The sequence below is a fragment of the Streptomyces sp. NPDC048111 genome (assembly GCF_043202815.1).
In the GTDB taxonomy this organism is placed as follows: domain Bacteria; phylum Actinomycetota; class Actinomycetes; order Streptomycetales; family Streptomycetaceae; genus Streptomyces.
Genome location: NZ_JBIDBD010000004.1, coordinates 92,339 through 150,009, shown reverse-complemented (window position 1 = coordinate 150,009; position 57,671 = coordinate 92,339). Strand labels below are relative to the sequence as shown.

Below are 57,671 nucleotides of genomic sequence, written 5' to 3'. Positions count from 1 at the left end.
GGACGCGACGGCCGAGACCATCCGGCACTGCGGCGGCACCGTGGGCGTGGGCCCGCTGGACGCGGGCGAGGCGGGCCGGATGGCCATCGCCTCGGACCCGGCGGGCGCGGTGTTCGGGATCTGGCAGGGCGGTGAGCACATCGGCGCCGCCGTCGCGGGTACGCCCGGCAGTCCGGTGTGGAACGAACTGATCACCCGGGAGACGTCGTCGGTCGGCAAGTTCTACCAGGCGGTGTTCGGCTACGACTGCGACCCGGCGGCGTCGGCCGACCTCGACCACGTGACGCTGCGGCTGAACGGCGAGCCGGTGGCCTCGCTGCACGGCGCGGGCAACGCCCTGCCCCGGGGCAAGGGTGCCCACTGGATGACGCACTTCGAGGTGGCAGACGTCGACGGGTCAACGGCACGGGTGACCGACCTGGGCGGCCGGGTGCTCCAGCAGCCCCACGAAGGATCGAGCGGCCGGCGCCTGGCGACGGCGGCCGACCCGGAGGGCGCCGTGTTCACCCTCGTCCGGTCGCCCTCCTGACCGGGCGAATCCATCCAACTACCGCACGCAGAAGACGAGTTGCTCCGTACCGCACCCGACCGTCAGCCTCGGGCGGCCTCGGCGTCGACCGGGAGTACGTCCGGGGAGAGGGCGGCGGCGCGGGCCGCGGCGGCCGTCATGCGGCGGCGGTGGTGGCGCCGGCACAGGACCTCGTAACCGATCTCGTCCGCCGCCTGGTTGACGTCGCCGACGACGACTTGGGCGCCCTCCACGACCATCCGGCCGCCGATGGTGCGGGCGTTGTGCGTGGCCCGGGCGCCGCACCAGCACAGCGCCTCGACCTGGAGCACCTCGACCCGGTCCGCGAGTTCGACGAGCCGCTGCGAGCCGGGGAAGAGCTTGGAGCGGAAGTCGGTGGTGATGCCGAAGGCGAAGACGTCGAGTTCGAGGTCGTCCACCACCCGGGCGAGCTGATCGATCTGCTCGGGCGCGAGGAACTGGGCCTCGTCCGCGATGACGTAGTCGCAGCGCCCGCCCTTGGACAGGTGGGCGACGAGATGTGCGTAGAAGTCGAAGCCGTCGGCGGCCTCCACCGCGTCGGTCACCAGGCCGAGCCGGGACGACAGCTTGCCCGCGCCCGCCCGGTCGTCCCGCGTGAAGATCATGCCCTGGAGCCCGCGCGCGGAGCGGTTGTGCTCGATCTGAAGAGCGAGGGAATTTTTTACCCCTCCGGGCAGCGCAGCCATGCGGCCAAAGCCAGTCGCCCAGCAACCACCATTCGCCACCGCGGCCATAGGACTGCGCTATGACCGCCCGGAACATCGCCTCAGGTCAGGATCGAAGCAGAAAGGCTGTTTCTGCGGATCCTAGTCGCTTCCATTCAGCTGCCCTACAAGAACCTTCTATGCACTAGCTGACTCCGCGAAGCGGACCAAAACGAGGAGGTGCGTCAAGCCACTCGCGGTCTTCATGCCATTGACACTGGGTCGCCAACACATAGGACGGCCCGCAATTCAGCAGAAGTAGTTTGAACTGGCCATCAGGAACTTCGCCAATACCTAGCCGATTCCGCTCACTTTCAAAGTCGGCAACTTCGATGGAAAGTCCAGAAATCTGCGCCGAAATATTCACACGTCCAACATTGGAGAAAAGAACATCGATCCGCAGATCTTGAGGAGATTTGGGAGCACTGCGCAACAGCAACTGCCAATAGCTGAATGAATAGGCCCAGATTTTGAAATCGCGATCCCAGCTCGCTAGCACCATAATGAGAGCTCCGCTATCGTTGTCGTCAAGTTCGACGAAACTCATACTGAGGCTGCGCCGCGCGTACCCACCTGCCACCGCCCCCGCCGTCGGCGAATGGTTGAGCCAAGGGCGGTGAGGTCGGGCATCCTCAACCGATTCACCTCACGCTGAGTCGCGATCCAATTACCATCAACCCGCCCCTCTTGTAGAAATCTTCGAGCAGGTCCTGCAAAGTTCCACGACACCGCCTGCCATGCGAAACCCTTCTAGGACAATGCGAAGTGGCTTAGAAGGCTGCGTATGCGCAACGGCCCTGACCACCTCACCGAGATCGACACCTCCGCTGGCGAAATCCTGCGCGAACTGAAGTCGAAGGAACTTCCCGTCGGACACCTCCTGATGCTCTGCGGCGACCGCCGCGCCACGCGCTGCCCCTCCTGCTTCGAGCTCTACCGACAGGACACCTACCACCTCATCGCCGCCGGCCTGCGCGGCGGCAAGAACATCCCCGACCAGGTCGCCACCCAACCCCGCATCTTCGCCACCCTCACCGCACCCGCCTACGGCCGAGTCCACGGGCGACGCCTGGGCGGCTCCGCGCGCTGCCGCTGCGGCCGCACTCACACCAAGGACGACACGCTGCTCGGCACACCGCTCGACCCCGAGCGGTACGACTACACCAGCGCGGTGCTGTGGAACGCCCACGCCCCGCCCTGTGGGCGCGCTTCATGCTCCACCTGCGCCGCACCATCGCCGCCGCAGCCGGGTCTCCCGCAGCGCCTGCTCTTCAAGGTAGTCCGGGTCTCGTACGCCAAGGTCGCCGAGTACCAGCAGCGCGGCCTGATCCACTTCCACGCCGTGATCCGCCTCGACGGCCGCGCGGGCCCCTGCACCCCGCCACCCGCCTGGGCCTCGCCCGAACTTCTGGCCAACGCCATCCGGATCGCGGCCACCCGCGCCCACATCGACGGTCCAGAGATCAACGGCCGCACCCGCTCCTTCGCCTTCGGTGAGCAGATCGATACCAGGATCATCCGGCCCACGGCCTTCCAGGCCGGGACCACGATCACCGAGGGCAAGGTCGCCGGGTACGTCGCCAAGTACGCCACCAAGGGCACTGAAGTCGCCACCGGCACCCTCGACCGCCGCCTGAAGAGGATCACCGACCCCTGGTTCGAGGCTGTGCCCGAGCACGCGGCCCGCATGATCCGCACAGCCTGGGCCCTCAGCGCCCGCGACGGCTCAAGCACCTGAACCTGCGCAAGTGGGCCCACATGCTTGGCTTCCGCGGCCGCTTCTCCACCAAGACCCGCGCCTACTCCACAACCCTCGGCGCCCTCCGGGCCGCCCGCGCTGCCTGGCGCCGCCGCCACACCACTCCGCCGTCACCGACCACCCTCGTCCTCGCCCACTGGGCCTACGACGGCATCGGCCTCGCCCCCGACCTCGAACGCCTTGCCGCACTCATCGGCGGCGGCCCGACGCGCGAACAGGCGGTGACAGCCGGTGCGTAACAACGAACTCTTCACCGTCCCCGAGGCGATGGCCCGTCTCAAGATCGGCCGCTCCGCGCTCTACGACCTGATGCGCACCCGCCGTCTGGCCTCGCTGACCATCGGCCGCGCCCGCCGCATCCCCGCCCACGCCCTCGCTGACTACGTCCAGAGCCAACTGGAAGAGGCCGCCCGATGACCGCCCCCAGCGCAAGAAGGCCCGCGCCAACGACGAAGGCACCATCTACCAGCGCAAGGACAGCCGCTGGGAAGCCGCCGGCTACGTCCTCGCCGCCGACAGCACCCGCAAGCGTGTCCGGGTCTACGGCGTCACCCGCAGAGAGGCTGCCGACAAACTCGCCGAGAAGATCGCCGACAGCAACCGCGGCCTCCCCGTCGCCACCGCCGACAGCACCGTCGGCGACTACCTGACCTACTGGCTCAGCAGCGTCGCCGTTCACCGGCTCCGCGGAACACCCACACTCGCTACGCCGCCTGCCTCCGCATCCACCTCATCCCCGGCCTCAGCACCAAGAAGATCGCCCGCCTCACCGCCAAGGACGTCCGCACCTTCCTCGACCGACTTCGCACCACCTGCCAGTGCTGCACCCAGGGACTCGACACCGAACGAAAGAAGTGCTGCGCAATCGGCAAGTGCTGCCAGAAGCGGCTGTCCCCCTTGACCGTGACCTACGTCCACTCGGTCCTCAAGTCCGCGCTGGAGCATGCCGTTCGCGAGGACGAACTGCCCCGCAACGTCGCCCGGAACGTCAAGACCGCCGCACCCCGGCCCAGGCGCTTTCGGCCGCTCACCGCAGCCGAGGCCCGCCAGTTCCTCGACGCGGCCCGCGCCGACCGGCTCCACGCGCTGTACGAACTCGCCCTGCGCACCGGCCTCCGCAAAGGCGAACTCCTCGGCCTCCACTGGGAAGACCTCAACCTCGGCGCCGGAACGGCCAGCATCCGCCACTCGCTCCAGCGCACCCGCACCGGCGGCCTCACCCACCTGCCCACCAAGACCCGCGCCTCCGAACGCCGTATCGCTCTACCGGCCGAATGCCTCCACTTCCTCAAGGAACACAAGGAACGGCAGCACAGGGAACGCGCGACGGCAGGACCGGGCTGGAGAGACAGCGGCCTCGTCTTCACCACGCCGACTGGCCAGCCTCTCGACCCGGCCAACCTCACCCGCAGGTTCCGCACCTGCCTAGACCGGGCCGGGCTCCGCCGCATCCGCTTCCACGACCTCCGCCACTCGACCGCGACATTGCTTCTGGAACAGGGCGTCGACCTCGTTGTCATCAAGGAACTCCTCGGCCACGCCCACATAGGCGTCACCGCCGGCGTCTACGCTCACGTAAGGCTCAGCCTTCAGCGCCAGGCCATCGACACCCTCAGCAACGCCCTATGCCCGACCGACCAGGGGTCCGACGATCCGCCCAGAGCAGCCGAAGTCCGCTGACGTTGCCGTCACCGTTGCCGTCAAACGCATCAGGAGCCCCGCCGAGGTTTCCCTCAGCGGGGCTCCTGCTCGTACAGCAAGAATTCCAGCTGTGCACTTTGGAAGGCGTTACATCGCCTCGACAGCTAAATCAGAAAACGGAAATCTGACGGCAGCCTACGTGGCATCAATGTCGAAGCAGTCTCGAATATGTGGAATCGCTTCCGTAGCAAAACGGACTGCCTGCTCTTTTATGTGGCCGACACTTTCGGGGTCGAATCCCCCTGCGGTCGACTGGACATCCAGCACGATTTGCTCTTCCTTAACTTCCCGGCTCTCAAGCGGGCCCAGCGGAGGGGCAGGGTCACCGTATCGGGTGATTACGGCCTTACTCCCCCCCAGCCTGAAATCGAGGATGGACAGCATATCCCTCAGGATTACAGAGGAAGCATTCACTCGCTCTGACGTGGGGCGCAGTGCAGTCACCATCGCGTTGCCAACCAGCTCCAGGGACCGGGCGGCGAAAAACTCCGGGTAGGAGGAATCAAATTGATCCGCTTGCGATTCTTCCCCTAGCTCGTCCAACGCTTCGGCGCATTCATCAGTGACATCCTCACCAGATGCGGCAGCCCAGATCAGCGCGAGGGAAGATTCGAGCCACTCAAGTTCCTCCTCGGGTCCGAGCACTCGAAAGAAGGCGGACCCGCGCTCCGCAATCGCAGCTGCCGCGACTCGCAGGCATGCTTCGGACGGATTCGAGAGGGGCTCCGCCCCGGAATCTTTCTGCGTCATGATTCAGTCTCCGCTACCCCAGAAGATGGTGTACTCCGAGTTTTGTGGTTGATGCCCTCGCAATCCCTTTCCGCCTAGCGTCATACCAAATACATGATCATTGAGCATCGGGCTGCAAGTGCCCACACAGAAGTTCCGTGAGGCGGCACCGAATACTGGGTGTTCGTGGGCCGCCAGACTGTTGAGGATGGCCTCCTCGGCATGCCCGGCCCCGCGAACGAATTCTTCACCTTTTCGCAGGGCCCACGATGCCGGCATGGCGCCATCACCATTGATTCCGATGCGGATCGAGTATGCCTTTGTCTTTGAATTGAATACACCGATCACCGCCGTGGTGGCCGAATTGTAGCCGCGGGTTGAATTGAGTTCTTCCGCGCGATCCAAGGCCAGCATTGCATCGTCTTGAGTCCCGACGCCGCAGTTGTGAACCAGGACCGGCGTGGCGCCCGCCAGCACATAGTACGTGTGGAGCTGGTTCACCGTCAGGTTGTGGGTGATGACGGCGTACTGGTAGTTGCGGACCACTCGGACAGTGAGGAGGGTTCCGCCGGGCTGGCGGAGGTGTTCGCCGGAGTGGAGGTCGCCGGCGTCTATCCACTGGTGGCGAGTCTCGCTCCAGTAGGGGTGGTGGTGGGTGGAGGTGATCTTCGCCGGGGGGCCGCGGGGGTTGGCGTCGTTGGTGAGGGTGAGGTCGGTGAAGTCCTTGTCGTCGGGGGTGGTGATAGTGGCCGTGACGGTCTCTGCTCGGGTTTCACCGGATTGCGGGTCTGTGGCCATAACCCTGTCGCCGGAGTGGAGATCTTCCATGGCCTTGGTGGTGCCATCAGCCATGAGAACTCGTGTACCGGTGGGGAAGCTGTTGGTCTTGCACGACGCGCCGGCTTCGGCCTCGCCCTTGCCTCCGCCGCGCGATTCGGCGTCATCCGCAGCCTTAGCGGATTTCGATTCGGTACTTGCCGCGTCGCTGGCTGTTTCTTTGGCCGCCTTTTCTTCAGCTGCCTTGGCCGCTGCCTTCTCCGCCGCCTTGGCTTCTTCAGCTGCCCTCTTGGCGCGGGTTATCGCTTCTGCTGCCTTGGCAGCGGCGCGTTCCCCGGCACGGATGGCGTCGTAGGCCTTGTCGAGCTCCTTGTAGATCTTGAATGCCTTGATGCCGATCTTGATGGCCTTGAAGATCTTGCCCCAGGGCACGGAGCCGAGCGCCGTGTTGATACAGGCCATGACGTCGCCCTTGGTGAAACAGTCTCGGGCGTCGTTGTAGCCAATGAGGTCACCGATCAGGTTGATGACTTGGTGCTTGATGTCATCGCGCTTCTTCTTGGCTTTGGCAATGGTGGCGTTCGCATCATCCAACTCTTTCGTGCCTGATGCTTTTGTCTCCGGCTCAACGGTGGTGATCCCGCTGTCGGCGTTGGTTGGTTCGCATCGGTGACCGGTTTCGTCCATGGGTATGCAAAGGCCAGTGGGGTCACTGTTGTTGACCGGACTGTTCTTTGCGTAGGCGTACGCATTCCACTGTTGTGGGTCGCCCGCGACCAGGACGGGATCGGGGCTGATGAAGCGAGCCGTCTTTGCGTCGTACTCGCGGGCTCCGAGCAGGGTGAGGCCGGTGGCCTTCTCCTTGGTGCCGCCGACGAATCCCTTGTCGCCCGCCCACGCACCGTCCGTCGGCTGAGTGCCGCGCTCATTGCCGAATGGGTCGGTGGGGCGGCGGACTTGGGACAGGTCGTTGGCGTTGAACTGGACGCCGTTCGTGCCGTGCGGGTCAGAGGCCTGGTAAGCAAGCGTGGACTTGCCGCCGGCGATGGTCCGGATGATGGAGAGTCCGCCGGGGGCGGCATAGGTACGGACGTCGGTGACCTTGCCAGTGGCAGTGTCCAGCGTCAACTGGTCAGGGCCGAGGTTGAGCGTGGTCTTGCCAGGGTCGCGGCGGATGAGCTGGTTGCCGCCCATGTCGTACAGGTAGCTCGTACCCGCGCTCTCACCGGTGCCGGTGATCTTGTCGAGCTTGCCCTCCCCGTTCCAGGTCAGGGTCTTGGTGCCTGGCGTGCCGGTGATCGAAGCAGTGTTCCCCGTCGCGTCGTACGTGTACGAGGTCACCTGAGTACCGGACGGGCCGGTCTCGGTGGACGACATCAAGGCGTGCGGGCCGCCGGTGCCGCCCCCTGTCTTCGGGTCGGTGGAGGGGAAGTTGGGCCCGGTGCCGAAGGTCTGGTCGACCGTCACGTCCTTGGACGCGTTTCCAGTGACGTCCTTCTTCACCAGCTGGGTACGGTTGCCGAGCTTGTCGTAGGCGTACTTCTGCCAATACGGGGCCGGGCCGCCAACAGTCGGCTTACCCGCACCGTCGACGGCGGGACCATCGGAGTTGGTGCAACTTCCGACGCCGCGGACACTCGGTTGCGGAGCGGTGATCTGGGTACCAGTGTCGGTCCAGGCCTGGGTGAGGCGGCCGAGGTAGTCGTGGGTGAAGCATTGCAAGTCGGAGGCCACGCCGTCCTGGCCGTCACGGACCGAGGTGACCTGGCCGGCCGGGTTGTAGGTGTAGTCGCTGACATCGACGCTGGCGTTCGGTGCGGTCTGCTTGTCGACCGTCGAACGGATCACTCGGCCAGTGGAGTTGTCGTAGTCCACGGTGGACACGACCTGCTGCGACGTATCGCCTACGGTCGTCCGGATGGCGCGACCGTAGGGGTCGTATCGCAGGTCGGCGAGGTACGGACTGTCGTTGTCACCGATCGTTCCGTCGAATGAGCGCATATTGCCCACGACGTCAACCACGTAACTCAGCGTTTCGGCTTCCATATCGGCCATCGCAGGCAGCGTGGTGGTACTCAGATGGCCGAGGCTGTCGTAGGTGTTCCTGGTCTCGTAGGTGCGTGCCAGGTCCTTCTCAGAGGCTGGGATGGTGGTCTTACTGCCGAGAGGGCGGTATCCGCCGTCGTACCCCGTCACCTGTGAGACGTAGGCGTCTCCTCCCGCTCCACCGACATATCGCGTGGTTGAAGACGGCTTGCCGAGGGCCAAGGTGTCGTAGGTGGACGCCCCGACCTGCTTGGCGGGGTCGACTGAGGTCCCTTCGTAAGTGGCGGTGGTCCGACCGAGAAGATCCACAACGCTCGTGGCACTCTTGCCACGCGCATCCGTCGCGGTGACGAGGTTCTTCGTATCGTCGTAGGCGGTAGTGGTCGTGCCGGCATCCGGATCCGTCGTCCTTACCGGACGGCCAAGGAGGTCATAGGCGAATGTCCACTGGTTGCCCGCAGCGTCCTTGCGCCACAGCTCCTTGCCCTGGGCGTTGTAACCGTATGTGGTTTCGTCATACGCGCCGGTAGGAGTGTTGGACTCGTATTGGCGCAGGGCAACGGTCCTGCCGCTGCCGTCGGTGATGGACGCAGAGGCGTAACCGCCCTTCGGCGGAACAGAACGGGTCTCATCAGCACCCGGGTAGTCGGTCTTCGAGCGCCACTGTTCGATGCCGTACGACTGGAAGATCGTGTCAGTGGTGCGTCCGAGACCGTCATAGATCTGGACGGTTTGGGCCGGGATCTTGCTGTCGGGGTTGACTCCGCCGTTGGGCAGGAACAGCGCGCCCGCCGGGGCTGCTTCGTTGTTGAAGTAGGCCGCGCTGGTTTTGGTCTGCCAGCCGTGCGAGTCGAACAGCGCATCAGTGATGGTGCGGCCGAAGACGCCCGAGGGAGGTGTGGCCTGGGTCTGGCGGATGCGGCCGAGGCCGTCGTAGATCGTGAAGGTCGAGGTGTAGGTCGAAGGGCTGCGGGTGAGAGCCTGACTGAGCACGGTGGACGGGGCGTTGGTGCCGTTCATCGCGTACGAGAACCTGCGCGTGGCCGCGGCGCCCGCCGCGCGGTCGGCACCGGGTTGCCACACGGCGGTGACCCGGCCCAGCGCGTCGTAATCCTGCTCGGCGACGTGGTTGTTCTCATCGGTCTGCTTGACCGGGAGGGCGCGCCCGACGTCGAGGGTCGTGGTCGCTTTCCAGCCCAGCGGGTTGGTGTGGACGACCTGGTTCGGGAGTGCGCCGGCGGCCGGGGTGTAGTCGGTCTTGGTGGTCGCACCATCGGGGTGGTCGGCGTCGGTACGGGTCGGGTCGGTCGTGCTGGTGACCCGGCCGTAGTCGTCGAACGTGGCGATGGCGTTCTTGCGGTACACCGGTTTGCCGTCGGTGTCGTAGCGCTCCAGGACATCAGTCGCCGTTTGGTCTGCGGTCGCGCCAGCTTCGCCGAGGGGCTTGTTGTCGAAGTAGGAGTGGGTGTCGGCCACCGTGTTGGCGGCGGTCGGCGTCTGGTCACAGGCGCCGGAGAGTGTGAGCGTGCGCGAGGCCAGTTGCGTGGCGGTGCCGCTGGGGCCGGTGGCGTAGGTGAACTCGGTGCACAGGCGCTGCTCGGGGTGGTCCAGGTCGCTCCTGTCGTCGACCTGGACCGGGCGGGCTGCGAGGGTCGTGTCGTAGGTGGAGGTGCGCTCGGCGGTGCGCCAGTCACCGTTGGCCAGCTTCGAATAGGTGGTGACCTTGCCGGTGTTGATGGCCTGGGCGGTGATTGCGGGCATGCCGGCGGACTGGGCGCGGGTCGCGGTCACTGCGCCCCGCCACGGGGTGGTGATCTCGCTGCTGACCAGGTCGCCGCCGTCGCGGTCGTAGGTCTGGGTCTGGCGGACGAAGCCGGACAGCACGTTGTCGTCAGTGATGCTCTGGGCCTTGGCCGTGGTCCCCGGTGGAGCCACGGTGACGGTGACGCTGCGTTTGGAGCCGTTGGCGAGGATGTCGCCGTCCATGCCGCGCAGGTAGGTGCTGACGGTCTTGGTGCGCGGGGCCTCGGTCAGGTTGCCGTTGCCGGTGCGAGTGGTGACGGTGGCGTACCCGCGGAACTGGTCCCAGGTTCGGGTCTTGGCGTCGGTGAGCTCGGAGTCGTTGCGGTGCCAGGCGATACCGCCGCCGTACTCGTAGTCCGTGACCTTGGTGGCCGCGGTGCCGAACGTGTCCTGTTCGGTGACGCTCTGGACGACGGTCTTGTTGAACCAGTCGTCGACCGGGTCCGGGTAGGACTGGCCGGGCAAGTACCACTTGACCGGCATGCAGGCCATGGTGTTGCTGTCCACGGAGGACGGCATCGTCTTGTGGGTGCGGGAGCACTCGTCCGGGCGGTAGATCACGTTGATCTTGCCCCCGGTCTCGGTGGTGATGGTCTGGATGCGCGGGCGCCGGTAGTCCGGTGCCGAGGCCTCCGTGCCGTCCGGACGGACCACATTGCCGTCAACCCGGTTGGCTAGCTGCACGGACTGGAAGGTGACCGCCGGCAAGGTGATCGCGGTCTTCTTGCCGTTGGTACCGGTGCGCTGGATGGAGTCCAGCCACAGCGACGGTGACGTGCCGTCCTTGGGATCCTGGAAGGACTGGTTGAGTGCGAACGAGTCGACACCGCGGTAGCCGGTACCGTCGAGGACCTCGGTGTCGACCCGAGTGAGCTGCTTGGTGGTCCAGAACGTCGGCGACAGATTCAGGCACTGTCCCGTCGCTCCGCAGATCTGGTCGAGCGGACTGTCCGGCCAGTACGTCTTGTTGGCTTTGGTGCGCTGGTCATCAGCACACGTGACCGTCCCGCCGGGGACGCAGCGCTCTTTGGTGCGGAACCACACCTGAGCGGCGGGCTTGGCCGTGCCCTTTGCCTTGATCTGGTCGGGCAGGCGCTGGCCGTAGCCAATCCAGGTCGGGTAGCTGGCGCGCTGGTAGACGGTGGGGGTGCCGTTGCCGTTGTTCTGGCCGCCGCCCTTGCCGTAGTAGTTGTTCTCCTGCGCGTAACGGTAGGTGATCAGGTTCTGGTGGGCGTCGACAACGTAGTCGAGGTTCCACTGCCAGCCCATCTGCGACCAGGAACCCTTGGCCGGGGAGCCGGATCCCAGACACTTGTCGGCGTCACCGGGCCAGTAAACCGGCACAGTCGAGACGGAGTTGGCGGCCGGGTCGCTGCCGTCGCCGCCGGGCAGGTGGTTGGCACCGAAATAGAACTGGGTGCCCTCGGTGGTGGTGACCTTGAAGCCCTCACCACTCCACGCGCCGTTGGCCTGGCCGGTCAGCCGCTCGACCCTGGTGCCGTCCTCACCTTGAAGGTGCCACTCGCACGACTTGTCGTCGCGCACCAGCTGGCCCGCGTGGCCGGCGAGTGACAGGTTGAGCAGGTCACCGCCCCAGCAGTCGTCGCCCGAGTCCTTCACACCGGCGTCGTCGCAGCTCTTGTACGTACGGGAGATCGATCCGGGGTGGTAGTCCCAGCCGTCGCCGATCCAGCTGGCCTGGGCATTGGTGGAAGCGGTCTTGCCGTCCACGGAGGAGGAGTCGTAGCCGAGCGAGATGCTCGGGGCGGGCCCGGCGATCGCGGAGGGCACCTCGACGGTGTAGCCGTAGGTGAAGTTGCCCGCGTTCGCCCCGGCCTGCCAGGACGCCGACGGGTTCAAAGGCGAGGCCTTGTAGTCACCCGTCGAGCCGGACGGCCCCGGCTCGACCGCAAGCACCACGCTCTGCGGTGCGGAAATCGCCATCGCCATCGGCGACTTGGCGGTGCCACGAGCCATGCTGAACGGGACCTCGACATCGGCCGTCAACCGGCCCGAGGCGTCCCGGTGCGAGGCCACCGGGGTACGCGTCCTGCAACCGGCCGCCTGCGGTGACGCAAGTGCGCATGCCGGAAGCTGAACGACCCGTGCCCGGTCTCCCCAGTTGGCACCTGCTGTCTTGGCCCATGCGGAAACATCCAGGCTGACTTGAACTTTGCCGGGCGCGGTACCGGTGCCGGTGTCGGTCAGCGAGACCAGCGCGCCTCCGACGCCCGTGGCCGCGGTCTTGTCGGCGTCCGCCACCTCCACGCGTACAGCGACATCATTGGCCCCTCTGGACGGGACAGTTGCCGCCGCCCCTGTCCGGTTCGCGTTGCGGACGGGGGCGATCCAGACCGGGAGACTACCGACCTGCGCCGGCGAGCCAGTCCTGTCTGCCTTCTCAGATGAGCTTGTCGACAGATCGGCAAGCGGCGCCGTCACGACGCCGGACGGTGTAGCCGTGGAAGCAGGCGGCGTCCATTTGCTGCCCGTGACTACCTTCTCCGCCTGTGGCTTGAGGCTGCTGCCCTTCACCGGCTCCGCATCAGGCAGCGGCGTGTTCGGTGGCGTCCAGACCTTGGGCGTTGCCTCCTTCGCCTCGACAGCGGGGAGCCCAAGCCCGGCGAACAGCACTGCAAGCGCGGCGATCACGGCAATCCGTGATCGCCCTCCGCTCAAGCGCATGGCAAACCCACCCCGACGAGACAACTGGATCCCCCCACAGGACACAGACAAACGAAGAACGCCGGGCCGATGACCAGCCCGGATCCATGGACCCTATGGAGCACATGTTCGATGCGTACAGCGAATGCTGAGAATTTCCATAAGTGACCAATGTCACGCATGGTGTTTGAGTCATCACGTGATGTGTATAAGCCACGATGGTCGCGATGTGGTTGACAGGTGCACGAAGTGAAGGAACTGTGCGCGTGATCTCTGTCCGCTCACAGTTCACAGCGAGGACCTCCACCTTGAGGCCAGCAACTTCTTTTTCGTGGCTACCGAGGCCGGGAGCCTCGCGAAGCCGAAGCTCCGTCAGATCATGGTTGCGGCCCGTCGCCGGAGCCGCCGTCCTGTCGCTCGGGTTCGGCGTCCTGGGCGCCCCGACAGCGGCGGCTGACAGCGAGGGCCACAACTTCGGCCCTGCCGATCCGAGTTGGTCTGCCAGCCCCACGAAGTCGCCCACAGCAAAGGAGAAGGCGCTCGATGTGGCACGGGCGCAGGCCAAGGAGACAGGCCGGCCAGTCGTCGTCGATTTCCTGACCACGACCGCTTCGCAGACCGTCGCCAACCCCGACGGCACTTTCAGTACGGACACCTCGGCCTCACCTGAGCGCGTCAAAGCGGTCGACGGAACCTGGCAGGGTGTCGACCCGACCTTGCACGTGAACGCCGACGGGACCATCACACCGGCTGCGGTGCCCTCCAAGCTGGTGTTCTCCGCCGGCGGTGACGGCCCGATGGCCACCATGACGACGAGCGACGGCAAGTCGCTCGCCCTCAAGGCTCCGTTCGCTTTGCCCAAACCCACCCTCAACGCTGACAGCGCGCTCTATAAGGACGTGCTTCCCGATGTCGACCTGGAACTCACCGCCACCACGCTGGGAGGCTGGCGCCAGGTTCTGGTGGTGCGCACGACGCAAGCGGCGGCGAATCCCCTGGTCCAGAAGGTTCACCTCGACGTCGTCGCCGACGGGCTGACCGTCAGCGCGGACTCCGCGGGCAACCTCAAGGCCGCCGACGCCGACGGCAAGCCACGCTTCACTGCTCCGAGCCCGATCATGTGGGACTCGAGCGCTGGGGCATCGCAGGCCGTGCCCCAGAAGGCCAAGGCCGAGCTCTCCGGGCGCAGCGTGGCCACTGGCGCTCCTGCCGGAACTTCTACTGCAGACGGTCCGGGCGTAGGTGCCACGGTGGCGCAGGTAGCGGCAACCACGAGCGGCAAAGGCATTGACCTCGTCCCCGACGCCAAGGTTCTTGGACAGGGGACCGGCCCCTGGTTCATCGACCCGGGATGGAATCCGCCGTCGACGGACAGCGGAGGCGTCCAGGCGTGGGCTCAGGTGCAAGAAGCCTTCAGGAACACAAACGAGTACAACGGCACGCAGGACGGCCAGGACACTCCCGCCACGGGGTACTGCGGGTACGTCGACACCGAGCATCCCTGCAAGCCAGAGGGCCGCACCCGCGCCTACTTTCAGGTCGGCATCGACGGCCTTCTGCACAACCGCGGCGCCTACGTCATCGAGGCGCGGCTGAAAGCCACGGTGATCGCCTCCTCCAGCCCGTCCACGAAGACGCCGATGAGCCTGTACAACACGGGCACGATCAGCAACCCCACCAGCTGGGACCACCAACCGTGCAGCACTGACTCCGTCATGGGCGGCTGTAAGAACATCGGCACCGTATGGATGTCCGGGTCAGGCGACATCGACTACGGCGTGCGCGACACCATTCGTACGGCTGTCACTAACGGTTGGCCCAACTTCACCTTCGGCTTCGCGCCGGACGATGAGACCGAGAAACACTACCGCCAGCGATTCAGCACGAAGGCGGGGCAGTCTCCCCACCTCGTCATCCAGTACGACATCAAACCCACCGCCAGCAACCCCCGCACCGGCCCCACCCCCGGCTTCGCGAGCAGCGGTTCCTACGTGCCGTGCACCGCCGGCTGGGAGAACGCCGGATGGATCGGCGCCAACGCCGATACCGTGCTCACCGTGGGAGCCAACTCGCCCACCGGTGCCACCCTTGCCACCAAGTTCAAACTCTGGGACAACGACAACAACAACAGCACGGTCAACTTCGCAACCGGTTGGGCCTCAAGCGGCGATGCCACCCTCAGCGTAGGCAGTCTCATCGACGGCCACCGCTACGGCTGGCAGTCCCTGACGACGGACGGCACGCTCAGCAGTGACGCGACGGCACCGTGTTACTTCCGGGTAGACCGCACGCCGCCGACCGCCACTGTCATCTCCACCGATTTCCCTGCTTCCGGCACACTGAACGCCCAGCCCACCAAGTACGCAGGCCAGGAGGGCACGTTCACCCTGACCGGCACCGATCCCGTAGCCCCGAAGGGGGGCCGCAGCTCGGGCCTGGCGTGTGCCCGATGGACCACTGACCCGGTCAAGGCCGCCGCCACCGGCTGGAAGTGCACCGACACTGCCACAGGCATCGTAAAACTGGCCGACGGCAAGGCCGACATCAGAATCACGCCCCCGCACTGGGGCACCAACTTCGTCTACCTGCAGACCCAGGATGACGCGGGCAACATGTCCCAACCGGCTGTCTACTCCTACTATGCGCCGTCCAACCCGAATGACCCGGTCAAGCCCGTCTTCGGCGACGTGAGCGGCGACAGGATCCCGGACGTACTGCTGTCCGATTCCGCCGGTGACCTGCGTCGCATCGGTGGCGGCACCGACCCGAACACCGCACCCAACGCGCAGTTCAAGACAGCCGATGACACCGACCCGCGTGCCGGCTTTCACTCGTCCCCCAGCGGTAACGGCTGGAAGAACACCCAGATCACCCATCGGGGCAGCCTGGGCCGCAACAACGTCGACGATCTCATTGCCCACCAGCCGGGTGACGCCGACCTCTACCTCTACTCGAACGACGTCACCGGAGGCCGTTTCGACGGCCAGGGCAAGATCGCCATAGAGAAGCCGAAGGACTGCAAAATTCCCGGCTCCACTACGACGGTGGTCTGCGCGGACTACGGCTACCGCGACGACTGGTCCAAGGTCACTCATATTGGCGCCTTCGGCTCGTTGCTCGGCGATAGCGCGGTGCAGGCCGGCACCGGCCTGTATGCCCTGCATCGCCCTTCCCTGCTCTTCGTGGAAAACGGCCGCCTATGGCTGAGCGAGGCAGGCATCACCAATCAGCTCAAACGGACCGCCACCCTGCTGTCCGCGAACGATCAGCAGTGGGACGGCTACGACCTGATCACTCCCGGACGCGCCAAGGGAACCGACCTGCCCACTCTCTGGGCCCGCTCCAAGGCCGACGGCACCCTCCGTGCTTTCCCTGTCAAGGGGACCATTGACGCGCCCGACCTGAGCGGATTCACCACCCCCGGCCAGGGCACCGTCCTCGGCACCGTCGACCCCGCCCGCTACCCCCGCGTCGGCTCCGACGGGGACCTCACCGGCGACGGCATTCCGGACCTGTGGGCCGTCGACACCAACCAGCAGCTCGTCTCCTGGAACGGCACCGGCACCGCGCCGACCACCCAAAACCCGCACCCGGAGGTCACCGGCCTCTCCCCGGACCTGACACCGCAGGGCAACCTCAACATGCCCTCCGCAGCCTGGAACCTGACCGGCCCGGCTGCCGACGGCACAGTCCCCAGCAGCACCGGCAACTATCCCGGCACCGCGGCGAACATCAGCTGGCCGACAGGCATCATCGACGGCCGCCGCAATGACTACGCCGCCTTCACCGGCCCGCAGTCGACCGTCACCACCAGCGCGTCGGTGGTCGACACCCGCACCAGCTTCACCATCAGCGCCTGGGCGAAGGCCTCCGGCGCCGGCGGCGTGATCGTCAGTCAGGACAACACCACTGCTCAGCAGAGCGACTTCCTCCTCTACCCGGACCCCGACGGATCCACCTGGCGCTTCGCCCTCTCCAATCGCACGAAAGTCACGGCTGGTTGGCAGTACGACAACACCGACGCGGTCAACGCGCAGGCGCGCATCAACCCGAACGTCTGGACGCGGCTCACCGCCGTCTACAACGCTGACACGGGTCGGATGAGCCTGTACGCCAACGGCGTGCTCGTCGGCTCCGGCAGTCACAGCAAGGCCAACAGCCCGGCGCCCACCGGCCCGCTCGTCTTTGGCCGCTACCAGGCCAAGGGCGCACCCAACCCCATGAGCACAGGCCTGTACGGAGGCGTCAGCAACCTCGCGATCTACCCCTATGCCGCGTCACTCACCGCCCCCGACGGCCGAGGGCCCATCACCGTCACCAGCTCCGCCAGCACCTGCATCGACACCGCCGACGGTCAGAGCACCGATGGCACCAAGGTGCAGATCTACACCTGCAACCAGACGGCAGCCCAGAAGCTGGAACTCCGTGACGACGGCACGCTGCGCGTCCTGGGCAAGTGCGTCGAGACGGTCAACAGCGGCACCGTCAATGGCACCCTGATCCAGCTCATGACCTGCAAAGGCACCGCGAACCAGCAGTGGCAGGCCCGCGCCGACGGTAGCTACCTCAACACCAACGCCCAACGCTGCATCGACCGAAACAACAACACGCTCGCCAATAAGACACAGCTGCAGCTGTGGGACTGCAAAGGCATAGATGCCCAGACCTGGACCACCCCCAGCCTCGGCACCACCGCCCTGCCCACCCCCGCGCCCCTGCCCGACAACAACAAGGCACCCACGCTGCCGGACAGCGGACTGATCCACAACGCCAACAGCCACCTCTGCCTGGAGATCAACAACTCCAGCAAGGACGACGGAGCGGCCGCTCAGCAATGGGCGTGCAACGGTCAAGCCGGCGCCAATTGGCAGTTCCACCCCACCGCCACCGCAGGCGTCTACGAAATCGTCAACACCAACAGCGGCAAATGCCTGGAGATCAACAACTCCAACACGGCCAACGGCGCCCACGCCCAACAGTGGACCTGCGTTCACAACGCCGCACAACAATGGACCGTCCAGCCCATCGACAACACGGGCAACTGGAACATCGCGAACCTCAACAGCGGCAAAACCCTGGAAATCGACAGCTCCAGCAAGACCGATGGCGCCCCCGCCCAGCAGTGGACCCACACCACCGACCCCAACCAGCCCAACCAAAGCTGGTATCTGTAATCAGAGCCACCTGACGTAGCGTCACCAGCACCACCGACGGCCGGTTGCCTCCCTCGCCACAGCGAAGGCGACCGGCCGTCAGTCTGTCGCGCCCCTCTCCCAGGGCATTCCGATCGCCGCCGCGGGAACGGCAAGCAGAGTGAGCTGTCGCAGCAGGAGGCAGGGCGTCGACTCGACGGACGCAGCAAGAGTACGAACGGGAAGTCCGCCCGCTGAAGAAGAAGCTCGAAGACCTCAATCGCAGGCGTTCGCATTCCCCGCGAGCACCCAAGGCGAAGCACACTGGCGCCGTGACGAGGCGGCGAGCTCAAGTGCGATGGCAACGGCAACCCGAGGGGCACCGGATAGCATCTCCGACCCGGCAGCCGTGACCTCAACCGTCACATGGCGACAGTCCCGAAGACCATCGAATTGGATAACAAAACGGGACTGATCACAGGCAATGTAGGGATGCATGACCAACACAGCAGTGATCCGCACTCAGTACTACGTTACGAACCAGTTCAGGGTGCCGTTCTTCTCCGGTCCTGACGAGCTGAGTGTCCTGGGACAGTGGGTGACGGCCGACATCCAGCTCTCGCCGCTTTCCATCCTGGAGGCGATCGACCTGGTGGCCGAGGCCAAGGCCGACCCGGGCTTCACGCCGGAGGATATGGACGGAAACGCGCACACCGCCACCATCAGCCCACAGGGCGTGCGAGTGGAGAACCACTTCGTCGAGCACGTCCAGGGTGAATTCGCCCTCGACGACGCGTTCCGCGTGCTGGTCGACTTCTGGGACTACTGCTGCCAGGCACATCCCGAAAAGGTCGATGCACGACGCCGCCAGTACGCCGAGGAGAACGGGCACGACCCGCTGGCCGGAGTCCGCGAATTCCTCGGCGCGTGAACGCCTGCGCTGAGCCACCCGCGCAGTCGCGACCAACCACGGGTGGCTCAGGGGTTACGGATGCGCCGGAAGCCGTGGGAGTGATCGTCAGCCTCGGGCGGCCTCGGCGTCGACCGGGAGTACGTCCGGGGAGAGGGCGGCGGCGCGGGCCGCGGCGGCCGTCATGCGGCGGCGGTGGTGGCGCCGGCACAGGACCTCGTAACCGATCTCGTCCGCCGCCTGGTTGACGTCGCCGACGACGACCTGGGCGCCCTCGACGACCATCCGGCCGCCGATGGTGCGGGCGTTGTGCGTGGCCCGGGCGCCGCACCAGCACAGCGCCTCGACCTGGAGCACCTCGACCCGGTCCGCGAGTTCGACGAGCCGCTGCGAGCCGGGGAAGAGCTTGGAGCGGAAGTCGGTGGTGATGCCGAAGGCGAAGACGTCGAGTTCGAGGTCGTCCACCACCCGGGCGAGCTGGTCGATCTGCTCGGGCGCGAGGAACTGGGCCTCGTCCGCGATGACGTAGTCGCAGCGCCCGCCCTTGGACAGGTGGGCGACGAGATGTGCGTAGAAGTCGAAGCCGTCGGCGGCCTCCACCGCGTCGGTCACCAGGCCGAGCCGGGACGACAGCTTGCCCGCGCCCGCCCGGTCGTCCCGCGTGAAGATCATGCCCTGGAGCCCGCGCGCGGAGCGGTTGTGCTCGATCTGAAGAGCGAGGGTGCTCTTTCCGCAGTCCATCGTTCCGGAGAAGAACACCAGCTCGGGCATGGGAGGTTGACGGCCTTTCAGGTCTGGGGAGGGGGGTGGTTACGAGCGTACTTCGAGGAGCGGTACGAGCTGTTCCACCGGGGTCATCGAGCCGTGGTTGCCGACCATCAGGGACTCGTGGGGCTCGCGCCGCGAGGCGGTGATGACGACGTCGTCGCGGGCCGCGGCCACCACGTCGCCGATCCGGCCGTACACCCGCTCGTCGATCCGGGGGCCGAACCAGCCGGCGGCGATCGCCTCGTCGCGGCCCGCCACCCAGAACTGCTCGCCGAGCACCTCGCGCCAGCAGGTCAGCACGTCGGCGGCGGCGCCCGGCACCGCGTAGACGTGGCGGGCCCGGCCCTCGCCGCCGAGCAGGGCCACGCCGGCGCGCAGTTCCCAGTCCTCGTCGAAGTCGATGCGGGACTGCTCGTCGAAGGGGATGTCGATCATGCCGTGGTCGGCGGTGATGTACAGGGCCGCGCGCGGCGGGAGCTGTTCGGCCAGGCGCTGGGCGAGCCGGTCGACGTACATCAGCTGGCCGCGCCAGGCGTCCGAGTCGACGCCGAAGCGGTGGCCCTTGCCGTCCACCTCGGAGTAGTACGTGTAGACCAACGAGCGGTCACCCGCGGCGAGTTGGGCCGCCGCGAGGTCCATGCGGTCCTCGCCGGTGAGCTTGCCGCGGAAGGTGCCGCCGCTGAGCGCGATCCGGGTGAGCGGGGTGTGCTCGAAGTCCGGCGACGACGCCTGCGCGGTGTGTACTCCGGCCCGGTCGGCCAGCTGGAAGACGGTGGGGTAGGGCTGCCAGACGTGCGGGTCGCTCCAGGGTTTCCAGCGGAGCTGGTTCATCAGCTCGTCGGTGTCCGGGTTGCGCACGGTGTAGCCGGGCAGCCCGTGCTCGCCGGGCGCCAGGCCGGTGCCGACCGAGGCGAGCGAGGTCGCGGTGGTGGCCGGGAAGCCGGCCGTGATGGGCCGCCCGGTGCCGCCGCGCGAGGTGGCGAGCAGGGAGTGCAGATAGGGCGCCTCGTCGGGGTGGGCCCCGATCTGCTCCCAGCCGAGGCCGTCGATCAGGAAGACGCAGTTGCGGTCGGCCGGGGTCAGCTCCGCGATCCGCTGCTCGCAGCCGGGTACGCCCTGCCCGGCCGCGAGGGTGGGCAGCAGATCGGCGAGCGAGCCGGTGCCGTACTCGGGGACGGGAGCGGTGTCCAAGGCGAGGGGCTCGGGGTCCTGCCAGGCGGGCTGGGCCATCAGCGGCCGGTCGCCGCGGTCGCCTCGGACAGCGCCTGGGCGAAGGCCAGGGTCTGGCGGACGGTGTCGGGGCCGTCGCCGGCCTCGCTGACGCGCAGGCTCAGGTCGTCGGCCGTCGAGTTCCCGGTGTAGCCGTGGTCGGCGTCGCAGTTGGGGTCGCCGCAGGCGGCGGGCTCCAGGTCGATCCGGGCGACCGCGCCCCAGCCGATGGTCAGGACGACCTCGCGGGGCAGGGTGCCCGGCGTGTACGACTCGGGGTTGGCGACCACCCGGCTCACCACGACCGAGGAGATCCGGCCGAGCTTCACCGACTCCGTGGAGGTGGTGGCGTACGGCGTGGGGGAACTCGTGTCCGCGTTCTGCTCGTCGGTGTGGCTGACGATGAAACGGTTGTCCGTGAGCACGAGGACCGTCACATGGCGGCGCACCTCGTTGGCGTCGAACGTCGTCTCCTGGTGCACCAGGTACGACGCGATCGGCTCCCCGCCGACAGCGGCCTCCACCGCCTCGGCCACGAGGGCCGGGTAGTAGCCGCTGCGCTCGATCGCCGCGCGGAGCCCCTGGGTCGTCGTACCGGTCTTCGCCATGGGGTCCATCTTAAGCTGCCGCCGAGGGCCGACGGCCCTCAGTAGCTGGGCAGGCGCCGGGGGCCCAGGTCGGTGCGGGGCGGGGCGGGGGCCAGGCGCACGGTCGCGTCGAGCACGGACAGGCCCCGCTGGGCGACGATGACGGGCTCAAGGCCCACCGCGACCACCTCGGGATGGTCGTCGACCAGGCGCGACACCCGCAGCAGCAGTTCTTCGAGGGCGGCGGTGTCGACCGGCGCCGAGCCGCGCCAGCCGAACAGGAGCGGGGCCGTCCTGATGGACCGCAGCAGCTCGGAGGCGTCACGGTCGGTGGCCGGAATGAGCCGGTGCGCGGTGTCGCCGAGCAGTTCGGAGGCGGCGCCCGCGAGGCCGAAGGACAGCACCGCGCCGACCGCGGAGTCGATCGAGGCGCGCACCACCGTGTCCACCCCGCGCGCCACCATGGCCTGCACGACCGGCCTCAGCTCCTCGGGCCTGCCGAGGCTCGCGGTCAATTCGGCGTAGGCGCGGGCGAGTTGGTGCTCGTCGGCGAGGTCGAGGCGTACGCCGCCGAGGTCGGGGCGGTGGCGCAGGTGCGGGGCGGTGGTCTTGAGGGCGACCGGGTAGCCGAGCCGGCGGGCGGCTTCGGCGGCGCTCGCCGGGTCGGGCGCGGGCAGTGCGCGGCGCACGGGGATGCCGTAGCGGCCGAGCAGTTCCTCGGCGTCCGGGGCGGCGAGGGTCAGGCCCCGGGGGTCGGGGGCGGGGCCGAGGAGGCGTTCGATCAGGGCGGCGGCCCCCGCCTCGTCGATGTCGTCGTACTCCCCCGCCCGGCCGGGCTCGGCGGCCTCGCGGCGCCAGCGCGCGTAGCGGACGGCCTCGGCCAGCGCGCGGACGGCCCGCTCGGCGGCGGGGTAGGCGGGGATGCGGGAGGCCTCGCGGGGCGCCGCGGGGTCGGCGCCCGGGCCGGCGGAAGGGGTGTCGGCGGGCCCCGGCGGCGGCCCGCCCGCTGGGGTGACGCGCGTCCCTGCGCCCGGCCCGTCGGCGGGGACGCCGATGGATCCGCGGGCCGATCCGCCGGCCGAGGCGCGCTCGCTCGGCCCGCCGGAAGACCCGCCGGCCGAGGCGCGCTCGCCCGGCCCGCCGGAAGACCCGCCGGCCGAGGCGCCGAAGGACGTCACGGGCGGCCGGGGCTCGGGGGCCGGCGACCCGTCGGCGGGGGCGGGGGTGCCCCCGGGCTCCCGCTCCTCACGAGCCGAAGGGGTGGGGCCGGGCGGCTGGGGCGCGCTGCGGGTCACCGTTCTGGCGGCGGCCGACAGCGCCTCCGCGAGGCCGCCGATCTCCACGTGGACCACCGCGACCGGCTTCGCCGGGGCCGTCGCCGCCGCCTCGCGCAGGGCGTCCGCGAGGACCTGCCCGTCGCCGGACTCCATCGCCCCGTTCTCGCCCACCCAGGGGATCGCGGTGACCACCACCGCGTCGCACGCGTCGTCGGCGAGGGCGGCGGCGAGGGCCGCGCGGAAGTCCGCCGGGGTCGCCCCCGTGGTCAGGTCGAGGGGCCGCAGCGGACGCAGCCCCTCGGTCAGGCAGGCGTCGTAGGTGAGCAGACCGAGCGATTCGGAGTTGCCGAGGATCGCCACCCTCGGCCCGGCCGGCAGCGGCTGGCCCGCGAGCAGCAGGCCGGCGTCCACGAGCTCGGTGACCGTGCCGACCAGGATGACCCCCGCCTGGCGCAGCAGCGCCGAGACGGTGGCGTCCGGCACCCGCGTCACCGGGACGGCGTGGCCCGGCGGGGTGGTGCCGCTGTGCCGGGCGCCCTTGACGACCACGACGGGCTTGGCGGCGGCCGTGCGCCTTGCGAGGCGGGTGAACTTCCGCGGGTTGCCGATGGATTCGAGGTACAGGAGCACCACGTCGGTGGCGGGGTCCTCGTACCAGTACTGCAGGAAGTCGTTGCCGGAGAGGTCGGCGCGGTTGCCCGACGAGATGAACGTGGACAGGCCCGCGCCGCGCCGGTACAGACCGGACAGGAGCGCGATGCCGATCGCGCCCGACTGGGTGAACAGGCCGATGCGCCCCGCGGGCGGCGCCTCGGGGGCGAGCGAGGCGTTCAGGCGCACCCCCTCGGCGGTGTTGATGATGCCGAACGCGTTGGGCCCGATCAGCCGCATCCCGTACGAGCGGGCCTGGCGGACCAGGGCGCGCTGGCGCTCGCGGCCCCGCTCGCCGCTCTCCGCGTACTCGGCCGCGAGCACCACCAGGCTCTGGACGCCGTGCTCGCCGCAGTCGGCGACGGCCTCCGGCACCCGTTCGGCGGGCACCGCGATGACGGCGAGGTCGACGGGTTCGCCGATCGCGCCGACGCCGGCGTACGCGGGCACGCCCTCGATCTCGTGCCGGCCCGGGCCGAGCGCCTTGTTCACCGCGTACGTGCGCCCGGTGAATCCGGCGTCCAGGACGTTGCGCAGCACCGCGCGGCCGACGCCGCCGGGCCCGCGCCCCGCGCCGATGACCGCGACCGAGCCGGGGGCCAGGAGGCGCTGCACCGAGCGGGCCTCGGCGCGGTGCTCGCGGGCGCGCTGCACGGCGAGGGACTCGGCGGTGGGCTCCAGATCGAGGGTGAGGCGGACCGAGCCGTCCTCGAAGGAGCGCTTCTGCTGATAGCCGGCGTCCGTGAACACCTTGATCATTTTGCTGTTGGCGGGCAGCACCTCGGCGGCGAACCGCCTGATCCCGCGCTCACGGGCGACCGCCGCGATGTGTTCGAGCAGGGTGGAGGCGACGCCCCGGCCCTGGTGGGCGTCCTGGACGAGGAAGGCGACCTCGGCCTCGTCGGCGGGGGCGGAGGCGGGCCGGCCCTGGGCATTGATCCGGTCGTAGCGGACGGTCGCGATGAACTCTCCGCCGATGGTCGCGGCCAGGCCCACCCGGTCGACGTAGTCGTGATGGGTGAAGCGGTGGACGTCCTTGGCGGACAGGCGCGGGTAGGGCGCGAAGAAGCGGTAGTACTTCGACTCGTCCGAGACCAGTTCGTAGAACGAGACGAGACGCTCGGCGTCCTCGGTGGTGATGGGCCTGATGCGCGCGGTGCCGCCGTCGCGCAGCACCACGTCGGCCTCCCAGTGAGCGGGGTACGCGGGGTCGGACGCCGTCGTCATACCGAAAGCGTACGGGTCGCGGGGCGGTACGGGCCGGGGCAAGGTGAGGGGGGCCGATCGGCGGCGCGTCCGGGCCCAAGGTCGGTACGAGCACCGCGCACCGCATGAGAGACTGGTCTAGACAACCGTCAGAGATTTCGAAGGGCAACACCATGGCTGAGCGCCGCGTCAACGTCGGCTGGGCCGAGGGCCTGCACGCCCGCCCCGCGTCCATCTTCGTCCGTGCCGCCACGGCTGCCGGAGTCCCCATGACCATCGCCAAGGCCGACGGCAACCCGGTCAACGCCGCGTCCATGCTCGCGGTGCTCGGCCTGGGTGCGCAGGGCGGCGAGGAGATCGTGCTGGCCTCCGACGCCGAGGGTGCGGACGCCGCGCTCGACCGGCTGGCCAAGCTGGTCGCCGAAGGTCTTGAGGAGCTTCCCGAGACCGTCTGATCCCGCTCCGGGCGGGCCCTCGGGGTCTGGTCGGTGTCAGGACCGCGTCTCCACGGGGGACCGCGGGGCCCGTCTGGGCCCGGCGGTCCTTCTGTCTTTTGCGCCCTCCCGGGGCGTTCGGGAGCCTCCCCCCCCAAGACCTCGGCCGTCTGCGGGCCGTGGTCGCTTCTTGCGCCGTTCCCCGCGCCCCTCGAACCCGCTCTCGCCCGCGGACCGTGCTCGCTGCTCGCGCCGTTCCCCGCGCCCCTTAAACCCCCTTTCGCCCGCGGGCCGTGGGCGCTGCTCGCGCCGTTCCCCGCGCCCCCAAAACCCCCTCCCGCCCGCGGACCGTGCTCGCTCCAAAACCTCGGCCGTCTCTGCGGGACGACATTTTCGTTCTTGAGCGGAAGCGGCCGGCGCCGCCGCATTCCGAAAAGTGGGCCGCTGAATTCCCTGGGGCCACGGTCGCTCGGGCTCTGCTCTTTTCTTCGTATACGGCCGGCACGTCAAACGCGGGCGTCCGCCGTGTTGTCGTCGTGTTGCGAAGTCCTCACGGCCGGTGCGGGGCGCAGCCGGTGGGCCGAAAAGGACCGTTCGGCGTGCCGGGCCGCGAGGGCTCGGGCCCGTTCGGCGTCGCCGCGGGTGACCGCGTCGGTGAGGGCGCCGCGCTCGGCCCACGTCTCGCGGGGTTCCCCCACCTCCACGGCGTACATCCACGCGGTCTTGTGCCGCAGCTGGGTGAGCAGGGCGATGAGGCCGGGGCTGGCGCAGGCCTGGGCGAGGGTCTCGTGGAACCAGCCGTCGAGGGACCGCAGATCCTCCTCCTGGCCGCGCCGCACCCGTTCCTGACCCAGCCTCACCAGGCCGTGCAGGACCTTGAGTTGAGCCGCGGTGCGCCGGCGGGCCGCCCGCGCGGCGGCCAACGGCTCCAGCAGGGCGCGCAGTTCGAGGAGATCGGCCGCCTCCGTCTCGCTCGGCTCGGCCACCCAGGCGCCGGCGTGCCTGCGGGTGGTCACGAACCCCTCCGACTCCAGCGTGCGCAGGGCCTCGCGGACCGGTACGCGCGAGACGCCGTAACGGCGGGCCAGGAGTTCCTCGGTGAGCCGGACGCCCCGTTCGTGCACTCCCGCGACGATGTCGTCGCGTATGGCCGTGCATACCGAATGCGCGGGAATACGCATGGCGAACCTCCGTCTTGAATCCGCGAAGGGCGGTCGTCCGACGCCTGGTCCGGTGACTTTAGGGCAGCCCGTGTTAATTCCGGATGACGGATCCGGGCGAGGAATACCTTCCGGCCAACGCGAAGGCCCCCGGCGGCGTGCCGGGGGCCTTCGGTGTGCGCGGGGGACGCGTCAGACGGTGACGCCGTGCGAGCGCAGGTAGGCGATCGGGTCGATGTCCGAGCCGTAGTCCGGGCCGGTGCGGGCCTCGAAGTGGAGGTGCGGGCCGGTGGTGTTGCCGGTGTTGCCCGAGAGGGCGATCTGCTGGCCCGGCTCCACGGTCTGACCGACGGAGACCTGGATGACCGAGAGGTGGCCGTACTGCGTGTAGGTGCCGTCGTGCATCCGGATGACGATGTTGTTGCCGTAGGCGCCACCGTCGCCGGCCTCGACCACGGTGCCCAGACCCACGGCGTGCACCGAGGTGCCGATCCCCGCGTGGAAGTCGATGCCGGTGTGGCTGCCGGAGGACCACAGGGATCCGCCGGTCTTGTAGCCGGTGGACACATAGCTGCCGGAGATCGGCGCGACGAAGCTGTTGAGGCGCTTGCGCTCGGCCTCGCGTGCGGCGCGCTCCCTGGCCTCGCGGGCCTCCTTGACGCGCTGCTCGGCCGCGCGCTTGGCGGCGGCCTCGGCCGCGGCCTTCGCCTCGGCCTTCACGGCGGCCTGCTTCTGCGCGTCGGCCTGGGCGCCGAGCTGATCGGCGAGGGAGTCGCCGATGACGATGGCCTGGGTCAGACCAGTGTCGGTCGCGGGGGCCGGGGCGGCGACGGCCGGGGAGGCGAGGGTGCCCACGACGCCGGCGGTGGCGAGGGTGGCGATGCCCGCGATGTTCGCGCTGCGGCGCGTCATACGGCTGGGCGCGCGATGCTTCCCGGTGGCACGGGTGAACGCCATGAAGTGGCGGTGTCCTTTCCTTCCATCTCGCCTACCGGGTTAGCTGACGGGTTCGGAGCAGGAAGGTCTCCTACGGGCTCCTCCGCGGGCGGAGGCGTCCGATTCACCCCAGGGACTGAATGGGTCCCCGGCTCCCCTGGCTCGCGCCGTACGGGGACTCGGCGATCACTGTCCGGTGCCGCGGCTGCGACGGTCGAGACGGACAGCGGGACTGACGCTAAACGGCTGATCTTTCAATCACCAAACAGACGCCACTTTTTGTAGCGCACGCCACATGACAGACAGGCAACCTCCCCAATAAACCGGACATACGGGAGGACCCCGGCGGCGCATCCGCCACCGGGGTCCCCTTCGTCCTGTCCGGCCCGGGCGCCCCGACGGGCTCCCGCGGCCCCAATCAGCCGGTGACGACGCTCACTTCACCGATGCCGAGCGCCCGCACCGGCTCGGCGATCTGCGCCGCGTCGCCCACCAGGACCGTCACCAGCCGGTCGGCCGGGAAGGCGTTGACGACCGCGGCCGTCGCCTCCACGGTGCCGGTCTCGGCGAGCTGGGCGTAGAGCTGGGCCTGGTAGTCGTCCGGCAGGAACTGCTCGACCTGGTCGGCCAGCGTGCCCGCGACGGCCGCCGCCGTCTCGTACTTGAGCGGGGCGACGCCCACCAGGTTCTGCACGGCCGTCTCGCGCTCGGCGTCCGTGAGGCCCTCGGCGGCCAGGGTGCGCAGCACCTTCCACAGGTCGTCGAGGGCGGGACCGGTGTTGGGGGTGTCGACCGAGCCGCTGATGGCCAGCATCGCGGCGCCGCCGTCGGGCCCCGAGCGCAGCACCTGGCCGAAGGAGCGCACGCCGTACGTGTAGCCCTTCTCCTCGCGCAGCACCCGGTCCAGACGGGAGGTCAGGGTGCCGCCCAGGCAGTACGTGCCGAGCACCTGGGCCGCCCAGACGCGGTCGTGGCGGTCGGGACCGATGCGGCCGATGAGCAGCTGGGTCTGGACGGCGCCGGGCCGGTCCACGATGACGACCCGGCCGGTGTCGTCGGCGGTGATCGGCGGGACGGGGCGCGGCTCGGCGGTGTCGCCGCTCCAGTCGCCCAGGGTCTCCGCGAGGATCGCGTCCAGGTCGGTGCCCGCGAGGTCGCCGACCACGACGGTGACGGTCGTGGCGGGGCGCACGTGCGCGTCGTAGAAGGCGCGCACCGCTGCCGCGTCGATGGCGGCGACGGTCTCCTCGGTGCCCTGGCGGGGCCGGGAGATGCGGGCGGCGGCCGGGAAGAGCTCCTTGGAGAGCTGCTTGGCCGCGCGGCGGGCCGGGTTGGCCTGCTCGTGCGGGATCTCGTCGAGCCGGTTGGCCACCAGGCGCTCGATCTCGGCGTCGGCGAACGCGGGGGCCCGCAGCGCCTCGGCGAGCAGCGAGAGCGCCTTGGGGAGCCGGGAGACGGGGACTTCGAGGGAGACCCGGACGCCGGGGTGGTCGGCGTGCGCGTCGAGGGTGGCGCCGCAGCGCTCCAGCTCGGCGGCGAACTCCTCGGCCGAGTGCTTGTCGGTGCCCTCGGTCAGCGCCCTCGCCATGATCGTGGCGACGCCGTCGAGGCCCTCCGGCTCGGCGTCCAGGGGCGCCGCGAGGAAGATCTCGACGGCCACGACCTGCTGTCCGGGCCGGTGGCAGCGCAGCACGGTCATGCCGTTGGCCAGCGTGCCGCGCTCGGGGGCCGGGAAGGCCCACGGGGTGGGGGTGCCGGCGGTCGGCTGCGGGTGGAACTCCATGGTCACGACAGCGTCCGTCACAGGCCCGCCCCTTCTTCCTCTTCGGTGCCCGCCTCGGAGGCCGCGGTGGGCTCGTACACCAGGACCGCCCGGTTGTCCGGGCGCAGTTTCGCCGCGGCCACCGCCTTGACCTCGTCGGCGGTGATCTCCAGGACGCGGTCGACGGCGGTCAGGGCCAGCTGCGGGTCCCCGAACAGGACGGCGTAGCGGCACAGTTCGTCGGCGCGGCCGGCCACGGTGCCCAGGCGGTCGAGCCATTCGCGCTCCAACTGGGCCTGAGCGCGCTCCATCTCCTCCGCGGTCGGGCCCTCGGCGGCGAACCGGGCGAGCTCCTCGTCGACCGCGCTCTCGATCGCGCCGACCTCGACGCCGGCGGACGTCTTGACGTCCAGCCAGCCGAGCGAGGGCGCGCCCGCCAGACGCAGCAGGCCGAAGCCGGCCGCCACCGCGCTGCGGTCCCTGCGGACCAGGCGGTTGTGCAGCCGGGACGACTCGCCGCCGCCGAGGACGGTCAGCGCCAGGTCGGCCGCGTCGGCCTCGCGGGTGCCGTCGTGCGGCAGCCGGTAGGCGGCCATCAGGGCGCGCGCCGGGACGTCCTCCTCGACGACCTCGCGCAGCTGGCCGCCGATGGTGTCGGGCAGCGTGCCGTCGCGCGGCGGCTGCTTGCCGTCGTGCCCGGGGATCGACCCGAAGTACTTCTCCACCCAGGCCAGCGTCTGCTCGGGGTCGATGTCGCCGACGACGGAGAGCACCGCGTTGTTGGGCGCGTAGTACGTGCGGAAGAACTGCCGCGCGTCGTCCAGGGTCGCCGCGTCCAGGTCGGCCATCGAGCCGATCGGGGTGTGGTGGTAGGGGTGGCCCTCGGGGTAGGCGAGCGCGGTCAGCTTCTCGAAGGCGGTGCCGTAGGGCACGTTGTCGTAGCGCTGGCGGCGCTCGTTCTTGACGACGTCGCGCTGGTTTTCCATGGACTGCTCGTCCAGCGCGGCGAGCAGCGAGCCCATGCGGTCGGCCTCCAGCCAGAGCGCGAGCTCCACCTGGTGGGCGGGCATGGTCTCGAAGTAGTTGGTGCGCTCGAAGCTGGTGGTGCCGTTCAGCGAACCGCCCGCCCCCTGCACCAGCTCGAAGTGGCCGTTGCCGTGCACCTGCTGGGAGCCCTGGAACATGAGGTGCTCGAAGAGGTGGGCGAGGCCGGTGCGGCCCTTGACCTCGTGGCGCGAGCCGACGTCGTACCAGAGGCACACCGCGGCGACCGGGGTCAGGTGGTCCTCGGAGAGCACCACGCGCAGGCCATTGGCCAGCCGGTGCTCAGTCGCCGTCAGACCGCCGGAGGCGGCCTGCGCTGTGGCCGTGTGACCCATGGGCATGTACGTCCCTTCGTTCGCGATGTGCAGTACCGCTGTGTGAAGTACTGGCGGAGGAAGCCCTGCGTGCTGAAGTCCTGCCACTGTATGCAAGCGCGCGGGCACCTGGCGAAGTTCCCGGGTCGCGGTCGGCGTTGTCAGTGGGACGGTCCACAATGGTCGGATCCAGACCCGACCGGTACGTGAAGGAGCAGCAGCCGCGATGGCCCGCCGCAGCACGAAGACCCCGCCGCCGCCCGACGACTTCGAGGAGCGGATCCTCGACATCGACGTCGTCGACGAGATGCAGGGCTCCTTCCTCGAGTACGCGTACTCCGTGATCTACTCGCGGGCCCTGCCGGACGCGCGGGACGGCATGAAGCCCGTCCAGCGCCGCATCGTCTACCAGATGAACGAGATGGGCCTGCGCCCCGACCGCGGCTATGTGAAGTGCGCCCGGGTCGTCGGCGAGGTGATGGGCAAGCTGCACCCGCACGGCGACGCCTCGATCTACGACGCCCTGGTGCGCATGGCGCAGCCGTTCTCGATGCGGCTGCCGCTGGTCAACGGCCACGGCAACTTCGGCTCGCTGGGCAACGACGACCCGCCGGCCGCGATGCGGTACACCGAGTGCAAGATGGCCGACGCCACCTCGCTGATGACGGAGTCGATCGACGAGGACACGGTCGACTTCGCCTCCAACTACGACGGCCAGGAGCAGGAGCCGGTGGCCCTGCCGGCCGCGTATCCGAACCTGCTGGTCAACGGCTCGTCCGGGATCGCGGTCGGCATGGCCACCAACATGCCGCCGCACAACCTGGGCGAGGTCATCGCCGCCGCCCGCCATCTGATCCGCCATCCGCAGGCGGACCTGGAGGCGCTGATGCGCTTCGTGCCGGGCCCCGACCTGCCGACGGGCGGGCGGATCGTGGGTCTGCAGGGCATCAAGGACGCGTACGAGTCGGGCCGCGGCACCTTCAAGATCCGGGCCACCGTCTCGGTGGAGAACGTGACGGCGCGCCGCAAGGGCCTGGTCGTCACCGAGCTGCCGTTCACGGTCGGCCCGGAGAAGGTCATCTCCAAGATCAAGGACCTGGTCGGCGCGAAGAAGCTCCAGGGCATCGCCGACGTGAAGGACCTGACGGACCGTTCGCACGGTCTGCGCCTGGTCATCGAGATCAAGAACGGCTTCGTGCCCGAGGCCGTTCTGGAACAGCTCTACAAGCTGACGCCGATGGAGGAGTCCTTCGGCATCAACAACGTGGCCCTGGTGGACGGGCAGCCGCTCACGCTCGGGCTCAAGGAGCTGCTGGAGGTCTACCTCGACCACCGCTTCGACGTGGTGCGCCGGCGCAGCGAGTTCCGCCGCACCAAGCGCCGCGACCGGTTGCACCTGGTCGAGGGCCTGCTCGTCGCGCTGGTCGACATCGACGAGGTCATCAGGATCATCCGGTCGAGTGACAACTCGGCGCAGGCGAAGGAGCGGCTCATCGAGCACTTCTCGCTGAGCGAGATCCAGACGCAGTACATCCTGGACACGCCGCTGCGCCGGCTCACCCGGTTCGACCGGATCGAGCTGGAGAGCGAGCGCGACCGGCTGACGGGCGAGATCGACGAGCTGACCGGGATCCTGGATTCGGACGCGGAGCTGCGCAAGCTGGTCTCGGCCGAACTGGCCGCGGTCGCCAAGAAGTTCAGCACCGACCGCCGCACCGTGCTCCTGGAGTCGGCGGGCGCCCCGGTGGCCGCGGCCCTCCAGGTCGCCGACGACCCGTGCCGGGTGCTGCTCTCCTCCACGGGCCTGCTCGCCCGTACGGCGAACGCCGACCGGTTCGTGCCGGGTGAGGACGACAAGCGCGTCAAGCACGACGTGATCGTCTCGGCGGTGGCCGCCACCCAGCGGGGCGACGTGGGCGTGGTGACGTCCGCCGGGCGGCTGCTGCGCCTCGCGGTGATCGACCTGCCGCAGCTGCCGGACACGGCCTCCGCGCCCAACCTGTCGGGCGGCGCCCCGGTCTCGGAGTTCCTCTCCTCGCTCGAACCGGACGAGTCGGTGGTGTGTCTGACCACGCTCGACGAGTCCTCGCCGGGCCTCGCGCTCGGCACCGAGCAGGGCGTCGTCAAGCGCGTGGTGCCCGACTACCCGGCGAACAAGGACGAGTTGGAGGTCATCACCCTCAAGGACGGTGACCGCGTCGTGGGCGCGACCGAGCTGCGCACCGGCGAGGAGGACCTGGTCTTCATCACCGACGACGCCCAGTTGCTGCGCTACCAGGCGAGCCAGGTGCGCCCCCAGGGCAGGCCGGCGGGCGGCATGGCCGGCATCAAGCTGACCGACGGCGCCAAGGTCATCTCGTTCACGGCCGTCGATCCGGCCGGGGACGCGACGGTGTTCACGGTCGCCGGGTCGCGGGACACCCTGCTCGGGGACACCGCGGTGTCCGCGAAGCTGACCCCCTTCGACCAGTACCCGCGCAAGGGCCGGGCCACCGGCGGGGTGCGCTGCCAGCGGTTCCTCAAGGGGGAGGACGTCCTGGTCCTCGCCTGGGCGGGCCCGGCGCCGGCCCGGGCGGCGCAGGCCAACGGCGCGCCGGCCCAGCTCCCGAAGGCCGACCCGCGCCGCGACGGCTCGGGCACGCCGCTGCCGTCGCCGGTGGCGGTCCTTTCGGGGCCGGCCTCGTAACGGGCGAGGCGCCGACTAGCCGAGCGGGCCGGGGAGTTCACCGAACTCCCCGGCCTATTCGGGCTCGGGGCCGGGCTCGGGGCCGGGCCCGGGCTCGGGTTCCCGCTCCGGCTCGGGTTCCCGCTCCGGCTCGGGTTCCCGCTCCGGCTCCGGCTCCGGCTCCGGCACATAGCGCAGGACGCCCCACATCGCGTGTTCGGCGGGCACCTCGTCCGGGTCGGCGCTCACGCAGCCGGCGAGCTGGTCCTTGAGGGCGGGCGCGTCGATGCCCGCGCCGATCAGGACGAGTTCGGTGCGGCGCGGCTGCCCGGCGGTCCACGGTTCGGGGAAGAAGCGCAGGAACCGGCCCACCGCGTGCAGGCTGTAGCGGTTGCGGGGGTCGGCCGCGCCGAAGTCGACGAAGCCCTTGATGCGGTAGAGGCCGTCGGGGCGGGTGTCGAGGAAGGCCATCAGGGCGCGCGGGTCCAGGGGCACGTCCGAGGTGAAGGCCAGGGACTCGTAGCCGGTGTGCAAATGCGCCGGGTGCCCGTGGCAGCCGGCGTGGTGGTCGTGGTCCTCGGCGCAGCCGCCGGACGTCCCGTCGTCCAGGAGGTCGTCGAAGGCGAGCTGGCCGATCCGTTCGGTGACGGGTTTCGGGTCGAAGAAGAGCTCCGGGTCGACCCTGCCGTACGCGGCCTCGACCACCGCGGCGGGCGTGGTGAGCGAGGCCCGCAGCCGGGCCAGGTCCGCCGCGGCCGCCCGGTCCGCCTTGTTGAGCACCACCAGGTCGGCGATGGCCAGGTGCCGTTCGATCTCGGGGTGGCGCTGCCGCGTCGCGTCGTACTCCGCCGCGTCCACCACCTCCACCAGTCCCCCGTACACCACCCGCGGGTTCTCGCTGGCGAGCACCATCTTGACGAGTTCCTGCGGTTCGGCGAGGCCGCTCGCCTCGATGACGACGACGTCGAGCCGGGCGGCGGGCCGGGTCAGCCGGTCGAGGTAGACGTCGAGTTCGCTCGCGTCCACGGCGCAGCACAGACAGCCGTTGCCGAGCGAGACGGTGGAGTCGCCGAGCCGGCCCGCCACCGTCATGGCGTCGATCTCGATGGAGCCGAAGTCGTTGACGACCGCGCCGATCCGGGTGCCGCGCGAGGCCCGCAGCAGATGGTTGAGCAAGGTGGTCTTGCCCGAGCCGAGGAAGCCCGTGAGGACGATGACGGGGATCTGCTTGCTCGGGCTGCTCACCTGGGGCCTTTCTCAGACTGCGGGTACCGGCTGCGGCGGGGGCGGACCGACGTAGCGGGCCGCCGGGCGAATGATCTTCGAGTCCGCCGACTGCTCCAGGATATTGGCGCTCCAGCCGACCACCCGGGCCGCGCAGAAGGTGGGCGTGAACATCTGACGGGGAAGCCCGCACAGCTCCATGACCACGCCGGCGTAGAACTCCACGTTGGTGTGCAGTTCACGGCCGGGCTTCAGCTCGGCCAGGATCGCCTCGACCTGGCGCTCGACCTCCACGGCGAAGGAGACGAGCGGCCCGCCGAAGTCCTCCGCGATCTCCCGCAGCATGCGCGAACGCGGATCCTCGGTGCGGTAGACCGGGTGCCCGAAGCCCATGATCCGCTCGCCCGCCAGGACCCGTTCGCGGATCCAGCCGTCGATCCGGTCGGGGGTGCCGATGGCGTCGAGGGTGTCCAGGGCCCGGCTGGGGGCGCCGCCGTGCAGCGGCCCGGAGAGCGCGCCGACGGCGGCGACCAGGCTCGCGGCCAGGTCGGCGCCGGTGGAGGCGACGACGCGGGCGGTGAAGGTGGAGGCGTTGAAGCCGTGGTCGACGGTGGAGATCAGATACCGCTCGACGGCCCGGACGTGCTCGGGCGGCGCCTCGCGGCCGGTCAGCATGTAGAGGTAGTTCGCGGCGTACGGCAGGTCGTCGCGCGGCTCGACGGGGTCGAGCCCCTGGCCGAGCCGGTGGAGGGCGGTGAGCAGCGTGGGCACGGCGGCGCACGCGGCGAGCGCGTCCTCGGCGCGCCGCTCGGCGTCGAGGTCGTACACGGGGCGGAAGCCGCGGGCCGCGCCGAGCAGGGACAGCGCGGTGCGCAGTCCGGCGAGCGGGCCCGACGGGGCGCCGGTGCGGGCGATGCCGGGCAGGGCCTCGCGCACCCCGTCCGGCAGGTGACGCAGGGCCGCGGTGCGGGCGGCGAACGCGGCGCGCTCCGTCGGACCGGGCAACTTCCCGTGGAACATCAGATGCCAGACGTCCTCGAAGGTGCGGCTGCGGGCGAGCTCGACGGCCGAGTACTGGCGGTAGTGGTAGAAGCCCTCGCGGCCCCGGACGTCTCCGAGTGCGGTGTCCGTGACGACGACGCCCGCGAGCCCGCGGGGTACCGCGGCGGGGGCGGTGGTGGTGCCGGCCATGTGGCTGCCTCCTTCAGATCTCCCTATTGACTTGACTGTCTATGATTGACTCAACCGCTGTCAATGTTGATTGAATCAATATGAGTTCGCGACGGATACGGTGACCCCATGAGTGATCAGGCACGGCTCACCACCCGCGAGGCGGCCCAGCTGCTCGGCGTGAAGCCGGAGACGGTCTACGCCTATGTCAGCCGCGGCCAGCTGAGCAGTGAGCGCGCCCCGGGCGGGCGGGGCTCCACGTTCGACGCGCGCGAGGTCGAGGCGCTGGCCCGGCGCGCCGGCCGCCGCGAGCCCGGCACCGGCGGCGCGGCGGGCGAGCTGACGTTCCGTACCGCCCTCACCCTGATCGAGAAGGACCACTACTACTTCCGCGGGGTCGACGCGGTCGAACTCGCCACCGCCTACGGCTTCGAAGAGGTCGCGGAATGGCTGTGGACCGGGGAGCTGAGCCGGGGCGCCCGCTTCACCGCGCCGGAGCCCTTCCTGGACGCCGCGCGGCGCGCGGTCGGCGCCCTGCCCGCCCACAGCGGGGCCATGGACCGGCTGCGGGCCGCGGCCGTCGCGGTCTCGGCCGCCGACCCGCTGCGCTTCGACCTCGACCCGCAGGCGGTGCTCGGCTGCGGCCGCATGCTGATCCCGACCCTGGTCGGCGCGCTGCCCGCGGCCGGCACGAAGCACCGGGGCGCCGGGCGTACGGCCTGGCAGCTGTGGCAGCGCCTGACGCCGCAGCTGCCCGACGAGCGGTCGATTGCCTTGCTGGACACGGCACTCGCGCTGCTCGTCGACCACGACCTGGCGGCCTCGACGCTGGCGGCCCGGGTCGCGGCCTCGGCGCGCGCCCACCCCTACGCGGTGGTCTCTGCCGGGCTCGGCGCCCTGGAGGGGCCGCTGCACGGCGCGGCGAGCGGGCTCGCGCACCGCACGCTGACCGAGGTCGTCGAACGCGGCGGCGCCGCCCCGGTCGTCGCCGATCATCTGCGCTCGGGGCGGCGCGTGCCGGGCCTCGGACACCGGCTCTACGAGGGCGAGGACCCCCGCGCCCAGGCCCTGTTCGCGCTCCTGGACGCCGTTCCCCAGGCCTCGCGCGCGCTGGCGGCGGCGCGGGACGTCGTGCGGACGACGGCCCGCCACACCGAGCTGCACGCCAATGTCGATCTGGCGCTCGCGGTCATGAGCGTCACGTTCGGCATGCCCGCCGAGGCCGGCGAGACGGTGTTCGCGGTGGCCCGCACGGCCGGATGGATCGCACACGCCCTGGAGGAGTACGCCGAGCGTCCCCTGCGGATGCGTCCGAGCGGTCACTACACCGGCCCCCGGCCACCGCGCCCCCTGCCTTCCTGAGGCCGCCCGTCAGGGCGCGTACGCCTCGAACTCGCTGAACTGGGCGGCGGGCCAGCCCGTGTTGGCGGTGACGGTGAGCCTCAGGTACCGGGTACTGGTACCGGCGGGCAGGGCGATGGCGACCTGGTTGCCGGTGGCCGGGTCGAAGTTGTACCCGCGGCTCGCGACGAGCTGTCCGTACGCACCGCCGTCGGCGCTGCCGAGCACCGAGAGCGTCTGGGTGCGGGCGCCCCAGGCGGTGGCGGGCGGCAGCTTCAGGACCAGCCGCCCCACGGCCCGCACCGATCCGAGGTCCACCGTGATCGACTGCGGGAACGCGTTGTTGGCGCTCTCCCAGTAGCTGGTGGCGTCACCGTCCACGGCCTTGGCCGCGTCGTAGACCTGGGTGTGCGAGGTCTCGGTGACCGGGCGGCCCTTGGCGAGGTCGGGGTCGGCCGGGGGGCTGCTCGGCGGCGGGCTGCTCGGCGGCGGGCTGCTGGGCGGCGGGCTGCTCGGCGGCGAGCTGCTCGGCGGGGTCGTGCTGCCGCCGTGGTCGTAGTTGGGCTTCGGCCACTCGCCGCAGTAGGTGGCGGGCAGCTTGCCGTTCCAGCCGGAGTTGCCCGCGCCCTGGCTGAGCGCGAGGTTGCCGCCGAGGCAGCTGTAGACCGGCTCGGCGAAGCCCAGGTGCTTCGCGGTGACACCGGTCATGCTGAGCTGGGCCGGGTCGTTGAACTGCAGGGCGAAGGTGCCGGTGCCGTCGATGTTCACGTTGTTGAAGTTGACGCCCTTGGTGGTGCCGGACACGAAGTGGATCGCGGCGTAGGAGCTGTCCAGGATGTCGGTGTCGGTGACGTTGACCGTCGCCTTGTCCAGGGGGCTGTTGCGGGAGTCGAACCAGACCGCCCCGATCGGGAACGGCCAGCCGAGGTCGGCGTTGCCGGCCCGGAGGGTGGTGTTGCGGGCCAGGGTGACGGTGCCCCGCACATCGGTGCCGCTGCCCGGGTTGACGCCGTCGAAGCGGTTGCCGACGTGCAGGCCGCCGCCGTTGGTCACGGTGTCGGCGACCACGTTGTCGGTGGCCGCGTTGCCCGTCCCGCCGTACAGGGCGATGTTGTTGGCGAGGACGGGCGCCACCACGGTGTTGTTCCTGAACGTGTCGCCGGCGTCGGGCACGGTGTCCGACCACAGGGCGAGTCCGTCGTCACCGGTGTTGCGCAGGAAGGTGTTCTCGACCGAGGAATGGGTCACTCCCCAGTGGAAGTTGACGCCGTCCGCCGTCTGGTCGAGGATCCGGCTGTTCTTGATGTGGAAGTCGTCCATGGGGCCGTCCATCCATGCCCCGACCTTGGTGTGCTGGAGCCATATGTTGTCGACGGTGGAGTGGCTGAGCGCGCCGCCGATCCCGTTGACCTGGTCCTCGTCCACCCGCTCGGTGATCTCGCCGATCAGCGCGAAGTCCCGGAGCGTGACGTCGCGGCTCGGGCCGCCCGCCTCGTAGGGGCGGATGCCGCCCTTGTAGCCGCCCCCGCTCACGTACTTGCCGTAGATGCCGGCGGCCCGGGTGCGGTCGGTCGAGCTGCGGCCGGTGAGGACCGAGTACCAGGGGCCCGCGCCGCGCAGCGTCACCTGGTCCACCACCACGTGGTCGCTGAGCCTGAAGGTGCCCGAGGGGATGTAGACCTCCTTGCCCTGCGCCTTCCCGGCGTCGACCGCCTGCTGGAAGGCGGCGGTGGAGTCGCCCGCGCCGCTCGCGTCCGCGCCGAAGTCCGTCACCGTCAGCGATCCGGCGGGCCGGGGCACGGGGTCGGGGACGAGCTCGAAGTCGGCGAGGTCCACCACCGCCCAGGGCGTCGCGCCGGTGGAGGGCAGGGTGACGCGGACCTTGGCCCCCGCGGGCAGGGTCGTGCCCAGGAGGGTGCGGGTCTCGTCGTAGAAGTGGTGCGGCTTGTCGCCGGGCTGGTTCTGGAAGGGGTAACTCCCGTAGAACCAGCCGTACTTGGAGGTGAACGTGAGGTCCTTCAGCCTCGTTCCGCCGGAGCTGAGCTCGACCGGCGCGCTGATGCCGGTGCCGGCCGCGCTGTCGGGGATGCTGTAGCGGATGTCGACGGCGTTGGCCGGCTTGGTGAGGGTGAACTCGACGTACTGCCCCGCCCCGCTCAGCTTCACGGCGCTGCGGCCCGAGGCCTCGGACGGCAGGGTGGTGTAGGTGCGGTCGGGGCCGATGACCGTGCCGTTGGTGGCCGCGGCCTCCGCCTCCAGCTCGGTGAACGGCACGGTGGCGCCGCGTCCCGCCACCGCGAGCGGCGACAGTGGCGCCGGTACGGCCGCCGAGGCACGGGCCCCGCCGCCGATCCCGACCGCGCCGAGCGCCACGACACAGGCGAGGGCCGCGACCGCGGCGGCGGCCCGCCCCGCGGATCCGGCGCGCCCGAAGGGCCGGTGCGGTGGTGGGGGTGGGGGCTCCTGGGGTGCGGCACCGATCGCGGAACTGAACATGCGCATGACAGTCCTTCCGGAGTGGGGGTGGGAGCGGGGATGGGGCGGACGGCGGTCAGGCGCGGAGCCAGACCGCCGTGTCCTGGGGAAGCAGGCCGCCGTCCGTCGGGCCGCTCGCGAGGAGCAGCGCGCGGTGGCGCGGCAGGGGCACCGGCTCGGTGCCGAGGTTGACCAGACAGAGCAGACCGCCCTCGCGGGCGAAGGCGAGCACCTCGTCCGGGGCTTCGAGCCAGGTCAACGTGCCGTCGCCGAAGCCCTGTTGGGTGCGTCGAAGGAGCAGGGCGCGGCGGTAGAGGGACAGCATGGAGGACGGGTCGCCGCCCTGGCGGTCGGCGGCGTACCGGCCCCAGTCGGCGGGCTGCGGCAGCCAGGGGTCGGTCCACGGCTCGGCGGTCCAGGGCAGCGGCACGCGGCAGCCGTCCCGGCCGGGGTCCACCCCGCCGGAGCGGAAGTGCATCGGGTCCTGGATCCGGTCGAGGGGGATGTCGGCCTCGGGCAGGCCCAGTTCCTCGCCCTGGTAGAGGTAGACCGAGCCGGGCAGGGCGAGCGAGAGCAGGGCGGCGGCGCGGGCGCGGCGGGTGCCGAGCGCCAGGTCGGTGGGGGTGCCGAAGCGTTTGGCGGCGAAGTCGAAGCCGGTGTCCTCGCGGCCGTAGCGGGTGACCGTGCGGGTCACGTCGTGGTTGCACAGGACCCAGGTGGCGGGCGCGCCGACCGGGGCGTGCTCGGCGAGGGTGTCGTCGATGGCGGCGCGCAGCCGGGCCGCGTCCCAGGGGCAGGCGAGGAAGCTGAAGTTGAAGGCGGTGTGCAGTTCGTCGGGGCGCAGGTAACGGGCGAAGCGTTCGCTGTCGGGCAGCCACACCTCGCCCACGAACACCCCTCCGTACGCGTCGGCCACCCGGCGCCAGGAGCGGTAGATGTCGTGCAGCTCGTCGCGGTCGATGTAGGGGTGGGGGCCGGTCCCCTCGGCGACGTCGGGCAGTGCGGGGTCCTTGGCGAGCAGCGCCGCCGAGTCGATGCGGACGCCCGACACGCCCCGCTCGAACCAGAACCGCAGCACGTCCTCGTGTTCGCGGCGCACCGCGGGGTGGGCCCAGTTGAGGTCGGGCTGCTGGGGGGTGAACAGATGGAGGTACCACTCGCCGTCCTCGACCCGGGTCCAGGTCTCCCCCGCGAACTGCGACGGCCAGGCGTTGGGCGGCAGTTCGCCGTGCTCGCCGCGGCCGGGCCGGAAGTGGAAGAGCTCCCGTTCGGGGCTGCCGGGCCCGGCGGCCAGCGCCGCCCGGAACCAGGGGTGCTGGTCGGAGATGTGGTTGGGCACGATGTCGACGATGGTGCGGATGCCCAGGGCGCGGGCCTCGACGATCAGCTTCTCGGCCTCGGCCAGGGTGCCGAAGGCGGGGTCGATGGTGCGGTAGTCGGCCACGTCGTACCCGCCGTCGGCGAGCGGGGACAGGTACCAGGGCGTGAACCACAGGGCGTCGACGCCCAGTTCGGCGAGGTGGGGCAGCTTGGCCCGGACGCCCGCGAGATCGCCGGTGCCGTCGCCGTCACCGTCGGCGAAGCTGCGTACGTACACCTGGTAGATGGCTGCCGAGCGCCACCAGTCGTCGCTTTCGTGGGCTGCCACGGGAGGTCCTTTCGGGCAGGTGGGATCCCGCCGCCGGCCCCGTCGGTCAGCGGGGCGTGGTGGATGGGGCCGGCGGCGGAGTGCGGGAGGGGCGGGTGCGGGGCGCGTCAGCCCTTGAGGCCGCCCGCGGTCAGGCCGCTCATGATGTTGCGCTGGAACACGATGAAGATGAGGAGGGTGGGGACCGACGCCATGGCGAGGGCGGCCGTGAGCCAGTTCTCGGGCACGCCCTGGGCGAGCGAGTAGATCCCCACGTTCAGGGTCTGTTTGGTGGGGTCGGGCAGGGTCAGCATCGGCCAGAGGAAGTCCTTCCACACGCCGATCACCGCGAAGATGGAGACCACGCCGAGGATCGGCCGCGAGATGGGGAGCACCACCGAGCGCAGGGTCCGCAGCGGGGACGCGCCGTCGATGGAGGCGGCGTCCAGGAGTTCGCGCGGGATCGAGTCGAAGAACCGCTTGAGCAGGAAGATGTTGAAGGCGTTGGTGACGGACGGCAGCCAGATCGCCCAGGGCGTGTTCAGCAGGTTCCGCCGGAAGACGGGCACGTCGAGCACCGTCAGGTACTGCGGCACCACGAGCACGGCGGCCGGGATCATCAGGGTGGCCAGCATCATCGCGAGGATCGCCTTGCCGAACACCGGCCGCAGCTTGGACAGCGAGTAGGCGGCGGCGACGTCCAGGACGAGCTGGAAGGCGAGCGCCCCGAAGGCGTACCAGAGGGTGTTGAGCAGCAGGCGGGCGAAGTCCATCACGCGCCAGGCGCCGCTGAGGTTCTCGGTGTGCACGCCGTGCGGCACCAGGGTGGGCGGGATCCGGGTGAACTCCTCGGTGGACTTGAGCCCGTTGACGGCCATCCAGTACAGCGGCCCGATGAAGACGAGCGTGAACAGGACCATCACCAGGGTGAACACGGTCCAGTAGACGACCTTGCCCCGGGTGCGGCCGAGGGTGGCCGGTGAGATGAGCGTGCGGGTCGACATGGGTCCCCCTCCGTCCGTTCTAGTCGTCGCTGTCGCGGCTGAGCCGGACGTACATCGCCGAGAAGCCGGCGAGCAGCACCAGCAGGCACAGGCCCAGGGCCGCGGCGCCGCCGTAGTTGTTGAAGTTGAAGGCGTACTGGTAGATGAGGTAGACCACGGTCGTCGTGGAGCCCTCGGGACCGGCGCCGTTGGTGAGCAGGAAGGGCTCGGTGAACACCTGCATCGTGGCGATGATCTGCATCAGGAACATCAGCGAGAGCACGAGCCGGGTCTGCGGCACGGTGACGTGCCAGATCTTGCGCAGCAGCCCCGCGCCGTCGAGTTCGGCCGCCTCGTACAGCTCGCCCGGGATGCCCTGGAGCGCGGCGAGGTAGACGAGGGTGGCGCTGCCCATGTTCATCCAGGTCGCCGCGATCACCACCGAGAGCATCGCGGTGTCGGTCGACTGGAGCCACTGCTGCGCGGGCAGCCCGACCAGCTCGAAGATCCGGTTGAACAGGCCGTACCCGGGGTCGTAGAAGTACTTGAAGAGCAGCACCGAGGCGACCGGCGGCAGCATCACGGGAAGGTAGACCAGGAGCCTCAAGTAGCCCTGGCCGTGCCGGAATTCATTGAGCAGGACGGCGACCAGGAACGGCAGGACGAAGCCGAGGACCAGGGCGAGCCCGGTGAACAGCAGGGTGTTGCGCCAGGCCTGCCAGAACGCCGGGTCGTGGAAGACGTAGCTGAGGTTGGACCAGCCGGCCCAGGTGGTGCGGCCGTCCTTGGTCTTCTGGAAGGCGAGGACGAACTCCCTGACCATCGGGTACCAGGAGAAGAAGGCGAAGCAGAGCACGGCGCCGATGAGGAAGCCGTGCGCGGTGAGGTTGCGCCGCAGGGCCCGGGCGAATCCGCGCTGCCTGGGCAGCTCCGCGTCCCGGGGCGGCCGGGTCGCTTCCCGGGTGGGCAGGGTGGAGGCCGACATCGTCACTCCTGAATCAGGGGCGGGCGGCGGGCCGGAGGCGCGCTCCGGCCCGGGCCGCCGGGCGTGCTACTGGTTCGCCAGGACCTGGTCGACCTGCGTCTGCGCGGTCGAGAGCAGCTTGGCGATGTCGGCGTCCTTGTTGGTGAGCACCGCGGACATCGCGTTGTCGAGGACCTTGTAGACCTCCTGCGCCTTCGGCGGCTCGGCCTTGCCCGGGACCGGGTGGGCGAGATAGGGCGCGAAGTTGGCGACCGGCATCGTGGCGTTGTCGCTGCGGGACTTCAGGTCGGCGGCCTTGACGTCACCGGTGAAGAAGTTGGGCTGCGGCACACCGACGGGCAGCTGGTCGGCCTTGGTGCGGGCCCAGTCGAACTGGCCCTTGCCGGGGCTGAGGTTCTTGAAGTTCAGCCAGGCGACGGCGGCCTTGATCTTGTCGGGCGAGCTGCCCTGCTTGATCATGTAGCCGTTGCCGCCGGTGAGCGTGGCCTTGCCGCCGGGGATCGGGCCCATGCCGAAGTTCTCGTACTTGGCGCCCAGTTGCTGGACCATGTAGGCGATGTCGTCGGGGGCGGCGAGGAACATGCCGAGCTTGTCGGCGGTGATCTGCTTCTGGAGGTCGCCCCACTTCAGGAGCTGGGTCTGGCTCATGCTCCGGTCGCTCCAGCGCATGTCGTGCAGCTGCTGGAGGACCTGGGTGCCGGTGGCGTTGTTGAAGGCGGCCCTGCCGTCGGCGCCGACCACATCGCCGCCGAGGCTGTACATCGCGGCGGTGAAGTGCCAGCCGCCGGTGTTCTCGGCGCTGTACTCGCCGTAGCCGTAAACGCCGTTGCCGAGCGCGGCTATCGCCCGCGCGTCGGTGCGGACCTCGTCCCAGGTGGTGGGCGGCTTGTCGGGGTCGAGCCCGGCCTGCTGGAACAGCTTCCGGTTGATCATGATGCCCATCTGGTAATTGCTGGTGGGCAGGCCGTACATCTTGCCGTCCTTCTTGTACACCCCCATCACGGCCGGGTCGATGCTGTTGAGGGCGGGGACGGACGTGGGCGTGACGTAGGCCGAGATGTCGGCGGCGCCGTCGTTGTCCAGGACCTGCTGGAGGTCGGTGAAGTACGCGTAGAAGACGTCGGGTTGGGACTTCGCCTTCAGGGCCGCGGTGAAGCGCGGCGGCTCCTCGCACTGCCCGGGCGTCGACCTGCCGACGATGCGGACGTTCGGATACGTCTTGTTGAACGTGGCGACGTCCTGCTTCCACTCCCTGAGCTCGGCGGCCTTCGCGGCCGGCGGCATGCAGTCGATGGTGAGGTCCACCTTGGTCTTCGGGTCGAGCGGGGCGGCGGGGTCGCTCGACCCGGTGCCGGGCTTGCCGCCCCCGCCGCCCGAGTCGCTGCTGCTGGTTCCGCAGGCGGCGAGGGCGGTGAGGGCGAGGGCGCCGGCCAGGGCGCCGACGGCGGCGCGGCGGGCATGCGGTGCGGAGCTGGATCTGGTGCGTCTCATCGGAGGACCCCTTCGGGAGGAGCGTGGAAGAGCCTCGCCGACGGCAGCGGGGCGCGGCACACTCAACCACCGGCGTCACATCAGCGCAATATCTCGCGCCAATTTCGTAAAACTTCGACAGAGCGTTGTACGCGAGGGACGCGCCCCGGGCACACAACAGCGCGCCGGGCGGCATCGCCCGGCGCGCTGGGACAGAGTGGGGGGACCGGCGCTCAGCGCGGCACCTGCGCGGTCGACCCGCGCACCACGAGTTCGGGTTCGAAGAGCAGCTCGCCCGGGGGCACCACACCACCCTGGATCTGCGCCGACAGCAGCTCGACCGCGGCCCGGCCCATGGCCTCGATGGGCTGGCGCACGGTGGTCAGCGGGGGTTCGGTGCAGTTCATGAACGCGGAGTCGTCGTAGCCGACGACCGAGACGTCACGCGGCACGTCAAGACCGCGCCTGCGGGCGGCCCGCACGGCGCCGAGGGCGAGCGGGTCGCTGGCGCAGATGATGCCGGTGACGCCGCGCTCCAGGAGGCGGGAGGTCGCGGCCTGGCCGCCCTCCAGGGAGAACATCGCGCGCTCGACGCGGTCCTCGGCGAACGGGGCGCCGGCCGTCGCGGCCAGCGCGCGGGCCGCCTCCAGCTTGCGCCGGGAGGGCACGTGGTCCGGCGGCCCGAGCACCAGGCCGATGCGCTCGTGGCCCAGCGAGGCCAGGTGGCGCCAGGCCTGTTCCATCGCCACCGCGTCGTCGCAGGCGACCACCGGGAAGTCGAGGTGCTCGATGGCCGCGTTGATCAGCACCACCGGCACCTTGCGGTCGGCGAGCTGCTGGTAGTGCCCGTGCGGCGCCTCCATCTGCGCGAACAGGCCGCCCGCGAAGACGACTCCGGAGACCTGCTGCTGGAGCAGCAGGTCCACGTAGTCGGCCTCGGAGACCCCGCCCTTGGTCTGCGTGCACAGGACGGGGGTCAGCCCCTGCTGGGCCAGCGCTCCCCCGATGACCTCGGCGAACGCCGGGAAGATCGGGTTCTGCAGCTCGGGCAGGACGAGGCCGACCAGACGGGCCCGCTCGCCGCGCAGCTGCGTCGGGCGCTCGTAGCCGAGCACGTCGAGCGCCGTGAGCACGGCCTGCCGGGTGGTTTCGGAGACACCCGGTTTGCCGTTGAGCACCCGGCTGACCGTGGCCTCGCTGACTCCAACCTTCTTCGCCACCTGAGCAAGTCGTCGCGTCATGAGCGCAAGACTAGCGCAAGCAATGCAAGCCGCTTGCGTTCCCGTGGTGCCGGTTCCGCGAGGCACCGCCGGGCCGGTCCGGACACGGGCGCGGCGGCACGCACGGGAGGCGGCGCACGCCGGACGCCGCCCCGGGACGGCCCCGGGGCGGCTGGTGCCGTGCGCTCGCGCCTACGGGTTGTTGACGATCTTGAAGGTGGAGGTGGTGTTGCGGATGTCCTGGGCGTTGTCGCTCAGCTTCAGATGATTGAAGGTCACCTCCCCCACGGCCGGCCCCTGTCCGGGTTCGGGCAGCTCGTTGGCCCAGATCCCGATGCCGGACTTGGCGTCGAAGGCGTCACCGCTGCGGTGGGCGCCGCTGATGCTGACGTCGGTGAGCACGCTGTCCTTGATCGGGAACAGCGGGGTGCTGCCGTTGTACTTCGTCTGGAACATGATTCCGGAGTACGTCGGATCGGTGATGTCGAGACCGCTGATCCGGATCCCCTGGAACACGTACTCCGCCGAGTACATCCACAGCGCGCCGAAGGCCTGCGCGCCCCAGAAGTGCCCGCCGGAGCGCACCAGCGAGATGTTCTGGAAGTTCGTCGGGTCCGTGCCGAAGCCGAGGGCCGGGATGGAGCCGAACTTCAGGGTGCCGATGGTGAGTCCGGGGTACGTCAGCATGTCGGCCGCGTACAGGTTGCGGAAGGTGTTGGCGGTGCCTCCGTAGACGGCGAATCCGGCGGCCCGCCAGGTCAGCAGGGCGCTGAGGTTCTCGAAGACGTTGCCGGTCTCGTCGGCGTTGGCGATGTCGGTGGCGGGGAACAGCGCGAAGCTGTCGTCGCCGGTGGAGCGGGCCTCCACATTGCTGATGGTGTTGTCGCTGCTGCCGTTGGTGAGGTTGATCCCGTCCGCGTACAGGTCGCGGACCCGGGTGTTCTTGATGGTGACGTGGTCGGTGTTGGTGCCCCAGTACAGGCACATCATGTGCTCGACCCACACATTGTCGATCGTCATGTTCGCGACGTTCGACCAGTTGAAGACCTTGCCGGGGCCGTCGTTGCGCGAGGTGTAGTTGCCGAAGAAGCCGAACCCGGTGAACGAGGAGCCGTTGGCGGAGGCCTGGACGTCGAAGCCGGCGTCGGTGTTCTCCTGGTCGGGCGGGGTGGCGAACCGGGTGAACCAGGGTCCGGCGCCGACCAGCTTCACGGGCTTCCCGTACACCTGGAACTTGTTGCTGGTGCTGTAGGTGCCGGGCGGCAGATAGACGCCGACGAGCTTGCCGGTAGTGTCCATCCGCACCTTGTCCAGCGCGTTCTGCACGTCCTGCTGGGTGGTGCCCGCGGGCACGGCGTAGGCCGCCGGGTCGGGGTTGGGGAGCTGGCTCACCTGTTCCAGATTGATGAAGTCGATGGCGTACGTGGAGGAGTTGGCGGTGTCCTTCTGGAGGCGGATGGTGCTGCCCGCCTTCACGGTGTCGCCGAGCAGCACATTGGCCTCGTCGTAGATGTGGCGCGGGCCTCCGGAGCCCGGCGAATTGTTGGGGCTCGCCTCGGCGCCGTACTGCCACATGTACTTCGAGCTCAGGTCGATGGCCTTGCGGAAGACGCCGTCGACGTAGAGGTCCAGGGTGGCGCTGGTGCCGCCGCCGCCCGGCGCGTCGGGGATGGAGAAGCGCGTCACCAGGCTGTTGGTGTCGGCCCGGGTGGTGAACTGCACATAGTTGCCGGTCGAGTTGAGGGTGACAGCCTTGCGTCCGGACGCCTCGCCCGCGAGGTCGCCGATCGTGCGGTTGGGCCCGACGACCTGGGCGCCGCCGCCCGTCACCCCGTCCTCCGCCTCGTAGGTGTCGTACGGCATGCTCGCGCCGCGCCCCACGAAGAACGCCTGTCGGCTGGTGTTGTTGGCGCGCTTGACCGGCAGTTCGTTGGCGTCGTCGGCGATCACCACCTTCGCCGTGTACCTGCCGTTGGCGGCCGTCCAGGAGCCGAGGCTGGCCGGGGACGCGGTGGCGCCCGCGGCGAGCGCTCCGTTGTAGGCGCCGGTGAGCGTCGTGACCGTGGCGCCCTGGTCGTCGAGCAGGGTGAGCGTGATGCCGTGGGCACCGGCCGCCGAGGCGAGGGTGCCCTGGTTCTTCAGCGTCACCGAGAAGGCGACCGGCTGGCCCGCCGAGGGGGCGCTCGGCGACCAGGTGACCGCGGCGGCGACCAGGTCGGCCGAGGCGACCGGCTTGATCACCAAGGGGCTGCCGGTGAAGCTGTTGTTGGTGTCGTTCTGCTCGATGACGGTGTTGTCCGGATCAACGACCGCGCCCAGCGGATAGGTTCCCGCGTCGTGCGTGCCGATTGAGGCGCTCACCGTCTGCGAGGCCCCGGCCGCCAGCGCGCCGACGTTCGCGGTGGCCGCCTTGGAGCCGCCGAGCTGGAAGGCGACCGTGGTCGCGGGCGCGGCGCTGGTCCCCTTGTTGTGCACGGTCGCCGACAGGGTCACGGCGTCCGACTCGACGGGCGCGGAGGGGGCCGCCGTCAGCGCGGTGACCTCCAGGTCCGGGTTGGGCGACGGCACGCCGACGACCTGGAACTCCGCGACCTGCCCGCCCGTTGCCCCGGTGTTGGAGGTGAAGCGGAGCTGCACGTCGGCCACCCGGGCCTGGACGGGGATGGCGACGGTGTTCCCGCTCGCCGGGTCGAAGGTGTAGTCCTTGGCTGCGGCCAGCGTGGTGTACGCGGACGCGCTCTGCTCGCGTCCGAGCACCGCGATGTTCTGCGTGCGTCTGCCCCAGCCGCTGTCCGGATTGAGCTTGAGGACCACGGTGTTGGTGTCCGCGTTGGCGCCGAGCTGGACGGTCAGCGTGCTCGGGTAGCCTCCGGGCGCGCTCTCCCAATAGGTCGCCGTGTCGTTGTCGTTGGCGTTCGCGGCGACGAAGGTGAAGGTGGAGGAGGACGCCGTGATGGGCTTGCCCACCGCGAGGTTGGAGCCGTCCCCGGTCGAGGTGCCGTTGCGGGTCACGGTGTTGCTGGCGCCGGACTGGTTGCCCGCCGCGTCCTTGGCGCGCACGTAGTAGGAGACGGTCACCGTGGCCGGCCGGCTGTCGGTGTAGCTCGTGACGTCGCCGGCCACGCTCTTGAGCAGCTGGTTGTCGGCGTACACGTCGTAACCGCTGACGCCCGTGTTGTCGGTGGAGGCGGTCCAGGTCAGCTTGATCTGCCCGGCCGCCGGCTCCGTGTACGCCAGGTTCGCGGGCGCGGTCGGCGCCTGGGTGTCGCCCGAACTGCCCTTGCGGGTCACGGTGTTGCTGTTGGCGGACTGGTTGCCCGCCGCGTCCTTGGCCCGCACGTAGTAGGTGACCGTGTCGCTCGCGGGCCGGTTGTCGGTGTACGTGGTGACGGTGCCGGCGACGCTGGTGCGCAGCTCTCCGTCGGCGTAGACGTCGTACCCGGTGACCCCGGTGTTGTCGGTGGCGGCGTCCCAGGTCAGACGGATCTGGCCGGAGGCGGGCTCGGTGTAGGCGAGGTTCTTGGGCGCGGTGGGCGGCTGGGTGTCACCGCTCGACGGTCCGTAGATCTCCAGCTCGGACAGCTGGCCGCCGGGCTGGGCGGTGTTGCCGGAGATGAGCACGCGGACGTAGCGGGTGGTGGCGGCGCCGAGCGCGACGGGCACGGTCAGGCCGTTGGCCGCGGTGAAGGCGTAGCCCTGTGCGGCGGTCAGATCGGTGAAGTCGCTGCCGTTGGCGCTGCCCTGGATCTTGAGGGTCTGGGTGCGGTCGCCCCAGCCGTCCGGCAGCTTGAGGACCACCTTGTCGACCGGCACGGTGGCGCCCAGATCGGCCTGGATCCACTGCGGGAAGGCGTTGTTGGCGCTCTCCCAGTAGCTCGCCTTGCTGCCGTCGTTGGCGTTGGCCGCGGCGTAGGTCTGCGTGGTGCTGGACGCGGTGAGGGTCTTGCCGAGGGCGAGGTTGGTGCCGCTCGCGCCGCCGGCCGCGTGCACTTCGAGGGTGGAGAGCTGGGCCGCCTGCCAGCCGGTGTTCGCCGTGATCTCGATCCGTACGAACCGGACGCGGGCGGCGGCGAAGCCTATCCGCACCGTGTTGCCCGAGCTCTGCGTGAAGCTGTACGCGGCGGAGCCGGCCAGGGTGCTGAAGCCGGTGCCGTCCGTGCTGCCCTGCACGGACAGGGTCTCCTTGCGGTCGCCCCAGGACGCGGGGAGCTTCAGGACGACCTCGTCGACGGAGTTCGTGGTGGCGAGGTCGGTCTGGACCCACTGGGGGAAGGCGCCGCCGGCGCTCTCCCAGTAGGTGGACGGATCGCCGTCCGTCACGTTCTTGGCGACGTAGGACCCGTTGGCGCCGGACGCCGACGCGGGCTTCCCGGCGGCCAGGTCCGGGCCGCCGGCCGCCGAGGCGGAGAGGGCGGGCCATCCGATCATGAACAGGCTGGTGGCGAGGAGCGCGGCGAGCACCCTCGTCCGCGTACGCCATCTCCAACGGAGCGTTCTCATAAGTCCCCGATCTGCGCGACTAGGGTTTCTGCGGGAATGAGCCACGTATTTTGCGCTGGGCGGTGAGAGAGTTGCAGAGATGCGTCCATGCGTCCATCCCTGCGGACGCCCTGCCGCGGCCCGTCCGCGGCCCGCCCGGAGAGCCGGAACACCCGCTTTCTCCGCCGTCATCGCGCATGCTGCGGTTTTATCGGCAGCACGACAGGGGCCCGCAAATTATCCGCAAGCAACGCAAGCGGATTTCGGCCTCCTGGACGGCGCCCCGATGGAGACCCCTCTGTGATCCGAGAGGGATTTCGGGATGCGACCGGGGCCGTCTAACGTGCCTGGGCATGAGCGCCCCACCGACGACCGGCACCACCGCGCGGCGGCGTCGGCTGGGCTGGCCGCGCCGGGTCTTCTCCCAGGTGCTGCTCATGCAGCTGGCCGTCGCGGCGGGCGTCGCCGTGCTCGCGACCGGGCTGTTCCTCGCGCCGCTGAGCGCTCAGCTGGACGACCAGGCCATGCGGCGCGCGCTGGCCATCGCGGCGACCACCGCGGCCGAGCCGCGGCTCACCGACGACCTGCTGACCTCGCGGCCCTCCCCCGACGGGCCGGTGCAGCGGGAGGCCGAACGGATCCGGCGGGCGACCGGCGCCGAGTACGTGGTGGTCATGAACGACCGCGGGGTGCGCTGGTCGCACCCGGACCCGGCGGAGCTGGGCCAGGAGGTGTCCACCGACCCCGGTGACGTGCTCGCGGGCCACGACGTGATGGAGATCGACAGCGGCACCCTGGGCCGCTCCGCCCGGGGCAAGGTGGCGCTGCGCGGGCCCGGCGGCACGGTCGTCGGCGCCGTGTCGGTGGGCATCGAGTACGACAGCGTGCGGGCGCGGCTCCTCAACGCGATCCCCGGTCTGTTCGCGTATGCGGGCGGCGCGCTCGCGGTGGGCGCGCTCGCCGCCTGGCTCATCGCGAGACGCGTCCACCGGCAGACCCGCGACCTGGCCTTCTCCGACATCTCGGCGCTGCTCACGGAGCGCGAGGCGATGCTGCACTCCATTCGCGAGGGCGTGGTGGCGCTCGACGGCGACGGCCGGATCCGGCTGCTCAACGACGAGGCGCAGCGCCTGCTCGACGTCGGGCCCGAGGCGGGCGGCCGGCCCCTGGACGAAGTGCTCGGCGCGGGGCGGACCACCGATGTGCTGGCCGGCCGGGTCGAGGGCACGGACCTGCTGACCGTGCGCGGCCACCGTGTCCTGGTCGCCAACCGGATGCCGACCGAGGACGGAGGCGCCGTGGCCACCTTGCGCGACCGCACCGAGCTGGAGCACCTGGGCCGCGAACTCGACTCCACCCGCGGCCTGATCGACGCCCTGCGCGCCCAGGACCACGAGCACGCCAACCGGTTGCACACCCTGCTCGGCCTGCTCGAACTCGGACTGTACGAAGAGGCCGTCGCATTCATCACGGAGGTCGTCGGGGTGCACCGGGCCACCGCCGAGCAGGTCACCGAGAAGGTCCGGGATCCGCTGCTCGCCGCGGTCCTGGTCGGCAAGGCGACCGTCGCCGCGGAACGCGCGGTGGCCCTGAGCCTGTCGCCCGCGACGTCGCTGCCCGACCGGTTCATCGATCCGCGCGGCCTGGTCACGGTCGTCGGCAACCTCGTCGACAACGCGCTCGACGCGACGGCCGGGACGCCCGGCGCCGCGGTCGAGGTGGAGCTGCGCGCCGAGGGGCGCACCGTGGTCGTACGGGTCCGCGACAACGGGCCGGGCATCCCCGACGACCGGCGCGAGCTGGTCTTCACCGAGGGCTGGACGACGAAGGCACCGCCCGCCCACGGCAGGCGGGGCCTCGGCCTCGCCCTGGTCGGCCGCTTCGCCGAGCGGACGGGCGGCAGCGCCCGCGTCGGCGCGGGCCCGGGCGGAGGCGCGGAGTTCACGGTCGTCCTGCCCGAGGCGCTGAGCGAGGCCCTGGACGGGAGGCCGCCAGTGCGGCCGGAGGGCGCGGCCGGGTGCGCGCCGGAAGCGGCACGGGCAGAGGGGGCGGAGACCTCGTGATCGACGTCCTGGTGGTGGACGACGACCCCCGGGTCGCCGACATCAATGCCGCCTACACCCGCAAGGTGCCCGGATTCCGGGTGGTCGCCCAGGCCCACTCGGCCGCCGAGGCACTCGCCGAGATCGCCGAGCAGCCGGTGGACCTGGTCCTGCTCGACCACCATCTGCCCGACGAGAACGGCCTCGCCTTCGTGCGGGAGCTGCGCCGCCTCGGCCACCACACCGACGTGATCATGGTGACGGCGGCCCGGGACGTCGCCACCGTCCAGGCGGCGATGCGTCAGGGCGCCCTCCAGTACCTGGTGAAGCCCTTCAACTTCGCGGGCCTGCGCACCAAACTGGAGGCGTACGCGGCCCTGCGCCGCACCCTGGACGGGGGCGGCGAGGCCGAACAGGCGGAGGTCGACCGGATCTTCGGCGCCCTGTCCGTGCCCGCCGAACCCGACCTCCCCAAGGGCCACTCCCCCACCACGGCGGACCTGCTGCGCCGGGTCCTGAAGGAGGCCGAGGGGCCGCTCTCGGCACAGGAGATCGCCGAGCGTGCGGGGGTCAGCCGCCAGACGGCCCAGCGCTATCTGAAACTCCTGGAACGGGCCGGCCGGGTGCGCCTCGGCCTGCGCTACGGCGAGACCGGCCGGCCGGAACACCGGTACGCCTGGGTGGCGTCGCCCTGAGCTGCGAGCCGCCGCCTCACCTACACCGCGCCCGCGCCGGTGAGCGCCCGCACCTCGGCCTCCGCGTGCTTGGCCTCGTCCGGCACCTCGTGGGAGGTGACCGTGCCGAACCAGCCCGCGAGGAAGCCCAGCGGGATGGAGACGAGGCCCGGGTTCTGCAGCGGGAAGAACTGGAAGTCCACGCCGGGGAAGAGCGATTCGGGGCTGCCGGAGACCACCGGCGAGACCAGGACCAGGACCAGCGCCGGGACCAGGCCCCCGTACACCGACCACACCGCACCGCGGGTGGTGAAGTTCCGCCAGAACAGCGAGTACAGCAGGACCGGCAGGTTCGCCGACGCGGCCACCGCGAACGCGAGGCCCACCAGGAAGGCCACGTTCAGGTCCCGGGCCAGCAGGCCGAGGGCGATGGCGACCGCCCCGATCCCCACCGAGGCCATCCGCGCCACCGCCACCTCGCTGCGCTGCTTGGCGTGCCTGCGCCGGAGCGAGGCGTACAGATCGTGGGCGACGGACGCCGACGAGGCCAGCGTGATGCCCGCGACCACCGCGAGGATGGTGGCGAAGGCGACGGCGGCGACCACGGCGAAGAGCACCGTGCCGCCGGTGGATCCCGCGCCGCCCCCCAGGTCGTAGGCGAGCAGGGCGACCGCCGTGTTGCCGGCCGGGTTCGAGGCCTTGACCTGGGCCGTGCCGACCAGGGCCGCCGCGCCGAAGCCGAGCACGATCGTCATCAGGTAGAAGCCGCCGATGAGGCCGATGGACCAGACGACCGAACGCCGGGCGGCCCGCGCGGTCGGCACGGTGTAGAAGCGCGACAGGATGTGCGGCAGCCCGGCCGTGCCCAGGACCAGGGCGAGCCCGAGGCTGATGAAGTCGAACCGGGCCGTCCAGTCACCGCCGTACTTGAGGCCGGGTGAGAGGAACTCCCGCCCGTGGCCGCTGTGTTGGGCCGCCGATTCGAGCAGCGCGTTGATGTCGCCGTGGAAGCGCAGCAGCACCAGCACGGTGAGGGTGATCGTGCCGGCCATCAGCAGGACGGCCTTTACGATCTGGATCCAGGTGGTGGCCCGCATGCCGCCGAGCGAGACGTAGACCACCATCAGGGCGCCCACCCCGATGACCGTCCAGTTGCGCGCCGCGCCGCTGGTGCCGCCGAGGAGCAGCGCGACCAGGCTGCCCGCGCCCACCATCTGCGCCACCAGATAGAGAACGGACACGGTGACCGAAGAAGTTCCCGCCGCGATCCGCACCGGACGCTCGTTCATCCGGGCCGCGACGACGTCGGCGAGCGTGAACTTGCCGCAGTTGCGGACGAGTTCGGCCACCAGCAGCAGCACCACGAGCCAGGCGACGAGGAACCCGACCGAGTACAGCATCCCGTCGTAGCCGAACAGGGCGATCAGTCCGGAGATACCGAGGAAGGACGCGGCCGACATGTAGTCGCCCGCGATGGCAAAACCATTTTCCAGGGGTGAGAAGAGCCGACCGCCGGTGTAGAACTCCTCGGCCGAGCCGTGCCGGTTGCGGCTCACCCAGGTGGTGATGGCGAGCGTCGCCGCCACGAACGCGCTGAACAGCAGCAGTGCCAGAGTCTGGTGGTCCCCGCCGGCGATCATCTGTTGGCCCCTTGTGTCGTTCCCTGCCCGTCGTTGCGCCGCGCCGCCCGGCCCTGCTCGACCGCCCGCTCCCGCTGCTGCTCCTGCTCGGGCCGGCCGTCCGGCTCGGGCACGGGGGGCCCGGCCGGTGGAGCGGGGTAGTGCGCTGGTGCGGACTGGCCGGTGGGGTGGAGCGGGGCGGGGTGGCCGGCCCGGACGGCGTGGCCGCCGCGGTCGTCGCGGGCGTTCCGGCCGGGGTGGTCGGTGCGGGCGGTGCGGCCGGCCGGCCCCGGGCGGCGGTTCTGCTCGAACACCACCCAGCGCAGTTCCAGGGCCGCCCGGTCCCGGTGCAGCCGGGCATGGCGTGCGTACGCCCAGGTCAGCAGGAAGGTGGACAGGAACTGGGCCAGCCCCGCGACCATCGCCACGTTCACCGCGCCCGCCACCGGACGGGACATCAGACCGGGGGCGCTCACCGCGGTGACGACATAGGCGAGGTACCAGGCGAAGAACGCCGCGACGGCCGGGACGACGAACCGGCGGTAGCGCCGTCGCACCTCCTGGAACGCCGCGCTGCGCTGCACTTCGAGGTAGATCTCGGCCGGGGTGAGCCGCCGGTCCTCGTCCTCGTCGGCACGCTGTTGTGCGGGCACGGTCGCCGACGCCGGCTCGCCGTCCAGTTCGCCCCAGCCGGAGGCCAGGGCGTCGTACCAGGGGTCGTCGATCCGCGCCGCCGCGGGATCACGCCCCTCCTGCTTCTCCACCGAACAACTCTCCTTGCCCACGGCCCCGTTGGGCCACGTGCCCAAGGATGGGCGGAGGAGACGGGTCCTGGCTGCCCTATCCCCCGTCTTCACCCCATTAGGTGATGAAGCAGGTAATCAAGTAGGTAATGAAGACCGCTCACACCCCGGAGCCGCCGGGCGGCCGGCTCAGCCCGTGCCGATAGGCGTACCGCATGGCCTGGACCCGGTCGCGCACCCCGGTCTTGCCGAAGATGTTGTTGATGTGGGTCTTCACCGTGGCCGTCGAGATGTGCAGGGCGTGCGCGATCTCGGAGTTGGACATCCCGTCGGCGACCAGGGTGAGCACCTCGCCCTCGCGCGCCGTGAGCCCGTCGGGCAGCTCGGCCGGTGCGGCGGGGGCCTGCGGCGCCATGACCCGCTCCAGCAGGCGGCGCTGGACGGAGGGCGCGAGGCCGGCCTGCCCCGCCAGCACGTCCTCTATCGACCGGACGATCTCGTCGCCGCCGGCGTCCTTGGTGAGATAGCCCCGGGCGCCGGCCTTGAGGGCGGGGAAGAGCGAGTCGTCGTCCGCGTACGTCGTCAGGATCACCACCTCCGTGCCGGGGTGTTCGGCGCGGATGCGCCGGGTCGCCTCGACACCGTCGCAGCGCGGCATGCGCAGGTCCATCAGCACGATGTCCGGCGCCAGCCGGGCCGTGAGGGCGAGCGCCTCCTCGCCGTCCCGCGCGGAGCCCACGACCTCGATGCCGGGCAGCAGCCCGAGCAGCATCACGATGCCCTCGCGCACCACGGCCTGGTCGTCGGCCACGACCACCCGGATCGTCCGCCGCGCCGCGCGCGCCCCGGGCGCCTCCCCGCTCATGCGGGCACCCTCAGTCTCACCACGAAGCCCTCCTCCTCCGGCCCGGCCTCCAGGGTGCCGCCGAGCAGTTCGGCGCGCTCCCTCATCCCCAGCAGACCGTAGCCGGAGCCACTGACAGCGAGCTCTCCCGCCCGGCCGCGCCCTCCCGAATCCCGTACTTCCAGGGCCACTTCACCGGCCAGGTACTCCAGCCGGACGGTGACGAGGGCGCCCGGCGCGTGCTTGCGCACGTTCGTCAGGGCTTCCTGCGCCACCCGGCGCACGGCCCCCGACGCCTCGGCCGGCAGCGCCCTGCGCTCCCCCGTCACCTGGACGCGGGCGCCCGGAGCGAGACCGCCCGCCGCTCCCGGGCCGTCGACCAGCGTGTGCAGGAAGTCCTCCACCGGGGTCATTTCGCCGCGCAGCGCGGACAACGCCTGGCGCGTCTCGGCGAGACCCTCGCGGGCCATGCCCCGCGCGGCCACCACCCGCTCCAGGATCGTGTCCCGGAACTCCCCGGGCGGCTCCCGCTCGATCAGCAGCCGGGCCGCCTCCAGGTGCACCAGCTGGGCCGAGAGGCTGTGGGCCAGTACGTCGTGGATCTCGCGGGCGATCCTGGCCCGCTCGCCGAGCGCGGCCGACCGCGCCTCGGCGGCCCGCGCCGCGCGTTCCTGCGCGAGGAGCCGCTGGGCGGCGCCGCGCGCCTCGGCGTCGAGCCGCAGCACGTATCCGGCGAGGCCGAGCCCGGCCACGGTGACCGCGGTGGTCAGCCAGTTGTCGTTGGTGACCAGCACGTACGCGGCCAGCGCCACGGCGGTGCACGGCACCGCGACGCCGAGCGGCAACCGCTCCAGGGCCGTCACCGCGCAGCCGCACCACAGGACGAGCGCGAGCACCGGCCAGCCGCAGGCCCGGGCCCCGGCCGCGGCCGCCATGAGCAGCAGGAGCGAGCCGAGCGAGGGCCACAGGCGGTGGTCGTAGGTGAAGCGGTAGAACGCGCGGCCCACCACGAGGCAGCCGAGCACGAGCGCCACTCCGCCCACCCAGGCCCACTCGCCCGGCCCCCGCTTCGCGGCGAACGTGGACCAGAGCAGCGAAGCGAGCACCACCGCCCGGATGCCCCGGGCGAGATTGCGCCGGGCGCGGCTGACGCCCTCGCGGGAGAGCGCTTCCCGCGAGGGCCAGCCGAGCCAGGTCTCCACGGTCACACGCGGTCCTTCCACATCCGCGGCGCGGAACCCGCCGCCGCGACACCGTACGGCGCGAACCCGGGGTGGGCCCGCCACATCAGGATGGCGCCGCGGACGAGCAGGGAGGCGGCGAGCGCGAGCAGGATCGCTCCGGTGCCCATGTGGATCCCGGCCACGGCGCCGAGGGCGGCGAGCCCGACCCGCAGGGCGACGCCGAGCACCCAGACCCCGGCGGTCGCCCGGGTGCCGCGCGACCAGACGGTGCCGTCGGCCTCGGTCCACGTCTTCGACGTCCAGGCCCAGCCGACGCCCATGAGCACGCCGGTCAGCAGCTCGGTGCCGAGCAGCACGGCCGAGGCGACCTGGTGGTGCGGGTCGAGGAGCCCGCCGTCCTTGACGGCGAAGAACACGAGCACCGCGGGCACGAGCCACCACTTGCGGTCCGAGCCGCCCACCTGCTGCGGCTTGAACTGGCGGACCACGATCAGCGCCACCACCGCGACGGCCACCAGCACGTTGAAGAGCGTGGACATCGAATCCTCCGGAACGACGAGAGACGAAGCGGACGAGGAGCCGGGGGCCGGCCGCTCGCTACGTCTACGAAGTTACGGAAAACACCTGGTCAAGGGCATCGGGCCAGGGGTGGACCCCGGGTGGATGTTTCGTCTCCACCCCGGGGTGGAGACGAGGGGCGCCGGGGGGGGGGCGGGGGGGCGCCCCCGGGGGGCCGGGGCGGGGGGCGGGGGGGGGGGGGGGGCGGGGGGGGGGGGGGGGGGGGGGTGTGGTTTAAAAAAAGT

34 protein-coding genes, 3 pseudogenes and 1 riboswitch (1 of these 38 cut by a window edge) are annotated in these 57,671 nt (G+C 70.3%); of the genes and pseudogenes, 11 read left to right on the top strand and 26 right to left on the bottom strand.

Features of this window, described 5'->3' with window-relative positions; genetic code table 11:
• On the top strand, nt 1-529 hold the 3' portion of the coding sequence (locus tag ACGF3I_RS10830) for a VOC family protein (protein WP_393130336.1). The gene continues 248 nt to the left of window position 1, outside the view; only the last 529 of its 777 coding nucleotides appear in the window; its start codon lies off the left edge, out of view; the stop codon is at nt 527-529.
• A gap of 62 nt (nt 530-591) precedes the next feature.
• Here the strand turns inward: ACGF3I_RS10830 and ACGF3I_RS10825 are convergent, their stop codons facing one another.
• The gene (locus ACGF3I_RS10825) at nt 592-1,236 is read right to left on the bottom strand and encodes a thymidine kinase (protein ID WP_393130334.1); all 645 of its coding nucleotides are present in this window, start codon (nt 1,234-1,236) and stop codon (nt 592-594) included.
• 163 nt (nt 1,237-1,399) lie between these two features.
• Complete coding sequence (locus tag ACGF3I_RS10820; RefSeq protein WP_393130332.1) at nt 1,400-1,801, bottom strand: hypothetical protein; 402 nt, start codon at nt 1,799-1,801, stop codon at nt 1,400-1,402.
• A 237-nt stretch (nt 1,802-2,038) separates the two neighbouring features.
• On the opposite strand from ACGF3I_RS10820, the pseudogene ACGF3I_RS10815 reads away from it, so the two are divergent.
• The 3 genes and pseudogenes from ACGF3I_RS10815 (at nt 2,039) to ACGF3I_RS10805 (ending at nt 4,693) form a co-directional block, all read left to right on the top strand.
• Nucleotides 2,039-3,252, top strand: a pseudogene (locus ACGF3I_RS10815) (replication initiator).
• A complete protein-coding gene (locus tag ACGF3I_RS10810; RefSeq protein WP_393130330.1) occupies nt 3,245-3,430 on the top strand; it encodes a helix-turn-helix domain-containing protein in 186 nt (61 codons plus the stop codon). The pseudogene ACGF3I_RS10815 and the gene ACGF3I_RS10810 overlap by 8 nt, the downstream one beginning before the upstream one ends.
• Nucleotides 3,390-4,693 (top strand): annotated as a pseudogene (locus ACGF3I_RS10805) (tyrosine-type recombinase/integrase). Before ACGF3I_RS10810 ends, ACGF3I_RS10805 begins: the two are co-directional and overlap by 41 nt.
• Before the next feature lie 156 nt (nt 4,694-4,849).
• Here the strand turns inward: ACGF3I_RS10805 and ACGF3I_RS10800 are convergent.
• A complete protein-coding gene (locus ACGF3I_RS10800; protein WP_393130328.1) occupies nt 4,850-5,464 on the bottom strand; it encodes a hypothetical protein in 615 nt (204 codons plus the stop codon).
• Between the two features lie 3 nt (nt 5,465-5,467).
• Nucleotides 5,468-12,721, bottom strand: coding sequence for a polymorphic toxin-type HINT domain-containing protein (locus ACGF3I_RS10795; RefSeq protein ID WP_393130326.1), 7,254 nt, complete (start codon nt 12,719-12,721; stop codon nt 5,468-5,470).
• Nucleotides 12,722-13,278: 557 nt separating this feature from the next.
• Here ACGF3I_RS10795 and ACGF3I_RS10790 point away from each other — a divergent pair.
• Together ACGF3I_RS10790 and ACGF3I_RS10785 are read left to right on the top strand one after the other, a co-directional pair.
• On the top strand, nt 13,279-17,907 hold the full coding sequence (locus ACGF3I_RS10790) for an RICIN domain-containing protein (RefSeq protein ID WP_393130324.1): 4,629 nt from the start codon (nt 13,279-13,281) through the stop codon (nt 17,905-17,907).
• Nucleotides 17,908-18,361: 454 nt separating this feature from the next.
• Nucleotides 18,362-18,796, top strand: coding sequence for a hypothetical protein (locus ACGF3I_RS10785; protein WP_393130322.1), 435 nt, complete (start codon nt 18,362-18,364; stop codon nt 18,794-18,796).
• 87 nt (nt 18,797-18,883) lie between these two features.
• Here ACGF3I_RS10785 and ACGF3I_RS10780 read toward each other — a convergent pair whose 3' ends face one another.
• The 4 genes from ACGF3I_RS10780 to ACGF3I_RS10765 are packed head-to-tail and all read right to left on the bottom strand — an operon-like array spanning nt 18,884 to nt 24,494.
• Nucleotides 18,884-19,546 carry a thymidine kinase gene (locus ACGF3I_RS10780; RefSeq protein WP_393130320.1) on the bottom strand — a complete coding sequence of 221 codons (663 nt, stop codon included), beginning with the start codon at nt 19,544-19,546 and terminating at the stop codon, nt 18,884-18,886.
• Between the two features lie 39 nt (nt 19,547-19,585).
• Nucleotides 19,586-20,773, bottom strand: coding sequence for an alkaline phosphatase family protein (locus tag ACGF3I_RS10775; protein ID WP_393130318.1), 1,188 nt, complete (start codon nt 20,771-20,773; stop codon nt 19,586-19,588).
• On the bottom strand, nt 20,773-21,360 hold the full coding sequence (locus ACGF3I_RS10770) for a DUF5998 family protein (protein ID WP_053725537.1): 588 nt from the start codon (nt 21,358-21,360) through the stop codon (nt 20,773-20,775). The genes ACGF3I_RS10775 and ACGF3I_RS10770 overlap by 1 nt, the downstream gene beginning before the upstream one ends.
• Nucleotides 21,361-21,398: 38 nt before the next feature.
• Nucleotides 21,399-24,494: a GNAT family N-acetyltransferase gene (locus ACGF3I_RS10765; protein WP_393130316.1), complete on the bottom strand. Its 3,096-nt coding sequence runs from the start codon at nt 24,492-24,494 to the stop codon at nt 21,399-21,401.
• 152 nt (nt 24,495-24,646) lie between these two features.
• Between ACGF3I_RS10765 and ACGF3I_RS10760 the strand changes: the two genes are divergently transcribed.
• On the top strand, nt 24,647-24,928 hold the full coding sequence (locus ACGF3I_RS10760) for an HPr family phosphocarrier protein (protein ID WP_100575907.1): 282 nt from the start codon (nt 24,647-24,649) through the stop codon (nt 24,926-24,928).
• A 485-nt stretch (nt 24,929-25,413) separates the two neighbouring features.
• On the opposite strand, the gene ACGF3I_RS10755 is transcribed toward ACGF3I_RS10760, so the two are convergent.
• The 4 genes from ACGF3I_RS10755 to ACGF3I_RS10740 form a co-directional block, all read right to left on the bottom strand.
• Nucleotides 25,414-26,088, bottom strand: coding sequence for a GntR family transcriptional regulator (locus tag ACGF3I_RS10755; RefSeq protein WP_393130313.1), 675 nt, complete (start codon nt 26,086-26,088; stop codon nt 25,414-25,416).
• Between the two features lie 171 nt (nt 26,089-26,259).
• The gene (locus tag ACGF3I_RS10750; protein ID WP_393130311.1) at nt 26,260-27,024 is read right to left on the bottom strand and encodes a M23 family metallopeptidase; all 765 of its coding nucleotides are present in this window, start codon (nt 27,022-27,024) and stop codon (nt 26,260-26,262) included.
• Between the two features lie 13 nt (nt 27,025-27,037).
• Nucleotides 27,038-27,198: riboswitch (cyclic di-AMP (ydaO/yuaA leader) on the bottom strand.
• Nucleotides 27,199-27,421: 223 nt separating this feature from the next.
• On the bottom strand, nt 27,422-28,786 hold the full coding sequence (locus ACGF3I_RS10745) for a M16 family metallopeptidase (RefSeq protein WP_393130618.1): 1,365 nt from the start codon (nt 28,784-28,786) through the stop codon (nt 27,422-27,424).
• Nucleotides 28,787-28,803: 17 nt separating this feature from the next.
• Entirely contained in the window at nt 28,804-30,150 is a 1,347-nt protein-coding gene (locus tag ACGF3I_RS10740; RefSeq protein WP_393130309.1) for a M16 family metallopeptidase, read from the bottom strand.
• Between the two features lie 199 nt (nt 30,151-30,349).
• Between ACGF3I_RS10740 and ACGF3I_RS10735 the strand changes: the two genes are divergently transcribed.
• Nucleotides 30,350-32,809 (top strand): DNA topoisomerase (ATP-hydrolyzing) subunit A, encoded by a 2,460-nt coding sequence (locus tag ACGF3I_RS10735; protein ID WP_393130307.1) that lies wholly within the window; start codon nt 30,350-30,352, stop codon nt 32,807-32,809.
• Nucleotides 32,810-32,863: 54 nt separating this feature from the next.
• Here the strand turns inward: ACGF3I_RS10735 and ACGF3I_RS10730 are convergent, their stop codons facing one another.
• Together ACGF3I_RS10730 and ACGF3I_RS10725 are read right to left on the bottom strand one after the other, a co-directional pair.
• Nucleotides 32,864-34,033 (bottom strand): CobW family GTP-binding protein, encoded by a 1,170-nt coding sequence (locus tag ACGF3I_RS10730; protein ID WP_393130305.1) that lies wholly within the window; start codon nt 34,031-34,033, stop codon nt 32,864-32,866.
• A gap of 12 nt (nt 34,034-34,045) precedes the next feature.
• Nucleotides 34,046-35,203 (bottom strand): citrate synthase/methylcitrate synthase, encoded by a 1,158-nt coding sequence (locus tag ACGF3I_RS10725; protein WP_393130303.1) that lies wholly within the window; start codon nt 35,201-35,203, stop codon nt 34,046-34,048.
• Nucleotides 35,204-35,311: 108 nt separating this feature from the next.
• Here ACGF3I_RS10725 and ACGF3I_RS10720 point away from each other — a divergent pair, with 108 nt between their 5' ends.
• Nucleotides 35,312-36,544: a citrate/2-methylcitrate synthase gene (locus tag ACGF3I_RS10720; RefSeq protein WP_393130301.1), complete on the top strand. Its 1,233-nt coding sequence runs from the start codon at nt 35,312-35,314 to the stop codon at nt 36,542-36,544.
• 9 nt (nt 36,545-36,553) lie between these two features.
• Here the strand turns inward: ACGF3I_RS10720 and ACGF3I_RS10715 are convergent, their stop codons facing one another.
• From ACGF3I_RS10715 to ACGF3I_RS10685, 7 genes are all read right to left on the bottom strand, one after another.
• A complete protein-coding gene (locus tag ACGF3I_RS10715; protein ID WP_393130300.1) occupies nt 36,554-39,019 on the bottom strand; it encodes a discoidin domain-containing protein in 2,466 nt (821 codons plus the stop codon).
• Nucleotides 39,020-39,074: 55 nt separating this feature from the next.
• Nucleotides 39,075-40,646 (bottom strand): alpha-amylase family glycosyl hydrolase, encoded by a 1,572-nt coding sequence (locus tag ACGF3I_RS10710; RefSeq protein WP_393130298.1) that lies wholly within the window; start codon nt 40,644-40,646, stop codon nt 39,075-39,077.
• A 107-nt stretch (nt 40,647-40,753) separates the two neighbouring features.
• Nucleotides 40,754-41,629 carry a carbohydrate ABC transporter permease gene (locus ACGF3I_RS10705; RefSeq protein WP_393130296.1) on the bottom strand — a complete coding sequence of 292 codons (876 nt, stop codon included), beginning with the start codon at nt 41,627-41,629 and terminating at the stop codon, nt 40,754-40,756.
• Nucleotides 41,630-41,648: 19 nt separating this feature from the next.
• Nucleotides 41,649-42,593, bottom strand: coding sequence for a carbohydrate ABC transporter permease (locus tag ACGF3I_RS10700; protein ID WP_393130294.1), 945 nt, complete (start codon nt 42,591-42,593; stop codon nt 41,649-41,651).
• 66 nt (nt 42,594-42,659) lie between these two features.
• Nucleotides 42,660-44,084, bottom strand: a complete 1,425-nt coding sequence (locus tag ACGF3I_RS10695; RefSeq protein ID WP_393130292.1) for an extracellular solute-binding protein — start codon at nt 44,082-44,084, stop codon at nt 42,660-42,662.
• A gap of 212 nt (nt 44,085-44,296) precedes the next feature.
• Complete coding sequence (locus ACGF3I_RS10690; protein ID WP_393130290.1) at nt 44,297-45,304, bottom strand: LacI family DNA-binding transcriptional regulator; 1,008 nt, start codon at nt 45,302-45,304, stop codon at nt 44,297-44,299.
• Between the two features lie 171 nt (nt 45,305-45,475).
• Nucleotides 45,476-49,783 (bottom strand): discoidin domain-containing protein, encoded by a 4,308-nt coding sequence (locus ACGF3I_RS10685; RefSeq protein WP_393130288.1) that lies wholly within the window; start codon nt 49,781-49,783, stop codon nt 45,476-45,478.
• 332 nt (nt 49,784-50,115) lie between these two features.
• Here ACGF3I_RS10685 and ACGF3I_RS10680 point away from each other — a divergent pair, with 332 nt between their 5' ends.
• Both ACGF3I_RS10680 and ACGF3I_RS10675 read left to right on the top strand, forming a co-directional pair.
• Entirely contained in the window at nt 50,116-51,825 is a 1,710-nt protein-coding gene (locus ACGF3I_RS10680) for an ATP-binding protein (protein WP_393130287.1), read from the top strand.
• Complete coding sequence (locus tag ACGF3I_RS10675) at nt 51,822-52,499, top strand: response regulator (protein WP_393130286.1); 678 nt, start codon at nt 51,822-51,824, stop codon at nt 52,497-52,499. The genes ACGF3I_RS10680 and ACGF3I_RS10675 overlap by 4 nt, the downstream gene beginning before the upstream one ends.
• A 20-nt stretch (nt 52,500-52,519) precedes the next feature.
• Here ACGF3I_RS10675 and ACGF3I_RS10670 read toward each other — a convergent pair whose 3' ends face one another.
• From ACGF3I_RS10670 to ACGF3I_RS10650, 5 genes and pseudogenes are all read right to left on the bottom strand, one after another.
• Entirely contained in the window at nt 52,520-54,118 is a 1,599-nt protein-coding gene (locus ACGF3I_RS10670) for a cation acetate symporter (RefSeq protein WP_393130285.1), read from the bottom strand.
• Between the two features lie 275 nt (nt 54,119-54,393).
• Nucleotides 54,394-54,861: pseudogene (locus ACGF3I_RS10665) on the bottom strand (DUF485 domain-containing protein); the annotation flags it as partial.
• Nucleotides 54,862-55,000: 139 nt separating this feature from the next.
• Entirely contained in the window at nt 55,001-55,705 is a 705-nt protein-coding gene (locus tag ACGF3I_RS10660; RefSeq protein ID WP_393130284.1) for a response regulator, read from the bottom strand.
• Complete coding sequence (locus tag ACGF3I_RS10655; protein WP_393130283.1) at nt 55,702-56,892, bottom strand: sensor histidine kinase; 1,191 nt, start codon at nt 56,890-56,892, stop codon at nt 55,702-55,704. Before ACGF3I_RS10655 ends, ACGF3I_RS10660 begins: the two co-directional genes overlap by 4 nt.
• Entirely contained in the window at nt 56,889-57,407 is a 519-nt protein-coding gene (locus ACGF3I_RS10650; RefSeq protein ID WP_393130282.1) for a DUF1453 domain-containing protein, read from the bottom strand. Before ACGF3I_RS10650 ends, ACGF3I_RS10655 begins: the two co-directional genes overlap by 4 nt.
• Nucleotides 57,408-57,671: the final 264 nt, after the last annotated feature.

Bases quoted from the DNA above. Each gene is read 5' to 3' on its own strand.
- ACGF3I_RS10825 (WP_393130334.1), bottom strand. From the start codon at position 1,236: ATGGCTGCGCTGCCCGGAGGGGTAAAAAATTCCCTCGCTCTTCAGATC.
- ACGF3I_RS10820 (WP_393130332.1), bottom strand. From the start codon at position 1,801: ATGAGTTTCGTCGAACTTGACGACAACGATAGCGGAGCTCTCATTATG.
- ACGF3I_RS10800 (WP_393130328.1), bottom strand. From the start codon at position 5,464: ATGACGCAGAAAGATTCCGGGGCGGAGCCCCTCTCGAATCCGTCCGAA.
- ACGF3I_RS10785 (WP_393130322.1), top strand. From the start codon at position 18,362: ATGACCAACACAGCAGTGATCCGCACTCAGTACTACGTTACGAACCAG.
- ACGF3I_RS10780 (WP_393130320.1), bottom strand. From the start codon at position 19,546: ATGCCCGAGCTGGTGTTCTTCTCCGGAACGATGGACTGCGGAAAGAGC.
- ACGF3I_RS10775 (WP_393130318.1), bottom strand. From the start codon at position 20,773: ATGGCCCAGCCCGCCTGGCAGGACCCCGAGCCCCTCGCCTTGGACACC.
- ACGF3I_RS10770 (WP_053725537.1), bottom strand. From the start codon at position 21,360: ATGGCGAAGACCGGTACGACGACCCAGGGGCTCCGCGCGGCGATCGAG.
- ACGF3I_RS10765 (WP_393130316.1), bottom strand. From the start codon at position 24,494: ATGACGACGGCGTCCGACCCCGCGTACCCCGCTCACTGGGAGGCCGAC.
- ACGF3I_RS10760 (WP_100575907.1), top strand. From the start codon at position 24,647: ATGGCTGAGCGCCGCGTCAACGTCGGCTGGGCCGAGGGCCTGCACGCC.
- ACGF3I_RS10755 (WP_393130313.1), bottom strand. From the start codon at position 26,088: ATGCGTATTCCCGCGCATTCGGTATGCACGGCCATACGCGACGACATC.
- ACGF3I_RS10750 (WP_393130311.1), bottom strand. From the start codon at position 27,024: ATGGCGTTCACCCGTGCCACCGGGAAGCATCGCGCGCCCAGCCGTATG.
- ACGF3I_RS10745 (WP_393130618.1), bottom strand. From the start codon at position 28,786: ATGGAGTTCCACCCGCAGCCGACCGCCGGCACCCCCACCCCGTGGGCC.
- ACGF3I_RS10740 (WP_393130309.1), bottom strand. From the start codon at position 30,150: ATGCCCATGGGTCACACGGCCACAGCGCAGGCCGCCTCCGGCGGTCTG.
- ACGF3I_RS10735 (WP_393130307.1), top strand. From the start codon at position 30,350: ATGGCCCGCCGCAGCACGAAGACCCCGCCGCCGCCCGACGACTTCGAG.
- ACGF3I_RS10725 (WP_393130303.1), bottom strand. From the start codon at position 35,203: ATGGCCGGCACCACCACCGCCCCCGCCGCGGTACCCCGCGGGCTCGCG.
- ACGF3I_RS10720 (WP_393130301.1), top strand. From the start codon at position 35,312: ATGAGTGATCAGGCACGGCTCACCACCCGCGAGGCGGCCCAGCTGCTC.
- ACGF3I_RS10715 (WP_393130300.1), bottom strand. From the start codon at position 39,019: ATGTTCAGTTCCGCGATCGGTGCCGCACCCCAGGAGCCCCCACCCCCA.
- ACGF3I_RS10705 (WP_393130296.1), bottom strand. From the start codon at position 41,629: ATGTCGACCCGCACGCTCATCTCACCGGCCACCCTCGGCCGCACCCGG.
- ACGF3I_RS10700 (WP_393130294.1), bottom strand. From the start codon at position 42,593: ATGTCGGCCTCCACCCTGCCCACCCGGGAAGCGACCCGGCCGCCCCGG.
- ACGF3I_RS10695 (WP_393130292.1), bottom strand. From the start codon at position 44,084: ATGAGACGCACCAGATCCAGCTCCGCACCGCATGCCCGCCGCGCCGCC.
- ACGF3I_RS10690 (WP_393130290.1), bottom strand. From the start codon at position 45,304: ATGACGCGACGACTTGCTCAGGTGGCGAAGAAGGTTGGAGTCAGCGAG.
- ACGF3I_RS10685 (WP_393130288.1), bottom strand. From the start codon at position 49,783: ATGAGAACGCTCCGTTGGAGATGGCGTACGCGGACGAGGGTGCTCGCC.
- ACGF3I_RS10680 (WP_393130287.1), top strand. From the start codon at position 50,116: ATGAGCGCCCCACCGACGACCGGCACCACCGCGCGGCGGCGTCGGCTG.
- ACGF3I_RS10670 (WP_393130285.1), bottom strand. From the start codon at position 54,118: ATGATCGCCGGCGGGGACCACCAGACTCTGGCACTGCTGCTGTTCAGC.
- ACGF3I_RS10660 (WP_393130284.1), bottom strand. From the start codon at position 55,705: ATGAGCGGGGAGGCGCCCGGGGCGCGCGCGGCGCGGCGGACGATCCGG.
- ACGF3I_RS10650 (WP_393130282.1), bottom strand. From the start codon at position 57,407: ATGTCCACGCTCTTCAACGTGCTGGTGGCCGTCGCGGTGGTGGCGCTG.